Annotated in this window: 50 protein-coding genes (1 of these 50 cut by a window edge); 23 read left to right on the top strand and 27 right to left on the bottom strand. The window is 46.9% G+C overall.

Annotation, left to right across the window (positions count from 1 at the left end):
- Positions 1-2,647, bottom strand: partial view of a hypothetical protein gene (locus tag V7Q13_RS12880; protein WP_333801083.1) — the 5' portion only. 74 nt of this gene lie to the left of the window's left edge; the window shows 2,647 of its 2,721 coding nt (coding positions 1-2,647); the start codon lies at positions 2,645-2,647; the stop codon falls past the left edge of the window.
- Between the two features lie 171 nt (positions 2,648-2,818).
- Here V7Q13_RS12880 and V7Q13_RS12875 point away from each other — a divergent pair, with 171 nt between their 5' ends.
- The 3 genes from V7Q13_RS12875 to V7Q13_RS12865 are packed head-to-tail and all read left to right on the top strand — an operon-like array spanning position 2,819 to position 4,694.
- Positions 2,819-3,469 carry a protein-glutamine glutaminase family protein gene (locus V7Q13_RS12875; protein ID WP_333801082.1) on the top strand — a complete coding sequence of 217 codons (651 nt, stop codon included), beginning with the start codon at positions 2,819-2,821 and terminating at the stop codon, positions 3,467-3,469.
- A 49-nt stretch (positions 3,470-3,518) separates the two neighbouring features.
- Complete coding sequence (locus V7Q13_RS12870) at positions 3,519-4,289, top strand: NIPSNAP family protein (RefSeq protein ID WP_333801081.1); 771 nt, start codon at positions 3,519-3,521, stop codon at positions 4,287-4,289.
- Positions 4,290-4,340: 51 nt separating this feature from the next.
- The gene (locus V7Q13_RS12865; protein WP_333801080.1) at positions 4,341-4,694 is read left to right on the top strand and encodes a bleomycin resistance protein; all 354 of its coding nucleotides are present in this window, start codon (positions 4,341-4,343) and stop codon (positions 4,692-4,694) included.
- A 121-nt stretch (positions 4,695-4,815) separates the two neighbouring features.
- Here V7Q13_RS12865 and V7Q13_RS12860 read toward each other — a convergent pair whose 3' ends face one another.
- Complete coding sequence (locus V7Q13_RS12860; protein WP_333801079.1) at positions 4,816-5,481, bottom strand: oxygenase MpaB family protein; 666 nt, start codon at positions 5,479-5,481, stop codon at positions 4,816-4,818.
- A gap of 896 nt (positions 5,482-6,377) precedes the next feature.
- Here V7Q13_RS12860 and V7Q13_RS12855 point away from each other — a divergent pair.
- On the top strand, positions 6,378-9,527 hold the full coding sequence (locus V7Q13_RS12855) for a WD40/YVTN/BNR-like repeat-containing protein (protein WP_333801078.1): 3,150 nt from the start codon (positions 6,378-6,380) through the stop codon (positions 9,525-9,527).
- Positions 9,528-9,649: 122 nt separating this feature from the next.
- Here the strand turns inward: V7Q13_RS12855 and V7Q13_RS12850 are convergent, their stop codons facing one another.
- The 7 genes from V7Q13_RS12850 to V7Q13_RS12820 all read right to left on the bottom strand — a co-directional run bounded on the left by V7Q13_RS12850 (position 9,650) and on the right by V7Q13_RS12820 (position 17,811).
- Positions 9,650-10,339: a porin family protein gene (locus V7Q13_RS12850; protein WP_333801077.1), complete on the bottom strand. Its 690-nt coding sequence runs from the start codon at positions 10,337-10,339 to the stop codon at positions 9,650-9,652.
- Between the two features lie 121 nt (positions 10,340-10,460).
- Complete coding sequence (locus V7Q13_RS12845) at positions 10,461-10,862, bottom strand: SET domain-containing protein (protein ID WP_333801076.1); 402 nt, start codon at positions 10,860-10,862, stop codon at positions 10,461-10,463.
- A 100-nt stretch (positions 10,863-10,962) separates the two neighbouring features.
- Positions 10,963-11,793: an alpha/beta fold hydrolase gene (locus tag V7Q13_RS12840; RefSeq protein WP_333801075.1), complete on the bottom strand. Its 831-nt coding sequence runs from the start codon at positions 11,791-11,793 to the stop codon at positions 10,963-10,965.
- A 107-nt stretch (positions 11,794-11,900) separates the two neighbouring features.
- A complete protein-coding gene (locus tag V7Q13_RS12835; protein WP_333801074.1) occupies positions 11,901-14,447 on the bottom strand; it encodes a TonB-dependent receptor in 2,547 nt (848 codons plus the stop codon).
- 35 nt (positions 14,448-14,482) lie between these two features.
- Positions 14,483-15,421 carry an alpha/beta fold hydrolase gene (locus V7Q13_RS12830; RefSeq protein WP_333801073.1) on the bottom strand — a complete coding sequence of 313 codons (939 nt, stop codon included), beginning with the start codon at positions 15,419-15,421 and terminating at the stop codon, positions 14,483-14,485.
- A complete protein-coding gene (locus V7Q13_RS12825) occupies positions 15,418-16,923 on the bottom strand; it encodes a sodium:solute symporter family transporter (RefSeq protein ID WP_333801072.1) in 1,506 nt (501 codons plus the stop codon). Before V7Q13_RS12825 ends, V7Q13_RS12830 begins: the two co-directional genes overlap by 4 nt.
- Before the next feature lie 147 nt (positions 16,924-17,070).
- Positions 17,071-17,811 (bottom strand): LytR/AlgR family response regulator transcription factor, encoded by a 741-nt coding sequence (locus V7Q13_RS12820; protein ID WP_333801071.1) that lies wholly within the window; start codon positions 17,809-17,811, stop codon positions 17,071-17,073.
- 62 nt (positions 17,812-17,873) lie between these two features.
- Here V7Q13_RS12820 and V7Q13_RS12815 point away from each other — a divergent pair, with 62 nt between their 5' ends.
- Positions 17,874-19,859: a sensor histidine kinase gene (locus tag V7Q13_RS12815; protein WP_333801070.1), complete on the top strand. Its 1,986-nt coding sequence runs from the start codon at positions 17,874-17,876 to the stop codon at positions 19,857-19,859.
- 234 nt (positions 19,860-20,093) lie between these two features.
- On the top strand, positions 20,094-20,867 hold the full coding sequence (locus V7Q13_RS12810; RefSeq protein WP_333801069.1) for a response regulator transcription factor: 774 nt from the start codon (positions 20,094-20,096) through the stop codon (positions 20,865-20,867).
- A 10-nt stretch (positions 20,868-20,877) separates the two neighbouring features.
- Here the strand turns inward: V7Q13_RS12810 and V7Q13_RS12805 are convergent, their stop codons facing one another.
- The 3 genes from V7Q13_RS12805 to V7Q13_RS12795 form a co-directional block, all read right to left on the bottom strand.
- Entirely contained in the window at positions 20,878-23,130 is a 2,253-nt protein-coding gene (locus tag V7Q13_RS12805) for a DUF5916 domain-containing protein (protein WP_333801068.1), read from the bottom strand.
- Positions 23,131-23,208: 78 nt separating this feature from the next.
- A complete protein-coding gene (gene trmD, locus V7Q13_RS12800; protein WP_333801067.1) occupies positions 23,209-23,892 on the bottom strand; it encodes a tRNA (guanosine(37)-N1)-methyltransferase TrmD in 684 nt (227 codons plus the stop codon).
- Positions 23,893-24,104: 212 nt separating this feature from the next.
- Entirely contained in the window at positions 24,105-24,491 is a 387-nt protein-coding gene (locus V7Q13_RS12795; RefSeq protein ID WP_333801066.1) for an RNA-binding S4 domain-containing protein, read from the bottom strand.
- Between the two features lie 401 nt (positions 24,492-24,892).
- Here V7Q13_RS12795 and V7Q13_RS12790 point away from each other — a divergent pair, with 401 nt between their 5' ends.
- The 10 genes from V7Q13_RS12790 to V7Q13_RS12745 all read left to right on the top strand — a co-directional run bounded on the left by V7Q13_RS12790 (position 24,893) and on the right by V7Q13_RS12745 (position 34,009).
- Positions 24,893-26,155 (top strand): dihydroorotase, encoded by a 1,263-nt coding sequence (locus tag V7Q13_RS12790; protein WP_333801065.1) that lies wholly within the window; start codon positions 24,893-24,895, stop codon positions 26,153-26,155.
- Positions 26,156-26,168: 13 nt separating this feature from the next.
- Entirely contained in the window at positions 26,169-26,678 is a 510-nt protein-coding gene (locus V7Q13_RS12785; protein ID WP_333801064.1) for a DUF4199 domain-containing protein, read from the top strand.
- A gap of 18 nt (positions 26,679-26,696) precedes the next feature.
- Positions 26,697-27,638, top strand: coding sequence for a glycosyltransferase family 2 protein (locus V7Q13_RS12780; protein ID WP_333801063.1), 942 nt, complete (start codon positions 26,697-26,699; stop codon positions 27,636-27,638).
- 115 nt (positions 27,639-27,753) lie between these two features.
- Positions 27,754-28,131 (top strand): GxxExxY protein, encoded by a 378-nt coding sequence (locus V7Q13_RS12775; protein ID WP_333801062.1) that lies wholly within the window; start codon positions 27,754-27,756, stop codon positions 28,129-28,131.
- A gap of 114 nt (positions 28,132-28,245) precedes the next feature.
- Positions 28,246-29,391, top strand: a complete 1,146-nt coding sequence (locus V7Q13_RS12770) for a glycosyltransferase (RefSeq protein WP_333801061.1) — start codon at positions 28,246-28,248, stop codon at positions 29,389-29,391.
- Positions 29,392-29,481: 90 nt separating this feature from the next.
- Positions 29,482-30,504, top strand: coding sequence for a GHMP family kinase ATP-binding protein (locus V7Q13_RS12765; protein WP_333801060.1), 1,023 nt, complete (start codon positions 29,482-29,484; stop codon positions 30,502-30,504).
- 10 nt (positions 30,505-30,514) lie between these two features.
- A complete protein-coding gene (locus V7Q13_RS12760) occupies positions 30,515-31,096 on the top strand; it encodes a D-sedoheptulose-7-phosphate isomerase (RefSeq protein WP_333801059.1) in 582 nt (193 codons plus the stop codon).
- 4 nt (positions 31,097-31,100) lie between these two features.
- A complete protein-coding gene (locus tag V7Q13_RS12755; protein WP_333801058.1) occupies positions 31,101-32,378 on the top strand; it encodes an HAD-IIIA family hydrolase in 1,278 nt (425 codons plus the stop codon).
- A gap of 58 nt (positions 32,379-32,436) precedes the next feature.
- On the top strand, positions 32,437-33,501 hold the full coding sequence (locus V7Q13_RS12750) for a hypothetical protein (protein WP_333801057.1): 1,065 nt from the start codon (positions 32,437-32,439) through the stop codon (positions 33,499-33,501).
- 88 nt (positions 33,502-33,589) lie between these two features.
- Positions 33,590-34,009, top strand: a complete 420-nt coding sequence (locus V7Q13_RS12745) for a clan AA aspartic protease (RefSeq protein ID WP_333801056.1) — start codon at positions 33,590-33,592, stop codon at positions 34,007-34,009.
- Between the two features lie 109 nt (positions 34,010-34,118).
- Here V7Q13_RS12745 and glgB read toward each other — a convergent pair whose 3' ends face one another.
- The 5 genes from glgB to lepA form a co-directional block, all read right to left on the bottom strand.
- Positions 34,119-36,236: a 1,4-alpha-glucan branching protein GlgB gene (gene glgB / locus V7Q13_RS12740; RefSeq protein WP_333801055.1), complete on the bottom strand. Its 2,118-nt coding sequence runs from the start codon at positions 36,234-36,236 to the stop codon at positions 34,119-34,121.
- 55 nt (positions 36,237-36,291) lie between these two features.
- The gene (locus V7Q13_RS12735) at positions 36,292-37,923 is read right to left on the bottom strand and encodes an ArnT family glycosyltransferase (protein WP_333801054.1); all 1,632 of its coding nucleotides are present in this window, start codon (positions 37,921-37,923) and stop codon (positions 36,292-36,294) included.
- A 20-nt stretch (positions 37,924-37,943) separates the two neighbouring features.
- Positions 37,944-38,318: a hypothetical protein gene (locus tag V7Q13_RS12730; RefSeq protein ID WP_333801053.1), complete on the bottom strand. Its 375-nt coding sequence runs from the start codon at positions 38,316-38,318 to the stop codon at positions 37,944-37,946.
- An 86-nt stretch (positions 38,319-38,404) separates the two neighbouring features.
- Positions 38,405-39,784 carry a M23 family metallopeptidase gene (locus tag V7Q13_RS12725; protein WP_333801052.1) on the bottom strand — a complete coding sequence of 460 codons (1,380 nt, stop codon included), beginning with the start codon at positions 39,782-39,784 and terminating at the stop codon, positions 38,405-38,407.
- Between the two features lie 148 nt (positions 39,785-39,932).
- On the bottom strand, positions 39,933-41,885 hold the full coding sequence (gene lepA, locus V7Q13_RS12720) for a translation elongation factor 4 (RefSeq protein WP_442958260.1): 1,953 nt from the start codon (positions 41,883-41,885) through the stop codon (positions 39,933-39,935).
- 118 nt (positions 41,886-42,003) lie between these two features.
- Here lepA and V7Q13_RS12715 point away from each other — a divergent pair, with 118 nt between their 5' ends.
- Together V7Q13_RS12715 and V7Q13_RS12710 are read left to right on the top strand one after the other, a co-directional pair.
- The gene (locus tag V7Q13_RS12715; RefSeq protein WP_333801051.1) at positions 42,004-44,355 is read left to right on the top strand and encodes a PAS domain S-box protein; all 2,352 of its coding nucleotides are present in this window, start codon (positions 42,004-42,006) and stop codon (positions 44,353-44,355) included.
- Positions 44,356-44,408: 53 nt separating this feature from the next.
- The gene (locus V7Q13_RS12710) at positions 44,409-44,666 is read left to right on the top strand and encodes an acyl-CoA-binding protein (protein ID WP_157479489.1); all 258 of its coding nucleotides are present in this window, start codon (positions 44,409-44,411) and stop codon (positions 44,664-44,666) included.
- Positions 44,667-44,675: 9 nt separating this feature from the next.
- On the opposite strand, the gene V7Q13_RS12705 is transcribed toward V7Q13_RS12710, so the two are convergent.
- Positions 44,676-45,374 carry an SIR2 family NAD-dependent protein deacylase gene (locus tag V7Q13_RS12705; protein WP_333801050.1) on the bottom strand — a complete coding sequence of 233 codons (699 nt, stop codon included), beginning with the start codon at positions 45,372-45,374 and terminating at the stop codon, positions 44,676-44,678.
- A gap of 79 nt (positions 45,375-45,453) precedes the next feature.
- On the opposite strand from V7Q13_RS12705, the gene V7Q13_RS12700 reads away from it, so the two are divergent.
- Positions 45,454-46,104 carry a murein L,D-transpeptidase catalytic domain-containing protein gene (locus V7Q13_RS12700; RefSeq protein ID WP_333801049.1) on the top strand — a complete coding sequence of 217 codons (651 nt, stop codon included), beginning with the start codon at positions 45,454-45,456 and terminating at the stop codon, positions 46,102-46,104.
- Between the two features lie 11 nt (positions 46,105-46,115).
- On the opposite strand, the gene V7Q13_RS12695 is transcribed toward V7Q13_RS12700, so the two are convergent.
- Positions 46,116-47,015 carry a DUF4349 domain-containing protein gene (locus V7Q13_RS12695; RefSeq protein WP_333801048.1) on the bottom strand — a complete coding sequence of 300 codons (900 nt, stop codon included), beginning with the start codon at positions 47,013-47,015 and terminating at the stop codon, positions 46,116-46,118.
- A 190-nt stretch (positions 47,016-47,205) separates the two neighbouring features.
- On the bottom strand, positions 47,206-47,616 hold the full coding sequence (locus V7Q13_RS12690) for an EVE domain-containing protein (protein WP_333801047.1): 411 nt from the start codon (positions 47,614-47,616) through the stop codon (positions 47,206-47,208).
- Between the two features lie 226 nt (positions 47,617-47,842).
- Here V7Q13_RS12690 and V7Q13_RS12685 point away from each other — a divergent pair, with 226 nt between their 5' ends.
- Positions 47,843-48,400, top strand: coding sequence for a fasciclin domain-containing protein (locus tag V7Q13_RS12685; RefSeq protein WP_333801046.1), 558 nt, complete (start codon positions 47,843-47,845; stop codon positions 48,398-48,400).
- Positions 48,401-48,560: 160 nt separating this feature from the next.
- Here V7Q13_RS12685 and V7Q13_RS12680 read toward each other — a convergent pair whose 3' ends face one another.
- From V7Q13_RS12680 to pdhA, 4 genes are all read right to left on the bottom strand, one after another.
- Positions 48,561-49,286: a (Fe-S)-binding protein gene (locus tag V7Q13_RS12680; protein WP_333801045.1), complete on the bottom strand. Its 726-nt coding sequence runs from the start codon at positions 49,284-49,286 to the stop codon at positions 48,561-48,563.
- A 44-nt stretch (positions 49,287-49,330) separates the two neighbouring features.
- On the bottom strand, positions 49,331-49,819 hold the full coding sequence (gene ribH / locus V7Q13_RS12675) for a 6,7-dimethyl-8-ribityllumazine synthase (RefSeq protein ID WP_333801044.1): 489 nt from the start codon (positions 49,817-49,819) through the stop codon (positions 49,331-49,333).
- Positions 49,820-49,910: 91 nt separating this feature from the next.
- Positions 49,911-50,600: a tetratricopeptide repeat protein gene (locus tag V7Q13_RS12670; RefSeq protein ID WP_333801043.1), complete on the bottom strand. Its 690-nt coding sequence runs from the start codon at positions 50,598-50,600 to the stop codon at positions 49,911-49,913.
- Between the two features lie 52 nt (positions 50,601-50,652).
- Positions 50,653-51,651 (bottom strand): pyruvate dehydrogenase (acetyl-transferring) E1 component subunit alpha, encoded by a 999-nt coding sequence (gene pdhA / locus V7Q13_RS12665; RefSeq protein WP_333801042.1) that lies wholly within the window; start codon positions 51,649-51,651, stop codon positions 50,653-50,655.
- A 258-nt stretch (positions 51,652-51,909) separates the two neighbouring features.
- On the opposite strand from pdhA, the gene recF reads away from it, so the two are divergent.
- Together recF and V7Q13_RS12655 are read left to right on the top strand one after the other, a co-directional pair.
- Positions 51,910-53,010 carry a DNA replication/repair protein RecF gene (recF, locus tag V7Q13_RS12660; protein WP_333801041.1) on the top strand — a complete coding sequence of 367 codons (1,101 nt, stop codon included), beginning with the start codon at positions 51,910-51,912 and terminating at the stop codon, positions 53,008-53,010.
- 20 nt (positions 53,011-53,030) lie between these two features.
- Positions 53,031-53,339 (top strand): DUF721 domain-containing protein, encoded by a 309-nt coding sequence (locus tag V7Q13_RS12655; RefSeq protein ID WP_333801040.1) that lies wholly within the window; start codon positions 53,031-53,033, stop codon positions 53,337-53,339.
- A 180-nt stretch (positions 53,340-53,519) separates the two neighbouring features.
- Here V7Q13_RS12655 and V7Q13_RS12650 read toward each other — a convergent pair whose 3' ends face one another.
- The 3 genes from V7Q13_RS12650 to tgt form a co-directional block, all read right to left on the bottom strand.
- The gene (locus V7Q13_RS12650; protein ID WP_333801039.1) at positions 53,520-53,969 is read right to left on the bottom strand and encodes a CBS domain-containing protein; all 450 of its coding nucleotides are present in this window, start codon (positions 53,967-53,969) and stop codon (positions 53,520-53,522) included.
- Positions 53,970-54,075: 106 nt separating this feature from the next.
- Entirely contained in the window at positions 54,076-54,522 is a 447-nt protein-coding gene (locus V7Q13_RS12645) for a CBS domain-containing protein (protein ID WP_333801038.1), read from the bottom strand.
- 78 nt (positions 54,523-54,600) lie between these two features.
- Entirely contained in the window at positions 54,601-55,740 is a 1,140-nt protein-coding gene (gene tgt, locus V7Q13_RS12640) for a tRNA guanosine(34) transglycosylase Tgt (RefSeq protein ID WP_333801037.1), read from the bottom strand.
- A gap of 310 nt (positions 55,741-56,050) precedes the next feature.
- Between tgt and V7Q13_RS12635 the strand changes: the two genes are divergently transcribed.
- Positions 56,051-57,601: a hypothetical protein gene (locus V7Q13_RS12635; protein ID WP_333801036.1), complete on the top strand. Its 1,551-nt coding sequence runs from the start codon at positions 56,051-56,053 to the stop codon at positions 57,599-57,601.
- The last annotated feature ends 70 nt before the right edge of the window (positions 57,602-57,671 follow it).

The raw sequence follows: 57,671 nt of genomic DNA, 5'->3' as shown, positions 1-57,671 counted from the left end.
TCGCACCAGACTGAAGGGTTACAGGTACATCTAAAATCATAATACCTCCAGCTATATGGTCTATAACAACCTGGGTGCCAGCAGGCAATGGATTGGGTGGGATTTGCCCGCCAGCCCAATTGCCTGCCACACTCCAATTACCATTTCCACTAAAAGTATAGGTAGCTACTGTAGTGACTAAACCTTTCACCCGTGCAATAAACCCGTCCACATAACCGTTTGATGAAGACTGATACTCGCCAACCAACAAAATATTTCCATCAGGTTGCAACACGGGTTCGAAAATTTCTTCATTCGTATTAATGCCGCTTACATTAACTGTTGCTGTGCCATTGTTACCAAAATTTGTATTGATAGTACCAGAATCATTTATCGCCGTTACTAAATACCCGTTTGAAAAAAATGGTTTGCCGGCTACTATCATTTTACCGGTGCTATTCATAGAAAAATACATCCCGTTGTAAGGAAGCCCAAAGGTTGATTTGCCATCGCCACTAAAACTACTGTCGGGAGTACCATTGCTGTTATATCGGGCTATGCCAAAATTCCTATCAAGACCGGCATTAAAAGCATTAACTCCAAGCAAAATTTTTCCGGCTGAAGTAATGTATAAACCTACAGCCTCGTCGTTCTCAGGAGAAAAATGAGTAATCAGTGGATTGCCGTTGTTGAAAGACGGATCTTGTAATCCTGAAGACAGCAATCTATTAGTCGTTATATTATATCCTTCTTGTGGAAGACCCGAATCATACGCACCACTGATTACCAATTTGCCATCAGCCGGCTGATATACCATTTTGTTATAAGCAATTGGAGTAGGTTGAATACCATCTGTATCGAAGCTGGTATTGAGGCTGCCATTTGCATTCAGTTTGATAAGATAGAATGACTCTTCCAAACTGGTGAAGCTAAAAGACTCTATTGAAATGGCTATTTCACCATTAGCATGCACAGCAAGTGCCAGGCATTGTGCGTAATCATTTGCAGCTACATCTATCAGCACTTTTCCAAAAGTACCAAATGACATATCTGGCTGCCCGCTACTGGTAAATTTTGCAACCAAAATACTGGCTCCCTTCAATAAATCAACACTTGTACCAACTGCAATGACAGAACCGTTATCTGCTGTAGCTACATGAGAAAATCCATCAGCAACACCTGCTGAAACAGAAGCATACCCTTGCTCACCAAAACTTTCATCCAACACACCCGCACTACTGTATTTCGTAACAAATCCTCCTTGACCAAACCCGTTTTCATATGAACCGGTAGCTATTACAGCGTTGTCTGCCAGCAAAGCAATTGATTTTACAGCTGTACTTGCATTGGTTTGCATTCCTTCTCCAATTTGCTGAAGCAATTGGCCGGTTGAATTATACGCATCATCTCTGCTGCCATTGCTATTAAACCTTGCTACCCCCAATACAAACCTGTTTGCCTGTATGCTACCACCCAGCAACACTACTTTGCCATCTGTTTGTATCATGGGAATTGCACCATAGTCAAATCCGTTACCCATGTTTTTACGGGCAACTCCATCTGTATCAAATGTTAGATCTGGTAGCCCGTTATTAGTAAGTCTTATGGCAGCAAACTCGAAGTCAGCGCCATTCCGATATGCCGCCCCCAATACATATTTACCATCCCCTTGTTGAGCAATGAAACCAGGCATCAACAAATCGCCGGCTTCTCCAATCTTTGCCACTCCATCTACACCAAAAGATTCATCTGGTTGACCATTGTTCAAGAAACACCAAACGGCACCCGCTTTTGTAGTTTCGATAAATGCATTTTCAGTATCGTACAGCAAACCGCCCACCAATATTCTTCCGTCTTTGTCAACCATTACTTTATTTGCAGATGGCTCTGTATTGTCTAGTATCAATGCTTCTAACCAACCATCATTATCAAAACTTATGTCTGCATCACCATTAGTTGTAAATCGAGCCACAATTAATTTATCATCACTATTAAAAAAAGGCTGATACGAACCGGCAATCACAATCTTGCCATCGGACTGCAGTGCCATGCTATATGCGTTAATCGTAGAAGATAGCCCTTGTAACGCAACCGCTTTTAAACCAGCAATACCAAAAGAACTGTCGAGGCTTCCATTATTGTTGAACCGAATAAATGTAGGTACGCCACTGATAGATGCCAACACCAATAGCTTACCGTTATTGAGCACCAACATATCATTCGCATAGGTGCTTGCTAACGAAAATCTGGCTCCAACAGCACCGCCGAATGTTCCATCAATGGCACCATTGCTTTGCAATTTCAACACCCTGAAACTATCCGCTTCAGAAACAAGCGCAAAAAGTTGCCCGTTTGCATTTATATCCAAAGCTATCAATTCATCACCATCACTACCTGTAGAAAAATTAAACTTTGCCATACCTCCTTCACCAAAGCTTACATCAGGTGTGCCATTACTGTTATACCTCAAAATAACGGCTTCTGCATTGTTATTGTACAAGGATCCACCACCCACAATAAGTTTGTCGTTTTGCAACAACGCATCGCCCAGCGATAGATAAGGAAAACTATAATGAATGATTGCTTTTCCATCAGCAGAAAAAGTATTGTCAAAAGTACCAGACTGGGCATGTGCAACAACTCCTGCAATAAGTAGGAGTACAACCAAAAGAAAATGTTTCATCGGGGCTATTAAGGATTTGGGTTGATAGCTAAAATATTGACCCGGCCATTTCTATGCAAGCCATTGCTCATATATATTTTAAGCTACTACGTTCATAAGCAAGGGCATTGATAAATCATTTACCCACTTGTGCGTATCCACTGTATCTTGCCATCCATGCAAAAACCACTTTCGCTGAGCCTGTACGACTATTTCCTCAGCGACAGGATTGCTGATATTGTGCCGCTACAACCAGCCTATGCTCAACGCATTTTTAAATGGCTGGCCACCCAACCCATTTTTGGTTGGCACCGGCAGCACAATTTTTGTGAAGCCCGTGCCGAAGCTGCATCGCTGCTGCTAAAACATGCCGGCATACCGCATGCCAAGTGCTGGGTATTTGGTGCGGCCTTTTTGCGCAAAGGATATATTGGCGGTTTGCTCAATAACTGGAACTATCATGTAGCGGTAGCCGTACCAGTGTTGGAGCAAGGCAAACTTTGCTGGTGGATACTTGACCCCGCAGCTTGCGCTGAACCCACTCCGATGTTGCAATGGGCCGAAGCAGCCACTGCATATCCGCATAGTTATCATTGCATCCGGCAGCCGCAGTATTTCATTTTTCCTGAGGGGAAGCCCTACATAAAAGAATGGTACAAACGCAATCAGCGTAACTACCGGTGGACCATTCAGGGACTTGCAGGCATTTACAGCCGCAATAGTATTGGTCGGGCCAAGTTGGCTTTTTGCAAAAAAACCATTCGGGGTTACAAGCAAGCCTTTGAACAGCTCGCCCCACTTTTGACAGCAGAAGTACAAGCAAAATGATACCCAAGACTTGGTGGTGGCAACCATTAACTTAGTATAAATTTTTACCATGAAAGGGAAAGCATTGCTCTGCCTGTTGTTGACCGTGAGTGTAGCAATGGCGCAACCAAAAGCCAGCCGCTATTTTCAGCTGAATGTATACAGCTATTCCAACCAGACACAAGAGCAAGTACTGGAGCAATACTTGCAAAATGCTTTTGTACCTACCGCACATGCACTGGGCTTTGCATCGGTGGGTGTATTTAAAGCCATTGCCAACGATACTGCTGTGGTAAAAAAACTGTACGTGTTGTTGGCTGCAAAAAGTGCAGCAGCATTGCTGCAACTGCCCGCAAAAATGCTGCAACACAAACCATACACAACACAGGCTGCCACCTGGTTGAACCATGAGCAACAACAAACAGCTTACGACAGAATAGAAACCATTTTGCTACAAGCCTTTGCTATGTCGGAAGGCTTGGTAATGCCCAACCTGACTGGACCACGCAGTGAACGGGTATACGAACTACGCAGTTATGAAAGCAGCACCGAAGCTTTGTACCGCAATAAAGTGCATATGTTTAATGAAGGTGATGAAATTGGCTTGTTCAAACGATTACAGTTCAACGCTATTTTTTATGGCGATGTAATTGCAGGCAGCAACATGCCCAACCTGATGTACATGACCAGCTTCAACAATATGGCCGACAGACAGGAACACTGGAAACAATTTGTAGCCGACGCACAATGGAAAACATTATCATCAATGCCCTTTTACAAAGGCAATGTGTCGCACATTGATATCAGTTTCCTGCGGCCAACAGCATACTCTGATTATTGATTGATGATAAGCTTTTGCTATCAATCATTTCATCTTTGAAACATACTCGCTATGCTCACTACCATCCACCCGAAACTACCCATGCGCAGCAAAGCCGCTACGCTGGCTTACTACACGCAACTTGGTTTTACCAGCATGGGCAGCCACGATTATCCCGGTTATCTGATGCTGCAAAAAGAAGGTATTGAAATTCACTTTTTTGAGCACCCGACTTTGGAGCCATCTCACAATTATGGTCAGGTGTATATCCGCTGCAGCGATATTGAAAGCCTTTACCAGCAATGGATAGCAGCCGGTGTTGCCATTCATCCGAATGGCGCTTTAGCTACAAAGCCTTGGGGGCAAAAAGAATTTTCATTGCTCGACCCCGACAATAATTTATTAACGTTTGGCGAGGCTGTGTAGCAGCAATAGAAAGCCGTTATCTTTTCTCTTCTGGCTGATTGAGGGCCTTAATTTGAGCCTTGTATGCAGCGGGCAAGAGCAGGTGTTTGATGAGCCCGTCCAGGTGCAGCAGCCGGCTGAATTAGTACAGCGGCACCACCGGGCCCAACCAAGAATATTTGGGAAAGCCCAGCAACGCTTTTACTTGTGTAGGCACTACCAATTGCTGGCCTGCCTTTAGCACCGTATAGCGGGTACTACCCAAGTGTTTTTTGTACTGTACAAACAAATCGTCGGTGTAATGACTACGTTGCAAATCGGCGTTCAGGTGTGCTTCTCTCGATGGCAACCAGTTTGCATAACCCTGCGGTAGTTGTGTAAGCCCCATGCCGACTCCTACTCTGTAAAACACGTCGTACACTTCTTCTTTTTCATCATCCGTAAGTGGTCGTTCGAGCAGCTCGAAAGCAGCAATGGAATAATGAATGAGCATGTACAGTACATCGCGGTAGGCCCAGTCAGGAATAGTATCGCCGCGGCTTTTTTCAACCGCTGCATGTATGTGGCGCATTTGCTGAATGGCCTGTGTGGCTTTGTCGTGGGGCGAGAAAATAATCCACCGGGCATACTGCACCGTAGAAAACAAACGGCCCAAAGGATCTTTCGGCAGCTTGCCGGTGAAGTACAACCAGTCAACGGCTTTATTCAACGCAAACTCTGCGGCAGCACCGGCAAAGATGAAGAGGATGGTATCGCTGTTGCCCCAAATGCGGCGCATAACAGACTGCGGATGAACAAAGGATTGCATGCAATAAAAACTTGAATTAAAGATACAAAGAAAGCCCCCTAACCCCCAGCGGGGGGAAAGGAGATGGAACGCGGATATGCACGGATGAATACAGGTTGTCGCGGATGATGTTGCTGTCGCAGGCCTCCGTGCCTGTGACGATGCGTTACTACTGCTGAAAGAAAAGACAGCAAAACAATGGCCGCAGATGTCGCTGTCGCAGGCCTCCGGGCCTGTGACGATGTGTTATTAATGCTTCGAGCAAAGGCAGATGGCAAGCATGGCCGCGGATGCACAGATTATTGTGGACGCAGATTGGGAGGATATCACAGCTTTGAGCGGATGTTGATTTATGCAATAGTACACACTTGCTGAAGCCCCGAAGGGGCGTAATACTTACAGCCACGGGTGATAGCCCGTGGTAAAAAAAGAAAGTGATGAGTAGGGAAACCCTGAAGGGGCGAGATAGTGAAATCAAAATGGCAAATAATTTGGCGCAGGGTTTTGCCTGATGACGAGTAACAATCTGTCACAGGCCGGGAGGCCTGCGACAGATAAAGCGTATAATTCATGGCCGCAGATGCACGGATTTTTCTTTGAGCTGACGGTTGATGTACAAGACGAGTAACCGACTGTCACAGGCCGGGAGGCCTGCGACAGAAAGTGGATAGTAGCACATGGCCGACGGGCTGCCCGACGGACGATACTACCCCGCAGTGCCGTGCAAGCGAAGCTGCGCCGGTACGAGGAGTAGTGAGGAAGGTGGGAACAACAGCTACATAGTAGCACCAATGCTGACAGCCCCAAACATGTATTTGACCCATGATGTGTAGCCAATGAACTGGCAATAGTTCAATAATGATTCATCGTCTAAACGGCTGTATATTTCCCCTTCATTTCTAAACTGCAACACTCGTATGAGAAAAGTATTGCTCGCCTGTGTGGCCTTGTTGGCCCTGTACACGCAGGTATTGGCGCAAAAGAAGAAAGCAGCGCCACCTGCTCCTGTAGCCGAAGCACAGGAAATTCCTTTCTTCAAAAACCTGAACTACCGCCTCATTGGCCCCTTTCGTGGTGGCCGCAGTGCAGCGGTGGCCGGTAGCTACAAAAACAAAAACACCTTCTATTTTGGTGCTACCGGTGGCGGTGTTTGGAAAACCACCGACGGCGGCAGCAACTGGACCAACATCAGCGATGGTTTTTTTGGCGGTAGCATTGGCAGCGTAGCTGTAGCCCCCAGCGATGAAAGCATATTGTACGTTGGCGAGGGTGAAAAAACCATGCGGGGAAATGTAAGTGAAGGGCTTGGCGGCATGTGGCGCAGCGACAATGGCGGCAAAACATGGAGAAACATTGGCCTCCGCGATGGTCGTCATATTGTTCGCATTGCCATTCACCCAAAAGACCCGAATACAGTGTGGGCTGCGGTAATAGGCCATTTGTTTGGCCCCAACCGCGAAAGAGGTATTTACAAAACCACCGATGGCGGCAAAAACTGGCGTCAGGTACTTTTTGTAAACGACCAGACCGGCGGTTTTGAAGTAGTGCCCGAACCCGGCAACCCCGATGTGCTGTTTGCTTCTACCTGGCGGGTTATTCGCCAGCCGCACACCCTGGAAAGTGGTGGCGAAGGCAGTGCCCTCTGGAAGAGCACCGACGGTGGCGAAACCTGGAAAAACATTTCGGGTAACAAAGGCTTGCCCAAAGGCATTTGGGGCATTAATGCAGTAGCCGTGGCACCCAGCAATACCAATAAAGTGTATGCCATTATTGAAAATGAAAAAGGTGGCCTGTATGCCAGCGAAGACGGTGGCGAAACCTGGAGCCTGCGCAGCAGCGACAACAATATTCGTCAGCGGGCATGGTACTATACCCGTGTGTTTGTAGATCCGCAAAACGAAAACCTGGTGTACGCACCGAACGTAAACTTTATGCTGAGCCGCGATGGTGGCCGCACTTTCAGCAGCCCCTACCAAACACCGCATGGCGATCACCACGATTTGTGGATTGACCCGGAAAACGGTCGCCGCATGATTGTGGCCGATGATGGCGGTGCACAGGTAAGCTTTGATGGCGGTCAAAACTGGAGCACTTACGAAAACCAACCTACCGTGCAGGTGTACCGGGTGAGCACCGACAATGCTTTTCCTTACCGCATATTGGGTGGCCAGCAAGACAATGGTGCCTTCCGCATTAAAAGCCGTACTTACGGATCTGCCATTACAGCTGCTGACATGGAAGATGCGGCAGGTAGCGAAAGTGGTTACGTGGTAGCCGACCCCACCAACCCCGACATTACTTATGGTGGCAACTACATGGGTATGCTGCAGCGCCTCGACCACAAAACCGGTGAAAGCCGCATGATAAATGTGTGGCCCATCGACAACATGGGTGCCGGTGCCGAAGCAGCGAAATACCGTTTCCAGTGGAACTATCCCATCTTCTTCAGCCCCAACAACCCCAAGCGGTTGTATGCCGCAGGCAACCATTTGTTTGTGACCGAAAATGAAGGCCGCAGCTGGGAAATGATTAGCCCCGACCTGACGACAAATGACAAGAGCAAACAAGGCCCGAGTGGTGGTCCCATTACCAAAGACAACACTACGGTTGAATATTACTGCACCATTTTTACCGCTGCAGAAAGTGCTACAGAACCCAATCTGCTGTGGACCGGTAGCGATGATGGCCTGATACATGTAAGCAAAGACGGTGGCAAAAACTGGGAGAACGTAACGCCCAAAGACATTCCGGCACAAATGATGTGGAACTGTGTAGATGTAGACCCCGTACGCAAAGGCACGGCTTATTTTGCCGGTACCCGCTACAAGCTCGACGATTACACGCCATATCTGTTTAAAACAACTGACTACGGCAAAACATGGCAGCGCATTGATGCAGGCATCAACCGCATGCATTTTACCCGTGCCATTCGTGCCGATAAAAAACGTGCTGGTCTACTGTATGCCGGCACCGAGTTTGGCATGTACATCAGCTACAATGATGGTGCCAGCTGGAGCAAGTTTCAGCTGAACATGCCTGTGGTACCCATTACCGACATGACCATTAAAAACAACGACCTGATTGTGGGCACACAGGGCCGCAGCATTTACATTCTCGACGATCTGACAACGGTGCAGCAATACGAGCCCGTTATAGCCGAGAAAAACTTTGTAGCCTTTACTCCCGCTCCAGCATATCGCATGCAGGTAGCTGGCCGTGGCTGGCGCAATGCTGGTGCTGCGCCACGCAATGCCGGTGCCAACCCCATGCCCGGTGCTGTGATTCCTTTCTACATCAAAGGCGGTGCTGATACATTGAAAGCTACCGTGGTGGTAATGGATAAAAACCGTACCGTAATTAAGACATACGGCACTGCGGAGAAAGACAACAAAATGGAATTGAAGAACGGCCTCAATCATTTTGCATGGGATTTGAATTATCCTGAAGGCGAACGTGTACCAGAAGGCACCATTTTGTGGAACCGTGCTCGCATGGTGGCCATGGCGCCTCCCGGCGAATACATAGCCAAAATGAAAGTGGGCAAAGACAGTGCTGAAGTACCCTTTACTGTACTGGCCGATCCCAACTACAAAGTGAGTCAGGCGGAGTACGAAGCACAGTTTACCTTTTTGCGCAAGGCACAAGCCAAGTTTGATGAAGTGATGAAAGCACAGAAAGACATGACTGAAATTCGCAAGCAAATGACAGACCTCACTAGCCGTTGGGGCAAAGATTGTCCGAAGGAAGTGAAGGACCTGACAGAAGCGATTGGTAAAAAGCTGACGCCGATTGAAGAAGCGCTGCACCAAACAAAAGCCAAGAGCGGACAAGATGTGCTCAACTACCCCATTAAGCTCGACGATAAACTGAGCAGCGTGTACCGTACCGCTTCGGTAGGCAATGGTGCCCCTGCCAAGCAAGTGCTGGAAGCCTACGAAGTAGTAGCTGCACAAATAGATGCAGAGTTAGCCAAACTGAAAGCAGTGATGAGCGAAGAACTGCCGAAGCTGAACACGATGATTCGGGAGAAAAGCCTGCCGGTGGTGGGTGTGAAGAAGAGTGAATAATGTAGATGACGATTCAAAATAACCAAGGGCGCCAGTGTATGCTGGCGCCCTTGGTGTTTGATGGAAGGAAAGATATAAATCCAAGAGAAAACGCATTATCGTAATTATGTAAGCATTATCGCTTACAACTTCACTCCAAGCGTCAAACTCAGCACCCGGTGCTTGTTGCGATCGTTGGCATTGCTGTTGCCTTCGGAGGCAATATTGGCCAAGCCATAGCCATACTGCAGGGTGAGCAAAAAGGCGTCGGCCTCAATACCTGCCACACCATTCAGTCCATAATCAAACCGGCGCATGATGCCAATGCCTGCTCCTTCTTGTGTTGAAGTAGTAGGATCATCATTGGAAAACTTGATGTTTTCTGAACTGTTGAAAGCAACACCAAAAACTTTGCCTTCTACTTTGTTTTTACCGGCAATACCCATGGCTGCATACGGACCGGCACCTACAAAAAAGTTATTGTCTTTGCTGAGGGGCAGCTTGAACACTGCATTCAGTGGCAGCTCAATGTACATGGGATTGGAGCTGGCTTTGTAATACGTGGCATCGCTGGAACTGCCTACACTGGTTTTGGCACCTTTACCAGTAAAAAATAAACCCGGCTGCAATGAAAAGAATTTGGTGATGGGCAAATCGGCCTGTACACCAGCCTGAAAAGAAGTGAGGGTTTTGGCATCATCGATGCTGCCATTGTCGGAGATGGTGACGTTGGCAAGATTGACGCCGGCCTTAATGGCTACACTCGCATCTTGAGCCTGTACAGTTGTTGCAACAAATAAAGCGCAGGAGAATAAAGGGATGATTTGCTTCATAGGAACTTTTTTGAAGCGACTTTTCCAAACACTATGCCAACTTAAAAATCGTCTTGCTTCTTTGCATTTTGTTAGGAAATTTAAATAGAATCTCATCTGCAATCCAAATCGGATTCCGCCATTACAAATACCCCACACAATTACTCGCCCCGCAGCGGCAAGGCAGTTTGCCATCGTGGTGCGTGGGGCCATAATTGCAGGTGAGTTCCTCTCCTTTTTTGATGGGGTGCAGGCTCCAAAACTCCACCCGGTTGTTGATGCAACGCATATAACAATTGGGCTGACAACTGTGATTGAGGTAGCGCAACGCATTCGGATTGATGCTGGCATCCAGCGCATAGCCATTGCCAAATTCAACCATGGCTACCCGCTTGGATTTCGCAGCCCGTTTACGGGCTTCCCGCAATGAAATGACTTCGCCACCAAGGTTGCCAATTTTGCGCCGGGCAGGTATGCGTTGGCCGGCAAATACGCCGGTGCCATCGATATTACTTGCTGCATTGAATACAGAAAACTGAATCATGAGGACCAATATACAGCAGCAAACAACAGATTGGGCAAAACAATGAGAGCAGCGATCATGTCGCTGCTCTCTGCCCTTCATACAACAAAACAAAATACACTTAGATAAAAGACGCTATTGCGGCTACAATCTGTCGGGCTCCTTCGCCATACAACATGGTTTGATGATTGCCGTCTACTTTTACAAATTGCACATCTTGTAACAAAGCTGCTGTTTCACGGGCATTTTCTTCCGGCAGCAGCGGTGCATCCATGGTATAAATACCCGGTGCGTTACACATCAAAACAGGTTGTGTAACGGCTTTCAAAATGTCGGCCCAGGGCTCTGCCAACACTTTGGTGGCTGCTTCGGTCATGTGCTGTGCATTGGGTATGGTAGCCACACTACCGTCGGCGGCAGTATGCACATCAGCCTGGTAATAACTGGTCATGGCATCTTCCCAAAAATGCAAATAGGGAGCGGTTTTTACCTGCTGTACATAGGCTTCAAATGAACCAAACACTTTGCCCAACCTGCCCAATGCCGGCCCCAACATTTGCATGGTATTGGGATGCATTTTCATAGCCGCATCTAATGCAATGACCTTGCTAATGCGCTGCGGATAATATGCCGCCAGGTACCAACTCAAAAATGCACCATAGGAGTGGCCGCCCATCATCACTTCTTCTAACTGTAGTTTATCCATTAAGCCAATAATGTCTTTGGCTGTTTCGGCCATGGTATAGCCCATATCCGGTGCTTCAGATTGGCCGCGGCCACGCAGGTCTACCGCAATTATTCTACAATAGTTGTTCAAACCGGCTGCCAGCAAACCATCAAAGGCATGGGCATTGGCAGTGAGGCCATGCGCCAGCAGCAATACAGGTCCGTTACCTCTCCAATCTATGGCGTGTAGTCGTATTCCATTTGCCTTTACAAACAAATCCTGCATATTTATATGGCTTGTATTGATGTGATAAAAAGAAGGGCTTCTGCTACATGATACCTGGCAGTATGCAGTACAGAAGCCCGTTACCGTTCAACCAAAAAGCAGCATCACTATTTTTTACTTCCGTTAGGAATATGAACTTTTAATTCGGCACTAATGAGGCGGCCAATAGAGGGAGAGCCTACAAACTCCCGCATTTCTACATCAAACAGGTTGCTTACACCTGCACCCAACGACAGCATTGAATTGAAGCGATAGCCGGCACTGATATCAATGGTTGTAAAGCCGCCCAACGCACCCCAGTTAAAATTCTTTGCATAGTACCGTGGTTGGTTGTTGAGCGGATTGATTCCGCCATACACGGAGCCACGCATGCCTTTACCGGCAGCAGTACCCATTTGGCTACCGCTGTAAAAGTCGTGCTCCTGCACCCAACGGGCACTCAGGTTCACAAACATTTTACCCTTGGCCAAATTGCTGAAGCTAAGTGTACCAGCAATGCGGTTCTTCGGTGCATTCAGACTCTTTTCTTCTGCACTTACAAAACCATCGCGGTTGGCATCGTTCTTCATATTGTCTTTGGTAATGTCGCTGCCAAACCATGAGTATTTCACCGCAAGTGAAACCATATTGCTGATGAAATAATTAATGCCAAGATCAACACCGTAGCTGGCAACTTCGCCATAGTTGAAGTATGTACTAAAGGCTGCACCACTTAACACACCTGTTTGTGTATTTACAGTACCGGGCAGCAGCAAACCAGCAGTAGGAATAGGAATATTGCCCACACTCAATGCACGTCCACCAACAGTAATAGCAGGGCTCAGGAAGTTTTTGCTGTTGCCGTAGTAACCGTTTACATCTACATACAGTTTCTTACCAATCTTACCCTTGTAGCCAATTTCCCAGGTACCAATCTCTTCTACTTTCAATTTCTCGGTTACACTTACACTGCTTAGCTGTGCACCGTTGGGTGTGTAGCGAACACCATCGCCGTTACCAAACACCAAACCGAATACGCTGGCACTTTGAAACAGGATAATGGGTGCTGCATTAGCACGACCATAGGTAACACGGAAAGCACCGCCTGGCACAGGTTTTACCAAGCCCACTTTGGGTGCAAACAAATTGCCAAACACACTGTGGTTGTCTACACGAGCTGCAGCATACAGCTTAAAGCCGGCAGGCAATTTTTGTTCGAGTTGCAATGCGCCACCAAATTGAGTTACTTCAATTTTTTGTGTAGCATCTGCCAGGCTGGTACCAAATGTGTTGGGGTTGTCTTTCTGATAATTCAAGCCAGCTACCAACTGCAAACCGATTTTTTCAAATTCATAGTTGTATTGTGCTTCGGCATTCAAACGCTTACTTTCTTCTTTGAAGCGGTTGCCCAGGCGCAATGCGAAAGCTTCTGCTTCATCGGGGTACAAACGGCCCACTGCAGCAAACAACGGATTGGCAGGATCAGTGATGGTGCTGTGCGTACGGTTCCAGAAGTCACGGGTGTAACCGGGGATACCATACGAGTTACCTACGTTTGTCCACGTATTATAGATTTGTGCAAAAAAGCGTGGGCTCACATACCTTGCCTGCAAGTAGCTAAACTTCCAGTCAACGATTTGGTTGCGGCCCACATTGTTCACACTTAAAAAGCGGTTGGTGCTACCACCGTACGAAACAATGATGTCACTCTTTGGAGTAACACTGTAGTACAAATGGCCTTCGCCACGAACGTGACGGAAACGGCGGTCATTCTTTTCAGGAATGGCTACTGCAGGGCCGTATACGCTACCACCTGCATAGATGCTGTCTTGAAAAGCAAAGTCTAAACCAGCGGTGTATTCACCCGTGATTTTATACGCCCACTTGTTGTTGATTTTAGTAGCCTGACGAATGCGGCCACTGAATACTTCTTGTGTACCACCACCCAGCACTACAGTTGTACCCTGGTGTTTGCGGGGGTCTTTCGTAATGGTGTTGGCAATACCGTTGTGGGCATTAGGACCATACAAAGCACTGCTGGGGCCCAGCACTACTTCCATGCGGTCTACGTCTTCTTTGATGATGGTATTCATAATACCCGCAGCCAAACCGCTACCACCAGCCATCATACTGTTACGGCCATCGGTCATCAGCAATACCTTTGCGTTAAAAGCATTGTTGAAACCACGGGCATTGAATCCAACGCCGTTTACACCGGTACGTACAAATTCTACCCCCTGAATTTTAGAAGCGAGTTCGCCAATATTGAAAGAGGCACTCTGATCCAAATCTTTGGAAGTAATGACACTGATAGAAGCTGGCGCTTCAGTAATTTTTTGTGGCCTGCGGGAAGCGGTTACTACCACTTCATCGCCAAGACCGGTGCTTTCGCTCAGTTCAAAGCGAAGATATTCGCCAGCAGCAGTGAGTGCCAGCTCGGCGTAGCCAATATAGCTGGCCACCAGTGTATGGGTGCCGCCTGTTTCGGCTATCAGCGTAAACTCACCGTTGGCATCGGTAGCCACCGCATTGGTGGTTCCCTTCAGGGTAACGGTAGCCCCCGACAACGGCTGACCGTTCTTTTTGTCGGTTACCTTACCCTTGTATGTAGCCTGCGCCAATATGGCGTTTGCGCAGACAACCAACAGGAAGCACATGAAAAGAATTTTTCTCATACGACATCGTTTGTTTTAGTGAAGAATAGTTATGGTTATTGATGGATAAATGTGAGCAATGCGTTGTTGAATGCTGCCGGCTGTTCCCACTGCAGCATGTGCCCGGCTTCTTCGAGCCATACAGCTGATACAGTTGGGATATGTTGCAATGCCACGTTCATGACATCGGCATGTTGCAGTTGTGGATGCAATAATTTGTTAGGAATGGAAGCATCTTGCTTTCCAAACAGCACTAATACCGGTACACGTATTTGTGACAGTTGATCGACTACAGGTGCTCCAAGCATGCCGGCCACACCTGCAGATACGGTTTTACAATAATCATCGAACCCGGCACAGCTTTTCATGCTATTGCGTTCCTGAATCAACGCAGCAGCAGACGCTGGCATGTTGTAAAAACTTGTCTTCACATTGCGGGCAATCGAGGCACTATCCTGCTGTTTGAAAAACGCAGGCGTTGCATATTGCTTGAGGAGCGACGCTTCCTGAGCAGTAAACGTTTCCAACCCTGCAGGAGCTGCCAATGCCAATTTTTCCAGCCACTTAGGTTGTTGCAAGGCAATGAGCATCGCTATTTGTCCGCCCATACTGTGGCCGGTGAGAATTACTTTTTTCAATCGAAGTTTTTCTGCCAAAGCAATTACAACAGATACGTATTTGTGTAATTGTTGTGTGGAGTCTTCAGCCAACAAAGCCTGGCTTCCGCCATAGCCAGGAAGGTTGATGGCTATTATCCGATGGCCGACTTTTACAAGTTCATCTATATTTTGCAACCAATGCGCTGCATGGCCGCCCAAACCATGTAAAAGCACAATAGGTTGCCCTTTTCCAGTGTCGTAATAACTTACCGAAAGTTGATTGGATAGCTGTGCCGTTTGCATACGCCACCCCCTGTTGAAACTGCAGTTTGTTTGTGCTGAAGCAGCACTTGCCATCAGCATCAATACAAAGGCGATACTGGTTAGTTGTTTCATACTGATGCCTCCTTTTGGGTTTGGCGGTAAAGTAGCAAAACAACGGTTCCAACCAATAGCGAAATGAGAATGGCCAAGGCGGCTGCAATGCCCGGATTGCGGGTGCCGGTTTCCATGTACGGCGTTAAGCGGCCGTAGTAAATACCGAAGTGTGCCACCACCGCAGCTACAGATGCACTAAAAGCTGCCTGCACGGGTACATTTTTCAAAAACATGCCAAATAATAATGGCACAAATGCGGCGGAGAAAGATGCATACACGCCGTTTTGTGCCAGTATTCCCACACTCAAATCAGGATTGACTAACTGCTGGTAAGACAGTACAATGGTGACCACAGCCATCACTGCAATCACCAGTCTGTTAACAAACAATTGCTGCTTGCCTATGACCTTGGGTGCAAATGCTGCAATAATATCAGTGGTGATAGTAGTGCTGATCGATTGAATGAGGCTCTCCAGGGTAGCCACTCCAGATGCCAGCAAACCCACTACCAAAAACAAACTCACCACTGGAGAAAAATACGTGGTCACATAAGCACTCATCACCGCATCGAGGGGCAATGGTTTGCCTGCTACCATCAAATCAGGAAACAACATACGGGCATACAAACCGGTAAACACTACCGTAAAAAACAGGATGAGTAAAATGACCGCCACCCACAAAAAACGGTTCATGCCTTTGTCATCTTTCAACAGCAATGAACGGGTAATAATGTGCGGCTGACAAACAATGGCCACCCCCACAATCAACTGACAAATGACTACTTCAAAAAAGTCGCGGTACAACGGACTATCTGTATTGAAGGCGGCCGTCAATTTTGGATCAATCTGTTGCAGTTGTTGAAAGAAGCCAGCATCTGCATTGGTAAACAATTGATACCCACTGAACAGCAACACCACGGCCACCACTACTTTCAGCAGTGCCTGAATCATATTGGTGTACACCAAACTATTGGCACCACCAAACATCATGTAGCCAAAAGTAAAAATCACAATGCCCGATAGAGCCGGCAATGCATCTACATTTAATGCTCTGCTGAGCACCTGCGTTAAACCAACGGCTATCAACACAATGAACGTGAGATGCAGTACAGACAAGAAGGCCATATACAATCTAAACGAAGCACTGTTGTAGCGAATACCCACCCATTGCGCAATGGTTTTAGCATTGACTGCGGAACCTATTTTGCGAAAGCGTTTGGAAAAAATGATGAGTGAAATAATAGCACCAAAGGGTAAAAACACCGCCATGCTTAAGAAAGCACTGATGCCATAATAAGCGATAAATCCCGGATTGATAATGAAAGTAGCGGCACTTGTCATGCCTGCAGCAAGCGACAGCCCAATGGCAGCAGGCGAAAATTGAAACGTGCCGGTGGCATAGTCGGCCATGTTGGTCGTTCGCCGTGCTCCACGCACCACGAAGTACAGAATCACTCCCATGTACACAATGAGTGATATCCACACAGCAGTCAACATTCCCGGAGTAGCCAGGTTATTCATTCGGCAAGCATTTTCAATTTCAACATTATTATTTGTTGATGGAAATGCGCCGTTTAACTTGGTGAAAGGAACTCTTTTGCGGGGTGAATGGAAAACCCTGATTGGCCAAGGCGGTGAAAACACAATCGTCGGAAACCCTTGCCGGCACTACAAAACTTGCAAACGGCTCATTACGGGCTCCCTAAAAGTTTTACCAATTGGGATAGCCCTGCCGGAAATCATCAAATCGTTTTCTTCAATGGCTTCAATCTTGTGGGTATTCACAATAAACGAACGATGCACCCGCATAAAATGTGACGCCGGAAACTTTTCTTCTACCGATTTTAAACTGTTGCTCAACAGGAATTTGCCATGCACGGTAAACATCATGGCATATACATCAACCGCTTCTATGTACAACACATCACTTAGTTGTACTTTCTCCAGCCGCTTTTTATTTTTTACAAAAATGCCTTCTTCATATTGCAGTGGTTTTACCAGCGGCTCGGCTGGCAACACATCGGGCAGTTTGCGTTGCGACGCATTGTGCATGGTGATTTCAATAGAACTGTACAAGCTTTCGGGGCTCACAGGTTTTACCAGATAAGCATACGGTTCTGTGAGCTTGGCTTGTTCCAATGTGCTCTGATCGGCCAGCGCTGTCAGAAAAATATACGGCACTTTGAATTGTTGCTTTAGTTGACGGGCAGTATCAATACCTGTCATGTCGCCACTCAGGCCAATATCTAGCAATACCAAATCGGGCTGCAACACAGGCATTTGCCGAATGGCTTCTTCGCCACTATCAATGGTGCCTACGGGTTCAAAACCCATGTCTTGCAAACTCAGCGTAATCTCTTTGGCAATAATCCAATCGTCTTCTACCAATAAAATTTTGATACCCGCCATAAAAGTCCATTAATATTGAAGGATGTAACGAAACTTGACAAACCTAACAATTATCTCATTGGATGCGTGGGTTGCTGGCCATAATCATTGTTTTTTTTGTACATGTGTTGCAGGCGCAACCGGTGCACAACCCAATGCTGCAATGGAAGGCCGGCGATAGAATGCAACAGCTGTCTGCCAAACAACTGCACTGGACAGACAGTCCGCAATTACATACGCAATTCAGCATTGTAAATACTCAAACTACAGCCAGCACACTACTCATCAAAACGCCCAACGTTTGGCAAGTGCAACTCTCCAGCCAATCGGCAGAGTCTGGCAAATTGCAATCGTCCATTATCACCCGTACCGAACCGGTAAGTACAAGAGATGTGCCCCATTATCATCCTCATTTTTTAGTTGAACTGCAACCCGGCGATACCGCACAAATACATATTGCGTTGTCTGCTGTTTATAGTATCTATCAGAAAAGTCCTTTGCAGATAGAAGTGTTGCGGCAAGACCAGTTTGAAAAAACCGACCGCGACCGCCACTTTTGGCAGGGTATGTTTTTGGGCGTTATACTGGTAATGGCGTTATACAATTTATTCTTGTTTTTTTCGGTAAAAGATACCAGCTATCTGCATTATGTGCTGAGCATTGCAGGCATTGGATTATACTTTGCCTACTATTATGGTTTTGGTATAGAACACATGTGGCCCAACAGTCCTCGGTGGGATACATGGAGCTACACCATCATCGTTCCTTTTACCAGCCTGGCACGCTTGTGGTTTACCCGTACATACCTCAACACCCCGGTCTTATTGCCACGTACCAATGCATTACTCACGGTACTCAACATACTCATGAGTGGCACACTGATCATTGGCCTCGGCACCTATGTGTTGAATATTGATTGGCTGGCACCATTGGTTACCATTATTGGCATTCTGAATACCCTCATACTCGTATTGATGCTGGTGGCGGGTATTGATGCCTACAACCGAAATTATAAACCGGCTTTGTATTTCATTACGGCAAATGCGTTGCTGGTAGCTGGTGCTATCCTCTTCATTTTTCGTGAAATGGGCATGGTGGGCGACAACTGGTTTACCCGCTATTTTGTACAGGTAGGCGTGGTAGTGCAAGTAGTACTGTTTGCATTGGGCCTGGCCAGCCGGTACAACCAAACCCGGCAGGCTTTGGAAGAACAGCGATTGGAAAAAGAACGCATTGCACTGGAAACAGAAAAAGAAAAAAAGCAGTTGATTGAAGAGCAAAAAATTCAACTGCAGTTGCAGATAGAAGCACAAACATTATCGCTGCGCAAACAAAATGAAAAGCTGCAAGAGCTGAATGGTTTGAAGGATAAACTGTTTAGCGTCATCACCCATGACCTGCGCAATCCGCTGGCTACCATGCAAAGCTTTTTAAAACTGCTGACCGAGCACCACGAAAAACTGAGCGAAGCAGAAAAGCAAAAGCTGATGGCTGAAGCGCAGGATTCGTTGGATCATTTAAACCGATTGTTATTTCACTTACTGCAATGGAGCAAAAGCCAGATGAATTTGCTGGCCTTTCAACCAGAACAGCTGGATGCCAGAGAAAGCCTGGAAAAATGTGTCCGCATTTTGCACCTGCAGGCTCATTTGAAAAAAATAACGATTGAAACGGATGTCGACAATCCATGTCCGTTACATGCCGATCAGCAAATGATAGATTTTATTTTGCGCAACCTGCTGAGCAACGCTATCAAGTTTAGCCACATGCAAGGGCACATTTTACTCAAAGCATGGGTAGCCCAACAACACACCTATATTTCCATTCAAGACAGTGGTATTGGCATTAGTGCCGATGTAGTTCATGAAATTTTAACAACTCATGTGGGCGCCACCAGACGAGGTACGGCCAAGGAAAGAGGCACCGGATTGGGCCTGTTGATCAGCCGTGAGTTCATTGAAAAACATGGGGGGCAATTGTTTATTGAAAGCCATCCTGGCAGCGGCACCCTTATGACCATTGCCATACCGCTAAAGCCCAAGCCACAAGGCATTGATACACAGGTATAAAAAACAAAACCGGGTAAAAACCCGGTTTTGTGGTAAGTCCTTTAATGATGGGATTTTGAAAATGGAATTGGGGGTAAGCGAGTGTGAGGGGTAAATGAGCAGGGCGATGGTGTGATTTTCGCCCCACTCATTTTATTGGACTTAATGGTAAATGGTACAGCAAATCTGTAGACAATCCGAGGACGGGCCAATAGTCGAAATGACTATTTTTAGGCTTACCTTTGAAGTTGAACGATGCAAACACCCGCCGAAGCACACCAAAAAGTGGTAGAAATTTGGGGCCAGTACTACCCTACACTACCAGCACCTGCACAACTCGAGGAGTTTCTGCAACAGTCCAAAATATTGGACCATTCAGACCTCAACAATTTGCGGACCGTTATTTTTGCATACCACGATTTCAGCATTCATCATATCAACACCAGTACGGCCCGCTATTTTGGTTCGGTTCCCGAAGAAATTTTAGAGGTCGGCCCCACATATATCATCAGCTGCATTTTACCCCAGCAAGTAGAGGCTGCAGTAAACAATACCCGCACTATTTCCCGCCAACTCAACAGGGCCAAGCCCGAAGAAAAAAAACGCTATCAGTCTACCTACGTTAACTGTAACATTACTTGTAGGTACGGCAATAAACATCGCAGTATGTTTCACGCCATACCCGTGTTGTGGGATGAAAACTACAACCCATTATTGGGCATGTTTCTCATTCATGATCTTGAGCCTTTTTTAACCGATGGCACATGGTGGTATCGCTACCGGGTAGGCGACCGCATTTTCACCTACCACAGTGCCCACCCGGAGCTGCAAGAAGCAGATATTCTTACTGCAAGAGAATTGGAAATTTTGAAAATGATTGCCGAAGGTGCCAGCAGCAAAGACATTGCAACTTCCCTTTTTTTAAGTGTAAATACCGTTGATAACCACCGCCGCAACATGCTCAAAAAAACAGGCGCTGTTGATACCAGCGCCTTGATTCATGTGTGCAAGCTTTGCCACATTATTTAGTCAACTTCTCTTACACGTTTATCCAATAATTCAATTTTAATACCAACGCCCGGTTCTTGTTTTTAAGCAACGGATCGGTAAAATAATTATCGGTATATACCAGGTACAAATCACTCATGGGGCGGAAACGCCACTGAAAACGGCTGTTGATGTTGAAGTTGTTGGCCTGTGTATTGTATTGCAAAAAAGTAGTCCAGAAAACGTTGGTGGTGAAGTTGATATCGATACGTGGCGCAATCAATAGAATTTCTCCGCTACCATAATCGCCGGGAAATACCAGTTTGTTGTATTCGGCACGAACAGCCACACTTACATGGGGCAAATGACGCACCGTAAGCGATGCCTGCAATGATGTGTACTGACCGTTGTAAAAATCACCAGCCACCACACCGGTACTCCAGGCCACCTTCTTCCTAAAATCCGACTGATATTCTGCAAAGCCCCGCCAATACTTGTATTCAGCAGCTGGTAAAGGCCGGCCACCAGTAAAAGAAATGGGATACAACAAGTGCACCTGACTGTAAGATCCACCTACTACAAAGTTGGAAGTGTTCTTAAACTGCATGCTGTAATTGCTTTCATGGTTGCGTTCGTTGAGTGTACCATTGGGGTTCCACACAACGTATGTTTCGGCACGTAACCTGTGCGTATTGATGATGCCCTTTTTGGGAAAAATGCGGTACTGAATTTCATTGAACAAATGCTTAAAGCCGAGCCGTACTACCGTATCTCTGGCAGCATCATAGTTTTCAATACGCTGCACAAAGCCCATATCGGTATAGTAGTTGGTACCTACATTCACCCAATCTATCGTGAACTCAAACTTACGGTCGTTGTAAGAAAATCCTGCATTGGCAAAACCATCTTTGTTGCTAATGGTTGGCTTGAATGATTTGTGATATGCTCCCCATGCATTAAAGGTTCCTTCTACATTGGTGTACACCCATTCTGTACCCACATTTCTGCCGTAAGCCGCCAGCGGATCTTTCGCTTTTTCTTCATTGCTCAAAAAGCCCTGGCGATTCAACCCGTATGCCCGTATAGAAGACCGTTTCAATACCCGTTGGTTCACCGAAACGGCGGTGAAATTTTCCATACTATAGCTGCCTTTGTTGCCCGTTTGCATGTTCATTACACCAATGCGTGTACTAGGTGTAACACTTCCGGTAACCCTTGCACCACCGAGTATGGGAATGGGTTGCCCGTTTTTATCTAAGCCAATGCTGCGGCTGTAAAATGGCCGGATGGGATCCATGCCAAAGCTGGAAAACAAGTCGGCATTTTCGAGAAAAAAGGTACGCCGCTCTGGTAAAAAGATATTGAAGCGGGTAAGGTTGGTTACTTGCCGGTCTACTTCAATTTGTGAAAAATCGGGATTCACCGTCAGGTCTAAATTGAGTGATGAAGTCAAACCAATTTTGGCATCGAAGCCTGCATTGCCTTTGCCCGTATAATTGTTTTCGCCATTGGTTTTGCTGGATTGAACCTGCCCGGTAGTATAAGGCACCAGCACCATATTGCTACCTGCTGGTGGCGGTGGTGTTTCCCAATGCAATGCACCGGTTTGGCCCAGGTCCCAGCTCGAAAAATTCACCGGCACTTTTGTCCAGCAACTGTACTCGTTTGTTTTGGTATCAATGCGTACAAAGTTCAACCCCCACACGGCTTGCTCGGGTTTGTAACGCAATGTTTTAAAAGGAATGGCCATTTCAGCAATCCAATGATCGTTGTGCCGGGTGGTGGCCGAAAACCATTTATTGTCCCAGCTAAAATTGGGGCCACCGGTTGTAGTAAGCTGGTCTTCCGATTGAGAGTTGAACGCATTTACCACAAAGAAAAAACCGTTGGTATGCTGGTTCAGCGGGTCTACCACCACCGCAAAACCATCACTGCCATCGTGGCCAAAATCCCGCTTCAAGGTTTGAATAAACGCCTTGCCCGAATCGTATGCAATAGCGGCTACATACAGGTTTTTATCATCGTAAGTAATGCGAACGGTGGTAGGCCGGATGGGTTTGCCATTGTCGGTCGGAAACTTGCGCCAGAAATCGGCAATGCCCGGCGTTTCCTGCCACACGGCTTCATCCAGTTTGCCATCAATGGTAATAGGTGCCGATGATTTTCGGATACCTGTTTTAAACTCTTGCTGTAATGGGGTGATGCTTCCGGTATTGGCAGTATTCACTGTTGTGACGGGCTGGGCAGCCAATGAATCAAAAAAACTGGTGGCCAGCAAAGCAAGCAGGCAGTGGTGTAGTCGCATAGCCGTCAAAAGTATTGGGCCGTAGACAGCATTGGACGGTCAAAATGAGCAGAACATTCAACAAAATGATAAGCGGCTTTATTCATCGCCCAACATATCGGGGCGGCGCTGCCCGGTACGCAGCAGCGCCTGATCGTGGCGCCAGTCGGCCACTTTGATGGGGTCGCCGCTGAGCAAAATATCGGGCACTTTCCAACCGCGGAAATCGGCCGGGCGGGTGTACACCGGTGGCGCCAGTAGTCCATCCTGAAAAGAATCGAACAGCGCCGAAGTTTCATCGTTGAGCACACCGGGCAGTAGGCGGCCAATGGCATCTACAACCAGCGCAGCGGGTATTTCACCACCACTCAGTACAAAATCGCCGATGGAAATTTCACGGGTTACAAAATGTTCCCGCACCCGTTCATCAATGCCCTTGTAATGGCCGCAAATGATGAGCAATCTTTTTTGGAGGCTCAACTGGTTGGCATCGCGTTGCTCAAAGCGTTTGCCATCGGGCGTCATATAAATGATGTCGTCGAAAGGTCCGCCTTCGGCTTGCAGTTGCTCAATGGCATTCACCAATGGTTCGCACATCATGACCATGCCGGCGCCCCCACCATATTGGTAGTCGTCTATCTGGCCCTGATTGTTGACAGCCCACTGGCGCAGGTTGTGAACCCGCACTGTGAGCAGGCCTTTTTGCTGGGCCCGCTTCATAATACTGTGGTTGAGCGGACTTTCGAGCAACTCAGGCAAAACAGAAAGTATATCGATGTGCATGGGATAATGTGCTGATTAGCGAATGTGCAAAGGTGCCAATGAAAAAGCAATAAGCAATAAGGAATAAAGAATAAGAAATAGGAAACAGGCAGTAGCACGACAAACTGCAGGGTATGCAAACTTGCATTGAATGAACATCGGAACAACCGAAACTGAAAAGCGTGGACGCTGGAACTGGCAAACTCGTCAACTTGTGAACGCTGGCACTTGCCTTACCCCTCCATCAAATCATCCAAATCCCGCCGTTGCTTTTTGGTAGGACGGCCAATTTTGCTGAGGCGTTTGCCGGTATGAAAACTCTCCGCCTGCACTTTGGCTTTTTCCAGCTCTTCGGGCGGGGTAAGGTCGAGGTAATATTTGATGGCCTCGCTGTAGGCCTGACGGGTATGCAACAAGCCGGTCACCTGTACAATCCAGCGGCGGTTTTCGCCACGCACATCGTACACATCGCCCACCCGTACGGTACGGCTGGCTTTTACGGAGTCGTCCTTCAGTTTCACCCGTCCTTTTTCACAAGCTTCTGCTGCAGCGCTGCGGGTTTTAAACACCCGTATGCTCCAGAGATATTTATCGAGCCGTAGTTTTTCTGTGGTTTCCATAGCAACTGCGAAGAAAATGAAAATGCAAATCTGAAAAACTGCTAATGAACAGAAATGCCAGATGACAGATGATCGATGTTAGATAGCCACAGAAAAATCATTCGACTTCGGTTCAACAGATGCTTCGTTCCTCAGCATGACACTTACTCCCACTTTGTACCGACTCCGGACTTCCCGGCCTCAGGCACTCGGGCATCTATACTAGTTTAACCTCTCCCGGCCTCTCCAAAGGAGAGGAGAAGTAGAGTTGAACCCTTGATATTGGCATTTTTCACCGGATTACATACTGCCGTCTTCCCGACTTCCTCCAATCTACCGACTACGGACTACCGACTATCGACTACGGACTTTCCGACTCCCGACTTTCTACTATCCTTATCTTCGCCGCAATCATTATCAAAATGGCATTGCTATTACAACAGGTGACCATTGCCGACCCAAGATCTGCTTACAACGGGCAAACAACTCAGGTGCTTATTATCAACGGCAGCATTGCCGCTATTGGAGCTGACATTCAACCTTCGGCCGATACCCGAGTGGTTGATGCCCAAGGCCAGGTGTTACTGCCCGGCTTTACCGATGTGTTCAGCCATTTTTGCGACCCCGGACTGGAATACAAAGAAACGCTGGAAACCGGCGCCGCCGCTGCTGCTGCAGGTGGCTACTGCCGGGTGCTGGTAGTACCCAATACACAACCCGCGGTGCACAACAAACCGCAGGTAGAATACATAGTACAAAAAAGCAAGCACCTGCCGGTAAGCATTTTGCCCTACGGTGCCATTAGCAAAAACTGCGAAGGCAAAGACCTGGCCGAAATGTACGACATGCGCCAGAGTGGTGCCGTGGCTTTCAGCGATGGCATTAACCCCATTCAAAACAGCCAGGTGCTCACCAAGGCTTTGCTGTATGTAAAAGCGTTTGACGGCGTGGTAACCCAGGTGCCCGATGAAATTGCCCTCAGCAAAAGCGGGCAAATGCATGAAGGCGTGGTGAGCACACAAATGGGCCTGCCCGGTAAACCCGCACTGGCCGAAACGCTGCTGCTGAACCGCGATATAGAACTGCTGCGCTACACAGGCAGCAAACTGCATGTAACCGGTGTGAGCACTGCTGCCAGCCTCGACCTTATTCGCAGGGCAAAAGCAGAAGGCCTGCAACTTACTTGCTCAGTTACGCCTTACCACATCAGCTTTTGCGACGAAGACCTGCAGGAGTACGACAGCAACCTGAAAGTAAATCCGCCACTGCGTACCCGCCAGGATGTGGATGCTGTACGAGAAGCCATTATGGATGGCACGGTTGACTGCATAGCCAGCCACCACCTGCCGCATGAATACGACAGCAAAGTATGCGAATTTGAATATGCCAAGTACGGCATGAGCGGTTTGGAAACCTGCTACGCTGCGGTGCAAACAGCACTGCCTGCTCTCAACGCTGCACAAATTGCAGAGTTGTTTGCATTGGCACCTGCCCGCATTTTCGGTTTGCCTTTGCCGGTGATAGAACCGGGTGCTGAAGCCATGCTCACAGTGGTAGCCCCGCAACAATCATGGACACCCGAAAAAGCCGCTCTTCATTCTCTTGGTAAAAACAATGCCTTTATTGGCCGAACATTGCAAGGCCATATCAAGGGCATCATTCACCATCAATATTCCAGCATCTAAAAAAACACCCACCATGGAAAACAAAGTAACCACCCCCGTAATGAAAGGCCTTATCATCAGCCTCATACTGATTGTATTTGCCGTTGTTGTTACCATTTTCAAACTGGAAACCAACAAAGCTTTAGGTATTGTTCCTATCGTCATTTTACTGGGAGGCATTATTTGGGCCAATATCAATTTTGCGCAGCAAATGGATGGCAACGTAACCTTTGGCAAAGCATTCGGTCATGGGTTTAAAGCTTCTGCGTTGGTAGCCGGCATCATGGGCTTGTGGGTAGCTTTTTCTTTAACCGTTTTGTTTCCTGAATCGCTGGACCGAGCCATGGAAATGCAACGCACTGCTATGCTGGAGCAAGGCATGGGCGAAAGTGAAGTAGACAAAGCCCTGAGCATTGGTAAAAAAATGGCAGCCCCAATGGGTGCTATTGTTTCTGTAATTATGTACCTCATTGTGGGTGCTATCGGTTCTTTGATTGGTGCAGCTGTGGCCAAAAAGAACCCAACCCCAACTCCTTTCCAATAATTTGCGCATTCGTTGCTCATGGATCTATCGCTTGTAATACCGCTGCTGAATGAAGCAGAATCATTGCCCGAACTAACGCACTGGCTACACGATGTGTGCCAGCGGGAAGGCTATGCCTACGAAATCATTTTTGTAGACGATGGTAGCACCGACAACAGTTGGGAAGTGATTGAAACATTGCGGCAGCAATACATGCAGGTGAAAGGCATTCGTTTTCAGCGTAACTATGGCAAGAGTGCTGCCTTGAACGAAGGTTTTAAAGCAGCACAAGGCAGCGTAGTAATTACCATGGATGCCGACTTGCAGGACAGTCCGGATGAAATCCCTGATTTGGTGCGTATGATTCGGGAAGAACAATACGACCTGGTAAGTGGCTGGAAGAAAAAGCGCTACGACAATAAACTCACTAAAAATTTACCTTCCAAACTCTTTAATGCGGCAACCCGCAAGGTGAGTGGCATTTATCTGCACGACTTTAACTGCGGCCTGAAAGCCTACCGCAAAAAAGTAGTAAAGAGCATTGAAGTGTATGGTGAAATGCACCGCTATATTCCTGTCATCGCTAAGTGGCATGGCTTCCGCAAGATTGGTGAAAAAGTAGTGGAACACCGTGCCCGCAAATACGGCAGCACCAAGTTTGGTTGGGAGCGTTTTGTCAATGGTTTTCTCGATCTGGCTTCTATCACTTTTGTAGGCAAGTTTGGCAAGCGACCCATGCACTTTTTTGGTTTGTGGGGCACACTCGTTTTTCTGCTGGGCTTTGGCATCAGTGCATTTCTCATCATCAATAAACTCATTGATCCTACATACTACCTCACCAGCAAGCCTGCATTTTACATTGCGTTGGTACTGGCCATAGTAGGCGTTCAATTGTTCCTCGCCGGCTTTGTATCCGAGCTCGTTTCCCGCAACTCACCAGAGCGAAACGTATATGGTATTGAGGATAAACTCGGCCTTTGATAGAACACGGATTGTGATGAAAATAAGCAAAAGGCACGGAAGCGGATAAAACGGATTTTTCGGATTGACTCCGTTTTATAATGATGATTTCATTGAACAATCAGTATCGAAAACTATGTTGATTCATGAGGAAATAACACAAGAAATCATCCGTTGCTTTTTCCATGTCTACAACTATTTCGGTTACGGCTTTTCGGAAAAAGTATATGAAAATGCTTTGTGTATTGAATTGGTAAAGGCCGGACTTAATGTGAAGGCGCAAGAGAAGATTGATGTCTTTTATGAACAAGAATTAGTAGGCACCTATTACGCCGATCTACTCGTAAACAATAAAGTGATTATTGAATTGAAATCAACCGGTTACCTGAAACTGGAGCATGAAGCTCAATTACTGAATTACCTGAAAGCAACCAACATTGAAGTAGGTCTTTTACTGAACTTTGGAGAGAAGGCAGAATTCAAAAGAAAAGTTTTTGCCAATATCAACAAGTGAACGATGTACAGCAAACTCTTTATTTATACGACTTTATTACGCAACAGTAAATCCGTCTTATCCGTTTCATCCGCGAAATCAGCGTTCCATAAAATTTTAGTGCAATAAAAATCCGTGTACCAAGGCAATCCTAAAAATATCATCATCATAGGACCGGCGCATCCATTGCGGCCGGGTGGCATTACCACCTTTAACGAACGGTTGTGTAAAGCACTGAACGATGCAGGACATACATGCAGTATCTGGTCGTTCAGCCTGCAGTATCCTTCGTTTTTATTTCCCGGTACCTCACAGTTTACCGATGCACCGGCACCCGAAGGGTTGCACATTGTAACCGCCATCAATTCTGTGAATCCACTCAACTGGTGGCAGGTAGGCAACCGCATCAAAAAAGCCAAACCCGATGTAGTGATAGTGCGGTATTGGATTCCGTTTATGGGGCCTTGCCTCGGCACTATTTTGCGCCGCATCAAGGGCAATAAACACACCCGTATTGTGTGCATCGCCGACAACATTCTACCCCACGAAAGCCGCCCAGGAGACAATTGGTTTACCAAATATTTTGTGCAGCCCGTTGATCGCTTTTTGGTGATGAGCCAGCAAGTGCTGCAAGACCTGCGGCTGTTTAGCAACAAGCCCGCCCAACTGGTGCCGCATCCGTTGTACGACAATTTTGGTGAACGTGTATCCAGCAACGAAGCAAGGGCCTGGTTGCGCCAACACAAGCATCTCGACATACAAGATAACGATCACGTATTGCTGTTTTTTGGATTGATACGCCAGTACAAAGGACTCGACCTCTTGCTCGAAGCCATGCAACAGTTGCAGGGCACCAACGTGAAGCTGCTCATTGCCGGCGAGTACTACGACGACCCATCGAAATACGAAGCACTTTTGCAACACCCTGCTGTAAAAGACAAACTGCTCTTACATACCCGCTTTGTAGCCAACGATGAAGTAAAATATTTTGCCTGTGCGGCAGATTGTATTATGCAACCTTACCGTCATGCCACACAAAGTGGCGTTACTCCTGTCGCCTATCATTTTGAAGTACCCATGCTGGTAACCAATGTAGGTGGCCTGCCCGAAATGGTACCCGATGATATTGCCGGGGTGGTATGCGAACCCAATGCCAACAGCATTGCTGCAGGCATTCAAACTTATTTGCACAAAGGCAAAGCGCATTACATGCCTGGCCTGCTGCAAGAAAAACAACAACTCAACTGGGAAAAACTAGTGGAACAGATTTTGGAAGTTTGATGTCAGATGTCATGTCTGATTTGAAACACTGATTCATTGAAACTTGTGAACTCGTAGACTCGTAAACTTATCAACTCGTAAACTCCCAACATGCACTTCCGATCGAAAGCTCCTTTGCGGTTAGGTTTTGCCGGTGGCGGCACGGATGTTGATCCGTATGCCAGCCGCTTTGGTGGCGCCGTGCTCAATGCCAGCATCGATTTATTTGCACATGCCAGTATAGAACCGCTGCAGGAAAATGCTATTGTATTGCACGACCTCGATAGCAAGCAGGAATTTCGTTTTGCATGGCAACCGCAATTGCCGACACAACATGCATTGCCGTTACATGCAGCTGTGTTCAATCGCATACATGCACAGTATGGTGTACCATTAACGGGCTTCTCTCTCATTACTTCTGTAGATGCACCCATTGGCTCCGGCCTTGGTACATCCAGCACATTGGTGGTAGCCATCATTAGTGCTTTTACAGAAATGCTACAGCTGCCCCTGGGTGAGTACGACATTGCCCGATTGGCATACGATATTGAACGCAACGATTTGCAATTTGCCGGCGGTCATCAAGACCAATATGCAGCCAGTTTTGGTGGCATCAATTTCATGGAGTTTGGTCCCGGCGAACAAGTGATTGTAAACCCGCTGCGCATTCGCCACGAAGTACTGCAAGAGCTGGAGCACAACCTGGTGTTGTACTACACCGGCCATGCCCGCCAGAGTGGCCGCATTATTGAAGAACAGCAAGCCAATGTGCGGAATGATGCACAGCCCAGCATACAAGCTATGCATCATTTAAAACAACAAGCTTTGCACATGAAAGAAGCCTTGCTGAAAGGCCGCTTGCAAGACATGGGCGATTTGTTTGATATTGGTTTTGCCTACAAAAAACAAATGGCCAACGGCATCAGCAATCCACATATTGAGGCCTTGTATGCCGCAGCTAAAAATGCGGGTGCTACAGGAGGTAAAATCAGTGGTGCCGGTGGTGGTGGTTTTGTTTTCTTTTACTGCCCCAACAATAGCCGCCACCGGGTGACAGAAACTTTGAATAGCTTTGGCGGCCAGGTATATCCGTTTCATTTTTGCATGCACGGTGTACAATCCTGGACCATTTAAGCAAGAACACATGCAATCAACCATTCAACAAATATTTCAATCGTCGATTGACGCCAAGCAACAGCTGCTGGCCAGCGAACGATTGTTGCAACTCACCGAAACAGTGAGTGTACTCATTACCGAAGCATTTCGCAATAGCCATCGCCTCTACTTCTGTGGCAATGGTGGCAGCGCCGCCGATGCACAACATTTGGCAGCAGAATTTACCGGTGCCTTTTACAACCGCAACCGGCCAGCCCTGCCTGCAGAAGCCTTGCATGTAAACACATCATATATCACTGCTGCTGCAAATGATTATGATTACAACAGCATTTACAGCCGATTGGTGGAAGGCATTATGCAGCCCGGCGATGTACTGGTGGGCCTGAGTACCAGTGGTAACAGTGGCAATGTGGTAAAAGCTTTTGAAGCGGCCCGTGCCAAAGGCATCACCACCGTAGGTATGACCGGCGAAAAAGGTGGTGCATTGCGCCCCCTTAGCGACTATCTGTTTGATGTACCATCGAACGATACGCCACGCATACAAGAGTGCCATATGCTCATTGGCCATACCATTTGTCAGCTGGTAGAAGCACAGATTTTTCCTGCATAAATACATGCCCGATTCTTCACATAGCGTCATCTTTCTGGCAGGCGGTGCCGGCACCCGTTTGCAATCGGTAACGGGGAGCACACCCAAATGTTTAGCGCCGGTAGATGGGCAACCTTTTTTGTACCACCTGCTGCAAAGGCTGTTGGCACAAGGCTTTCAGCACTTTGTACTGGCTTTGGGTGTTGGTGCTAGCGAAGTAGAAGAAGCAGTTGCTGCCTGGCAACAATATCATCCCCACATCCGTATCGACTTTTCAATTGAGACTACTCCACTCGGTACTGGCGGCGCTGTGTTGCAAGCCTTATCGCTCTGCAAAAGCGACGATGTACTGATACTGAACGCTGACACCTATTTGCATTGCTCATTCACAGATGCTTTAGAAAAACATCAGCAATACAAAGCCGTGACAACCGTGCTGCTCAGCCACATGCAGCATGCCGACCGCTACGGATTGGTACAAGTAGATGCGCAACACCGCATCGTTCAGTTTCATGAAAAACAAGCCCATAGCAGCGGGCTTATCAATGCAGGTGCCTATTGGCTAAACAGACAATTGTTTGATGTATCAGCATTTCCCGCTTCCTGCTCTTGGGAAAAAATCATCATGCCACACTTGCTGGCACAAGCACAATTGTATGGCGTGGCAACAACCGGCTACTTCATCGACATTGGCATACCCGAAGACTACGCCAAAGCACAAACCGACTTCGCCCATTCTTTTCCTATGCTACAACCCGATAAAAGCTGGACACTTTTTCTCGACCGCGACGGCGTCATCAACATTGAAAAAGTGAAAGATTATATCCATCATTGGGATGAGTTTCAGTTTTACCCCGATGCTGTGGAAGCCATCGCTGCATTCAGCAACATCTTCAGCCGCATCATTATTGTCACCAATCAAAAAGGTGTGGGCAAAGGCGTCACGCTGCAAGAGAATCTCGATGAGATTCACCAACGCATGACGGCGACCATTGTTGCAGCCGGGGGCCGAATCGATGCCATTTACTATTGCCCCGATACCGACGACAACAGCCCGAACCGCAAGCCCAATCCGGGCATGGCTTCTCAGGCCAAAGCCGATTTTCCGGAGATAGTTTTCAGCCGCTCTATTATGGTGGGCAACAATACCAGCGACTTGTATTTTGCCCGCAATGCCGGCATGCATGCTGTGTTTTTGCGCAGCACTCAACCCGACTTGCAATTACCTCCTGCCCTCGCCGATATGGAATCGCCTAGTCTGTCGCATCTTGCCCAGGTGTGGCAACGCCAGCCAATTGGCTAAGCTGTTAAAATATCCACAGCCCCGCAGCGTTGTTATGCTTGTTAGATACCTTGCAACCATGCGTATTTTCTTTTTGCTGATACTGATGTGGCTGGCCGTTCCTAATGAAGGCGCAGCGCAACGAATTACGTCGTCCAACTTTAAGATGTTGCAACGCATCGATGATTCGCTGCAATCCTATGGCGACCGTATGTTGGATGATACGTTTGCTACCGAACGCCTTCGTGCCGACAGCATGTTTACCCGCTTGCTGGTACGTGCCATGCGGGTTCCCTACTCTTTTTATTTTGGCTTCGACTCCATGCAAATGGCGCCGGTGTTGTATCCGGAAGACAGCAGCTTTCGCATCATCACCTGGCACATACCCATGAACGATGACAACTACCGGCAGCGTGGTGTGATTCAATACAACACACCCGATGGTAGCATTAAGTTTACGCCATTGTTTGATGTATCGGACTACAGCGAACAACCGCAAGACAGCATTCGCAACAATCAAAACTGGATTGGTGCTGTGTACTACAAACTGCTGCAACACGAAGTGAACCAACAAAAAGTATACACGCTGTTGGGCTACGATGAAAACAACGACCGCACCACCCGCAAGTGGATTGACATCCTTCGATTTGATGAAGACGGGCAGCCACAATTTGGTGGTGATTTTTTCTTCTTCAACAACGATTCAATTTTTCCCCGCGGCAGTAAGCGTTATGTATTGGAATACAAAAAAGAAGGCCGTGCCCGCATCAATTATGATGAAGTAGACAGCCTGATTGTGATTGATAATCTGGTGAGTGAATCGAACGAGCCGGAGAAAAAATACACGCTGGTACCAGGTGGCGATTATGAAGCCTTGAAGTGGGACAAAGGCGGCTGGCAGTACATCGACAAACTATTTATGGAAGCCCGAGGCGATGGCAACGAACCCAAGCCCATGCTCATTTTAAAAGACGATGGCAGCTTTGACGATGAAGCCCTCGATAAGCAAACAGAAAAAAACCTGAAGACAGCCGAGGAAAAAGAAAAAGCGAAAGCTGCGCCCCCAACACCCAAAAAAACAACGCCTGCAAAACCCGCTGCACCCACAAAAAAGAAACCGGTAGCGAAAACAGGGAATGGGTAAAGCAGTTGTAGATACATCACCGCAACGTTGCTTACAGGAGACGTTGGCTGGTAAACAAAAAATACTAACTTCATACAAATAGTACGCTATGGGTTTGGTATATGCAGAAATAGAACTGATTAATGGCGACGATCTTGCTTTACAACGTCGGTATATCATTGGCGAGGAGGAAGTGAAACGCATGAAGGTCACTGCTTTGGTAGACACTGGCAGCTACATGCTTTGCATTAATGAAAACATTCAGGAGCAATTGCAGCTGCACGTAGTGGAAAAACGCAAAGCACAATTAGCGAATGGTGAAATTGTGGAATGTGATGTAGTAGCACCTTTAGAAGTGAAATTCAAAAACAGAAGAACTTCAGTAAATGCTATGGTGCTGCCCGGAGACAGCGAAGTGCTTTTGGGCGCCATTCCTTTAGAAGATATGGATGTACTGATACACCCGCTGCGCCAAGAGTTGATTGTAAACCCCGACCACCCCTATTTTGCACAGATGAAGTTGAAGTGATTAACCATTAAATAAAGGAGCCATAAAAAAGCGAACAGCATTTGTATGCTGTTCGCTTTTTTATTTTGCGTCACGCCTCGTGTGACACGAGCCATGGTGACTACAAAAATTATTTCAACACAATAGCACCCAGTGCCGGTAGGTGTAATTTCAGCTCATACCGCTTGCTTTCTTTGTCTACCAATGTGCAGGGTATGTCGGGGTTGAATACATCGCCTGTGCCCCAGTACGCTTTGCTATCGGAGTTGAAGATTTCCTTCCACAGCTTTTTGCCGGTTGCATAAATCGGAAAGTCGTGACGAACAACCGGTGTCATGTTGAACACCACGATCACATCATCTTTTTCTTTTTTAGCCCTGCGGCGGAACGCCATCACACACTCTGCCCTGCGATTGATTTCCACCCACTCAAAGCAATCGGAATCAAATTGTATTTCGTAAAAAGCGGGTTCTCTTTTTACGAGGTGCAGCACATCCCGCACACAATCTTTCAGCAGGCGGTGGCAGTCGTATTGCAGCAGTTCCCAAGGCAGTTCTGTTTTGTGGTTCCACTCTTGGGTGCTGCCAAATTCATTGCCCATAAACAACAGCTTGCCGCCGGGGTGCGTAAACATGTACGTGTACAGCAAACGAAGGTTGGCAAACTTCTGCCATTCATCGCCGGGCATTTTGTAGAGCATGGGGCTTTTGCCATGCACCACTTCATCGTGGCTGAGCGGCAGCATAAAGTTTTCGTCGTGGTAGTACATCATGCTAAACGAAAACTGATCTTGCTGAAACTGCCGGAAAATAGGGTCCTTTTTGAAGTACTTCAACGTATCGTGCATCCAGCCCATCATCCATTTCATACCAAAGCCAAGGCCATCGGCAAAAGTAGGTTTGCTTACACCCGGCCAGTCCGTTGCTTCTTCGGCAATGGTTTGTGTATCCGGAAAATCGCGGTAAATCATCTCGTTCATTTCCTTCAAAAAAGCAATGGCTTCAATGTTACCGTTGCCGCCAAATTCGTTGGGTTCCCACTGGCCTTCATTGCGGCTGTAATCGAGACGCAGCATGCTGCTCACCGCATCTACCCTAAAGCCATCGATATGGTATTTATCGAACCAAAAACGAGCCGAGCTGATGAGGAATGATTTTACTTCAGCCCGCTTGTAATTGAAAATGTAACTGTTCCAATCGGGGTGATAGCCTTTGCGCATATCGGCGTATTCGTAGGTATGCGTACCATCGAACATAAAGAGGCCGTGCATATCGTACGGAAAATGCGAGGGCACCCAATCGAGAATCACGCCAATGCCCGCCTGATGGAAAGCATCAATCAACCCCATGAATTCCTGCGGCGTACCAAAGCGGCTGGTAGGGGCAAAATAACCGGTGCCCTGATAGCCCCAGCTACCATCGTACGGATGCTCCATCACGGGCATCAATTCAACATGCGTGAAGCCCATTTCTTTTACATAGGGCACCAAACGCTCAGCTATTTGTGTATAGGTATTGTAGCTTTCTTCATCGTTTTTTACAGGCCGCATCCAGCTGGCCAAATGCACTTCGTACACATTCCACGGGGCATTCAGCGAGTTGTGTTTTTTGCGTTTTTTCATCCATTCGCTATCCTTCCATTGATAGTCATGAATGCTCCATGCCACCGAAGCTGTTTTAGGTCGCTTCTCCCAAAACAAAGCATACGGATCGCCTTTATCCAAGCGTACACCCTGAAAGCCAACAATGTGAAACTTATAGGCATCGCCTTTTTTTACGCCCGGAATAAAGCCTTCCCAAATACCCGATTGATCGAGGCGTACAAACAACTCGTGGCTGTGGGCTTTCCAGTGGTTGAAATCGCCCATCACACTTACTGAGGATGCATTGGGTGCCCACACGGCAAAGTAGTATCCATCGGTATCGAGCACTTGCATGGCATGTGCTCCAAACAAATCGTACCCGCGGTACAGTGTGCCCTGATGCAGATTTTGTAAATCTTCGGGTGTAAAGCGGCTGTAGTTCCACACAGGTTTTGTGCTGTCTACAAAATGCTGGTCTTCGTATCGCAAGTGTATGGTGGTTTTAGTGTTCTTTTTCTTCGGTGCTGCTTTTGCTTTTACAGCAGGAGCAGCATGTGGTTCATCTTTCAGTGTGGCTTTTGCCGGTGCCTTTTTGGCTTTGGCTATGGGTTGCTGTTGAGCATGTGCAGCCACTTTTTGGGCAGGCTTTTTATGTTCGGCACACATATCAATTGTTTTTCTTTAAATGTAACACATATGGCAATGCCACAGCTGCACTGACTTATTTACCCAACACATTAGAATGGGTCTTTTGCAAATCAGCTTCGGTTACTTCGTACAGCAATACCACGTGCATGTAGTGTGCATGGGGCGGCTTTAAGGTATGCAACCATTGCAAGCCATGCGCATTCAATGGAGCAGCCACGGTTTCGAGGTCGATGGCAAACTTACCTGTAGCCGGTGTGGTGGAAGGCCTTTTGTATTCAGGGTTCAATTGCAAAAAACGTTCGAGATATGGCTTGGCATGCCCGTAGCTGATGGATGAATCGAAGAGCTTACGATAAGCCAAATGTTTGGGCCACAGCAACTCGTTGGTGTAAGAAAGCATATTGGGCCAATACGACACCCAGCTGAGTGTATAGAGCAGTAACAAAAGACGTGTTGTTTTTTGATACCTGGCCCAGCACCAATTGGCTGCATAACCTACCAGCAGGTATAAAAAAGGAAATAACAGCAATGCATGCCGGAGGCCAATTTGAAAAGGATTGACGAAGCTCAGCAGCAGTCCGTACACCAGTAGCGGCATCCACCAAAACACCCGTTGGCGCCAGTACAACCAGCTGCCCATTTTCCGAAAAAGCAACCCTACAGCCAGCAGCAACATAGCCCATGCATACAGCGGCCACTTGTACATAAATACAAACCCGTAGTAATACCAAACCGGACCACGGGCAAAATAGGTTTCATTAAAGTACACACCCAAAAAAGAATAGATGGATCCATTACCACCACCCAGCTGCTCGTTGTACTTAAGCAAATCGAAACCGCTTACAAAACCGTACGGCAACGGCACCGGCCATTGGCTAAAAGCAGATAGAGATGCCGCCAGTTGCTGGAAGGCATCGCTTTTTTGGGGCAATTCAGCAACAGGAAAAAAACTATGCTGAAAGTAATAGGCCACATGCACAAACAACCACACGGTAAATAGCAGCAACAACCAGCGTTTCCAGGCGGCTATCCGGATATGATTAGCTTGCTTTGGGGCTATTACAAACAGCAGCATGCACAATGGAATAGCATACAACATTGATGCTTTTGCCACTACCGCCATCGATAAAAAAATGCTCATCCACAGCCAGTGCCTCAGCTCGTTGCTTTGCCAGTATCGCCATGCGGCAAAGCAGGTTGCAAACAACAACACCATGCTTGGCACATCGCTACCCACCAACATGCCAAAGCTGAATACTTCCGGATCGAAGAGATACAGCACTAAAGGAAAAACCCACTTACGGCCGCCCCACAAGCGGTAGCAGCACAGCAGCATAACAACTGCACCAAACAGCTGGTACACATACATCATCCAACGACCGGCTTGCAGCAATGCATAACCGTGAGCATCGTCGTTTTTTTGCAACCAAGGCTTGAGTACAATGGGCAATAGCGCAGGCGCTACAATAGGAGTTTTAGAATCGTCGGTGGGTTCTATACGCTCCTGATGACCCTGTGCCCAACGAACGGCCCATCCGTAGTATGCATACTCATCGTTGGTAAAATAAGTGCGGCTAATAAACCAGCCCGACAATATGAAATGCAACAATAAAATGGCAGCAAATAACCGCCGGTTGGCCGGGCTTATTTGCTGCCAGGTAGTAGATGTAAAAAAACGAAACAGGTAGTAGTGTTTGGCTGTCATGCCTTACAAAGATGCCTTTATCAGGCATCTACCAAAAATGTACCGAGGTAAATAATTTCACCGGTGCCTTTTTTGTACAACTCAATAGCATCGAGGTACACGTTTTCCATCACCTGGCTTTGAAAATGTACTTCGCCATTTTTATACAGCACAAAGAAAAAGTCGGGCATTTTATCGTCGAGAAAACCATCGTGTAATTTGGCAGGCGAAAAGCGGAAATGCACTACGCCGTGCTCATCGGGGATGGATTCACCCAAGAACTCATCTTCCAGAAAATCTCTTTCAAACAAGCGAACGTTGTAGATATTGCCGGTGAGTGGCTCATCTTGCCCTTTGGCTATAAAGCGGGCATTTACTTCAATCATCATTTCTGTATCGAGGCTATAGTTTTTCATGGGCAAATGTTTTAATGAGCCATGCTGGCATTTGTAAAGTTCACTACAACTTACTCATGTATTCAATGAGCAATATCATGCAGCAGTTACTGCCATTGCAGGTTTTGCTGAAACCGGATATTGCTACCTGTGCCTACAGTAAGTTTCGAGCCTTTTAAAAAAATCACCGGTATATCTACCGTACACACATTGGCCCCGGTTGTTTGTATCAGCACTTCCACGCCATCGGGCACGGGTATAGAAGGCATGCGGCTACCCAACCATTGAGCAGGATCGAAAAAGCTGCCGTTGCCATTAAACGTGTAGCTCATAGACTGACCCACGGCAAAGCGGGTACGGTACAAAACACCGTTGTGGGTAATGTCGTACCGCCATTCGCCGGCTGCAGCATTGGTGGGCAATATGAAATAATAATACCACCAGGAGGCATTGAAAGTGGATTGCAGGTTTTGCGACCAGTTTAAATACCGGGTATTGTTGGGCATATATATTTCGTGGGCTGCGGTTTGGCCCGCCAGTTGATCCCGATAATAGGAGCCCAGAAAAACCGTATCCCCAGCTTTAAAACTTTTCTTTTCATTCACCACTTCGCCCGAAGGGCATTGCGTATTTACCGGTGCTTTACCGTGGGTCATAATGGCATTGATGCCAGTCATGCGGTAAGGTTGCTGGCTGGCCCACCAGCTGGTGGTACCATTCAGCGTATTACAAGCACCCGCCCATGGATCTACCAATTTTGTCAGCGATTCATTTTCCCACACTTCAAAATGCAGGTGCGGACCGGTAGAGTTTCCACTACTGCCCATTACGCCGAGATATTCGCCGGCAGTTACGGTAGCACCAATGGGCTTGGTGGTCAGGCTGCCACTTTTTAAATGTCCGTACCAGGCCACAGAACCATCGGCATGCCGCACATACACCGCATTCCAGTCGCAGGCACTGGTACAAAAAGCACAGTTCTGATCGGGGTTGCCATCCAGTTTGCCAATGATGGTACCTGCTGCTCCGGCAATAATTTCTACTTCATTGTAGCGCATTTTATGCCAGGGAAATGGCCACGAAAAAATATCGGTACCACGGTGGTTGTAGCCACTACTTAAATCGTAAGAGCGGTTGCCGCAATTATAATCCTGCACCAGATTGGGATAGCCCGTGTTTTGATCGATATAATTGGAGATGCCGTAGTAGCCAGCATACGAAGCATTTTGATTGGGTAAAATATTGCTGCGCAATCGGGTGGGCCATTGAAACAGTGTTGCCTGTGGCATGGGCGCATTCCATAGGTTGGCTTTTTGCAGTTGCAGTTTATTGTTGGCCAATAGCAGTCGCATTTGAGCATAGTCGGCCTCAGCAAATTCATCGGCATGCGTAAAGGAAACACCGGCACCGCCTGCCGGCTCCAGTACAGGTTGAGCCACCGCCTTCATGCTGCACAGCAGCCAAAATATGCCAGCAAATATCCGCATAGCATTTGTTGTTTTTTTAATACTGCTCAAGGTAGCGGCATACGGTGAAAAAAGCAACCCAACAAAAAATGATTTTTACCAAGGGCATACAATGCAAAAGCCTGCAAATTGATTGCAGGCTTTTGCCAAACACTATTCTTGAAATAAATCAATCATCCAATTTCAGCACCGCCAGGAAGGCTTCCTGTGGCACTTCTACGTTACCGATCTGGCGCATCCGCTTCTTACCTTCTTTCTGCTTTTCCAGCAGTTTACGCTTCCGGCTAATATCGCCACCATAACATTTGGCGGTTACATCTTTCCGCATGGCGCTGATGTTTTCACGGGCCACAATTTTGGCGCCAATGGCGGCCTGAATGGCAATCTGGAATTGCTGACGGGGCAAGAGTTCTTTCAGTTTTTCGCAAAGCTTACGGCCAAACTCCTGTGCACGGCTGCGGTGAATGAGTGCACTCAATGCATCCACTTTATCGCCGTTCAGCAGGATGTCCATTTTTACAATATCACTTTCGCGGTAGCCAATGGGATGGTAATCGAACGAAGCGTATCCACGGGTCTGACTCTTCAGTTTGTCGTAAAAGTCGAACACGATTTCGGTGAGTGGCATTTCGAAAATGAGCTCAACACGGGTAGGTGTAAGATAGCCCTGATTGATGAGCATGCCCCGCTTGCCAATGCACAGCGTCATGATATTGCCAATGTACTCTGGCTTGGTAATGATTTGTGCTTTGATGAATGGCTCATCTATTTTTTCGATGCGCACCACTTCGGGCATATCGGCCGGGTTGCTGATGGTAATGACTTCGCCCTTGGTAGTGGTAGCAATAAAACTTACGTTGGGTACGGTGGTAATGACCGTTTGGTTAAACTCCCGCTCCAGTCGCTCCTGAATAATTTCCATGTGCAGCATGCCCAGGAAACCGCATCGGAAACCAAAGCCGAGGGCCTGTGAGGTTTCGAGTTCGAAAGTGAGGGAAGCATCGTTGAGTTGCAGTTTTTCCATACAATCCCGCAGTTCTTCAAAGGCATCGGTTTCTACAGGGAAGATGCCCGCAAAAACCATGGGCTTTACTTCTTCAAAACCTTTGATCATTTCCGCAGGGCGGCTGGCCAGCGTAATGGTATCACCCACTTTTACTTCTTTAGCATTTTTAATACCGGTAATGATGTAGCCTACATCGCCGCAATTGACTACCTGGCGAGGTGCCAATCCCATTTTCAAAATGCCTACTTCGTCGGCTTCGTACTCAGTACCCACGGCAGCAAATTTTACTTTGTCGCCTTTTTTGAGTGTACCATTTACAATACGATAATACACGATGATACCACGGAAGCTATTGAACACACTATCGAAGATGAGTGCCTGCAACGGCGCTTCGGGGTCGCCAACCGGTGCGGGTATGCGTTCTACAATGGCTTCCAGTATTTCGGGCACACCCAAACCCGTACGGCCGCTGGCACGAAGAATGTCTTCCCGCTTACAGCCAATCAGATCGATGATTTGGTCTTCAACTTCCTCCACCATGGCACCATCCATGTCTATCTTATTGATAACAGGAATGATTTCGAGGTCGTTTTCCAGCGCCAGATAAAGGTTGCTGATGGTTTGGGCCTGAATGCCTTGGGCAGCATCTACCAACAGCAGGGCGCCTTCGCAGGCAGCCAGTGCCCGGCTTACTTCGTAGCTAAAGTCTACATGGCCGGGGGTATCAATGAGGTTGAGGGTAAATTTTTGGCCGGCCAAATCGGGCTTGCTGCCGGTATAGTTATAGTCGAGCTGAATGGCGTGGCTCTTAATGGTGATGCCTTTTTCCCGCTCCAGGTCCATATCGTCCAGCACCTGATCCATCATTTGGCGTTCGCTGATGGTATTGGTGGTTTGCAACAGTCGGTCGGCCAGGGTGCTCTTACCATGGTCGATGTGGGCAATAATGCAAAAATTCCGTATCTCCTTCATAATGCTTATAAGGCGGCAAAGATAGGCGGGCAAGGGGTTTGAAGCCGTTAATTGTTGAATGGCTTTTCTGCATTGGCCATAGCGGGTAGCGGCCAGCAAAAGCGGGTTGAGTTGGGCTACTTGTCCGCCCGGAAGCCACAGCAATGTAGAAATACTACTACAAATACGTAAATCGTTGGGCCTTTATCTTTAGCAATTCTTACGAGTGGAATGAGCCTGCTGGAGGTTTCGCATTTTACCCTTAAGCCAAATACCCCTAGACATGAACATGAAACCTGGATTTACCCAAAATACAGGCGGAAAACAAACCAGTAGTAGTGTGATGTATCTGCAACAAGCAGTCAATAGTATTGATGATGGCCTTCTTGTATGCCAAGAAGACCTTACAGTTGTATATGCCAATAACAGCCTGTACAGAATTTTTGATTTGCACCCCGTACTGGTAGTACAACAATCCGTTGCCCAATTACTATTCAAAATTTCGAATACCGATTTATCAGCGTCTTTAACCCAGGCCTTCGATGAACAATCCTCCTTTAGCATTGAGTTTGAATACCGCCAGTCGGGCACCTGGTACATTGCCGAAGTATTCCCTTTTGACAGGGGGCTTACCATAAGGCTGAGAGACGTGACGCCTTATAGAGAAGCCCACGAAGAATTATTGAAATCAAGAAGATTGTATGCATTTATCAGTGAAGTAAATGAACTGATACTGCGGGCCAATACCAATGAAGAGATTTATGCTTCGCTGTGCGACATTGCTATCGAAACTGGTGGCTTTATGATGGCGTGGATTGGCTTGCCTGATGAAACTACCGGAAAAGTAGTACCAGCATTTAAAGCTGGCACAGGCACCGATTATCTTACCAGCATCAAAGGCATTGCTCTGGGCGATGTACCCGAAGGCAGAGGTCCATCTGGTACAGCCATGCGCAAGGGCATACCTGTATTTTGCAACGACATTGCTACCGACCCCATGATGGCCATTTGGCGGGATGAAGGCCTCAAACGTGGCTTCCGCTCTTCCATTGCATTGCCCCTTACGGTTGACAACAAACCGATTGCTTTACTCACTTTATACTCTGCATTGCCCGACTTTTTTGCCAATGAAGAAGTAACACTGCTGGTGCAGGTAAGTAAAAATATCAGCTACGCTTTGCAAGCCATTATTTCGGAGAAAAAACGCAAAGCGGCTGAAGTACAGTTGTACAAAATTTCAAGGGCCATTGAGCAAAGCTCGGCCTCTGTTGTTATCACAGATATTCAAGGTAAAATTGAATATGTCAATCCTGCCTTTTGCAAACTCACCGGCTATACCGAAGCTGAAGCCATTGGACAAAACCCCAATATTTTAAAAACGGGCTACACCAAAGAAGATGAATACAAACAACTGTGGAATGATATTTCGCATTTGAAAGACTGGCATGGTGAGTTTAAAAACAAAACCAAATACGGCGAAGTGTATTGGGAGTCGGCAACCATTTCTCCCATTACCAATAAGCAGGGTGAAATAACCCACTATGTAGCAGTAAAAGAAAACATTACCGAAAAGAAAAAACTGGAAGAAGAACAGCAGGCACTGGTAAACCTGATTGAAAACACCACAGCCTATGTAGCCATTGGCGATCTAGAGTTCAATTTGCAATATGCCAACCGGGCTACTAAAGATGTGCTGGGCCTTACCGAAACAGATATCAGCAATCACATCAGCATCGACGAATTCATTCCGGAAAGCATGGATGAAGCGTCGAGAATGGCTGTGATTGAGCAATTGCAAAAAGACGGAAAATGGTCGGGTGAATATCGCTTTAAATCTCGCCGTGGATTTGAAATAGTGGTGTGGATGGTAACCATTATGCACCGGCATAAAGATGGTTCGCCATCGCATTTTTCTGCCACAGCGGTAGACATTACTAAAGCAAAAGAAACAGAGCATCAACTGCGTCAACTTACCCAAGAACTACGGGAGCTTTCCATTCACCTGCAAGACCTGAGCGAAATTGAAAAGAAAGAAATAGCCCGGGATATACATGATGAAATGGGCCAGCAGCTTACCGCTTTGAAGTTTGATGCCAAATGGTTGAAACGCCACATGGAAGACATGCCGCCAGAAGTAGAAGAACGGTTGGATGCATTGATTGAAAATGTAAACGAACTGTCGTCTTCATTTCGGCGCATTCATAGCTCATTGCATCCAAATATTCTGGAAGATTTGGGGTTGCAAGGTTCACTCGAATGGCTGGTGAGTAACTTTACCCATAAAACAAAAATTACTGTACAGTTTGATTGCCACATAGAGCCGCACATTTTTCCTGCTGAAATCAATCTGATTGTGTACCGCGTAGCTCAGGAATGCCTGACCAACATTGTACGCTATGCACAAGCCAATAAAGTGCACATAGTGCTGCTTGTAAACGACAACCAGGTAGAGCTGCGCATTTCTGATGATGGCGTCGGCTTCAATTATCAGCAGGTAGACACCAGGCTGCACCACGGATTGCTGGGTATGCGAGAACGACTCAATGCAGCCAATGGTCATTTGAACATTGCCACGGAGCCAGGCCTGGGCACCACTGTAGAAGCAAAAATTCCATTGACAATTACGACAAATTAGATTGGCCACTAATGCAGCGGCAAATACCTTCGCAGCATATTTAAACTCATTATATGGATTTGAAAGCGCAATTTGAAGCAGCCGTAGCCGATAGTAAGGAACTCAGTAGCCGTCCTTCTAACGACATATTGCTGAAACTGTACAGCCTTTACAAACAAGCGGTTGATGGCGATGCTCCTGCCGAAGGACCTACCGGTATGTTTGATATTGTAGGCAAAGCCAAACACAATGCATGGGCTGCTCTTAAAGGCAAAAGCAGCGAAGAAAGCATGCAAGCTTATATAGACTTGATAAAGGAATTGAAAGGCTAATTACCTTCTTTAGATTAGCGCCTGCAGCTGTTGGGTTAATTGTACAATGCCCACAGTTGCAGGCGCTTCTATTTGTACCAAATTACTGAGGCCACTCACTTCTGGCAGCTTTTTATCTACCACAAAAGTGGGTATGCCTGCCTGCGTATAATGCAGCAACCCCGCTGCAGGATATACTTGCAGTGATGTACCCATCACGACAAAAACATCGGCCATGGAAGTAATATCGGCAGCAAGTTCAATCATGGGTACCGATTCGCCAAACCATACAATGTGTGGCCGCAGCTGCGCACCATCTTCAGCGCTGTCACCGAGTTGTATATCGCCAGTGATAGGGTATATCAATTCACCATCTCTTTCGCTGCGCATTTTTAAAATTTCGCCATGCAGGTGTACTATACGGCTACTACCCGCCCGTTCGTGCAGGTCATCTATGTTTTGGGTAATGATGGTTACATCAAACCATTCTTCCAACGCCACCAGTCCTGAGTGTGCTGCATTGGGTTGCGCTTTTACCACTTCGGCCCGGCGGTAGTTGTAGAAGTCGAGTACCAGCTGTGGATTTTTGCGCCACGCATTGGGTGTGGCTACATCTTCAATATCATAACCGTTCCACAAACCATCTTCGCTGTCGCGAAAGGTTTTGAGACCGCTTTCTGCACTTATACCAGCACCGGTTAATACTACCAGCTTCTTCTTATCGTTCATGCAGCAAAGTTAACCGCAGCCATTCCAAAAAAACTGAGAACCTGCGTATGGAAAATCGTCAATACTGCATCCGCTAAAAATGAAAACACTCCTGCTACCTGCTGCGTTGCTGTTACTGCTGGCCTGCCAATATGAACCGGCCAAATCGGATTCTGCAATAGTTAAAAAAACGACCAACGAGGACAATGAAACGCTGTGGATTCAGCAAATTCAATCACATCGCTTTCAGCAAAAGAGAGACAGCCTTCGGGCCATATTACCACAATGGCTGCGCAGCAAAAATTTCAATACCACACAAGTCATCATTGCCGACCTGAGCATGCACAGCGGCCTGCCCCGTATGGTGCTGATGGATGTTCTTACTGGCAAAGTATTGGACAGCGGCATGGTGGCCCATGGTGCAGGTGGCGATGCATTCGCGGCCAGTGCCCGGTTTAGCAATGCGCCCAACAGCTATTGCAGCAGTTTGGGGCGGTACCGCATAGGCGGTTCGTACCAAGGCAATTTTGGAAAAGCGTACAAACTACATGGGCTCGATGCCAGCAATAGCAACGCCTTTGAACGATTGGTGGTGTTGCATGCCTACGACTGTGTACCCGATACCATTCCGTATCCTGATATGATTTGTAACAGCCTCGGATGCCCCATGATATCCTATGCTTTCCTCAACCGGCTGAGCAAAAAAATAGCAGCATCGGACAAGCCAATGCTGCTATGGATTATCAACTAACGACCATACCACTATGAAGACTGTTTTACAACAGATGTTGCTGCTCTCCTTTTGCGTATCCAAAATATTAAACCGGCAACTACTAACCATAAAGGCCAGAGCGTAAGCAACACAATGCTGAGTTCAACAATGCCGCTGCCACCTTTGCCCAAGGCATCGAGCATTCGGGTAAATACACCGGGTTCATTGTAGCCACTGTGTGTTTCAATGGGCTGATAATACGTGAGAGTGATGGTGCTCACCGCCGCTTGTGCCTGCATGTTTTTGATGTTGTACGTAGCACTTTCTATCTCTTCCGTAATCGAATTGATTTGCTCCTGCACTTGTAAAATGTCTTCCATTTTATTGGCCTGCTTCAACAGCTCCAGATAGCGGGCACGTGTTTGCCGTTTGGCTTCTAATCTCCCCTGCACATCCACAATTGCATTGGTCACATCTTCGCTGTTGATTTTCTTTTCCCGCACATCACCCTTGAGCGAAGTGATGGCTTGCATGAGTGCATCAAACTTTGCCACCGGCACTTTAATGGTCAATACATTTTGCCGGCGGTAGTCCGATTGTGTTTCCTGCTCACTATCCAGCCAGGCAGCATTGCTTTTTACAACGCCATACAACTGTGCACTGAATGATTTGAAGTCGGCACACTCCATTTCTACTAGTGCGTTGCGAATAATTTGTCGATTGAACGGTGCAGGCGGAATGGCGTTGCCACTGTTGAGCACTTGTTCCTCTTCGAGTGCTGGAGGGGCTGGTGCTGCAGCAGAATCTTCAGCTGCGGCAGTATAATCAATCTTGTTTTTTTGTCCTTCTGCCAGTTGAACATCGGCAGTAGTAGCAGTTTCCTGATTGGCACCTGTAGTGCAAGCTACAGCAAGGGTAGCCAGCAGCATGATTACATGCAATGGTTTCATACGGTTGGTTTTTAGCAATGAGATGAATAAGACTACCTGTTTACACAAATAGCCGTTGGTGTTGTTGTTGCATGCATGCTACAACCCATAATTCGCATCTGCCATCGGATGTAACCAATAGCATACGTTAATACAAACAAAAACCGCATTTCTTTCGAAATGCGGTTGCATAAATAGCTGTTCGTGTTGTTTACTGCATGTTGCCCATTTCCATAATAGTATGCCACTCCGCTTCAGTAACGGGGCAAACCGACAAACGTCCCTGGCGAATGAGAGCCAGGTTAGACAAAGCTGGTTCTGCTTTCATCTCTGCTAATGTCACGGGCTTTTTAAAATCCTTCACTGGTTTCAAATCTACCACTACCCAGTTGGGGTCTTCCGTAGTAGGATCCTGATAATGTTCTTTCACCACTTTGGCAATGCCAACAATGGCCAAGCCTTCGTTGGAATGATAAAAAAATACTTCATCCCCTTTTTGCATCGCCTTTAAATTGTTGCGGGCCTGATAGTTGCGTACGCCATCCCAAAAGGTTTGTTTGTCTTTTACAAACTGATTCCAACTGTATTTAAAAGGTTCTGATTTTACCAGCCAATAAGCCATAGTTATAAGTAGTGGTTATGTGTAATTAGAAGTGTCAAAATTAAGAGAATGCAATTGGGTTGTGCTACAAAACAACAGGAGCATCCCGTTTAGCTTGAACAGTTATTTCCATTAACAAATTTTTTCCAATCAGGTTCAATCCAAGCTGGAGCACCGGGCGTAATTGGTTGCGTTGATTACATGTAAACATCAATCCTCCATTAAAAATCATTCTAAAAAAAACGGCATGAAACTGACCAAACAATTTTTCGCAGCGGCCATTGCCTCTTTCCTTTTTGTAAGTGCACAAGCACAAAAAGAAAATACCAAAATGGTAGGCGGTGCTGCCATGTACCCTTCTAAAAACATCGTAGAAAATGCAGTAAACTCAGCAGACCACACCACATTGGTGGCCGCTGTAAAAGCAGCCGGATTAGTGGAAACCTTGCAGGGTGCCGGGCCTTTCACAGTATTTGCACCCAACAACGCCGCCTTTGGTTTGCTGCCGGCCGGCACTGTAGAAACACTGTTGAAGCCTGAAAACAAAGCAACATTGACTGCAGTGCTCACCTACCACGTTGTTGCAGGTAAGTACGATGCCAAAAGCATTTTGGGCCTCATTAAAAAAGGTAACGGTAAGGCAGTGCTGACAACTGTACAAGGTGGTACACTCACCGCTACAACCGACGGCAAAACCGTAATGCTGACCGACGAAAAAGGTGGAATGTCGCATGTAACCATTGCTGATGTATTTCAAAGCAACGGTGTGATTCATGTGGTAGACCATGTGGTGCTGCCGAAGTAAGATGCTGGATGTTAGATGTCTGATCTATGATGTACGATGTCTGACATTTTGATAATCTTACTGCGTACAAGTCTTAAAGGCTTGTGCTTAAGTAACTAAAAAAAACGCAAGGCATATCCTTGCGTTTTTTTTACTGACAACATGATTCATCATTCATCATTCATAACTCCCATCCACTCGCCAGCACATCGGCTAAATGCAGCACTTGCAGGTCTATGCCTTTCTTTTTGGCGACGCCATCAATATGCATGAGGCAGCTCATATCGGTGCTAACCAAATATTGTGCGTTGGTAGCGGCAGCATTTGTTACTTTCTGATCGGCCATGGCACCACTGATGGCATCAAACTTTACGGCAAAACTGCCGCCGAAGCCGCAGCAGGTTTCTACATCGTTCATTTCGGTCAGCGTCAATCCACGTACGTTAGCCAGCAGGGTGCGTGGCTCTTGCTTGATGCCCACTTCCCGCAAACCGGCGCAGCTGTCGTGATAGGTAACCACGCCTTCAAAGCGGGCGCCTACATCGGTAACTTGTAATTGATTCACCAAAAAATCGGAGAACTCAAACACCCGCTTGCTCAATGCATCGGCCTGACCGCTGTACATACTGTTGGCAAACAATTGCGGGTAATAATTTTTGACGAAGCCAATACAGCTGGCACTCGGCGCTACTACAACGGCATCATCAGCAAAATCTTGCAAAAATTTTTTGCATACATCTTTCGCATCTTCCTGAAAACCGGCGTTGAAAGCAGGTTGTCCGCAGCAGGTTTGGTTGGCATTGTAGCTCACTTCACATCCCACTTTGCGCAACACTTTCACCATATTAAATGCTACTCCGGGATACAACTGATCTATAAAACAAGGAACGAACAATTGAACTTTCATGTTGATGATTGACGCTTGTATGACTTGTAAACTGTTGAACTCTATTATCGCTCTATTGCACGTTTCGCTGCAATCATTTGCAAAGCGGTGATAGCAGCTTCTTCGCCTTTGTGGCCGTGTTTGCCACCAATGCGTTCTTGTGCTTGTTCCTCGGTCAGCACCGTAAGCACACCATAAATCACAGGCGATGGCAACGTAATATTGAGTTGTGTAATGCCTTGCGTTATGCTTTGGCATACATAATCAAAATGCGGCGTATCGCCTTTAATTACGCAAGCAAAGGCAATGTAGGCATCAGCATAATCGTTGGCACTATTGGCCAGTTGGTTGACCATGTAGGTCACTTCCACTGCACCGGGTACGGTGTATGTATGCACATCAGTAATACCTGCAGCAGCCAGTACACTCAAGGCTCCTGCTTCCAACTCGTTGGTGATGGCCGCATTCCAGGCGGTTTTTACTATGGCGATGCGCACCGGTGAAGAAAGTTGCGGTACCGATGCCAGCAATGCTGCATTTCCTATACTTGCCATATCTAATATTGCGAGAGTTGAATTGTTTGCTAAGAACAAAAATAGCGACCCATACCGAGCCGCTATTTGTTGAAAATATTTTTCGCCGGCATTAATCTACCGAACCCAAACGAGCCAGGTATTTGTCTACCTGAAAACCACGGTCGGTACGGGGATATTTGCTTTTGATTTCTTTGTAATACTTGATAGCGTCGTCGTTTTTGCCGAGTGTTTCGCTCAGCAAGGCAGCACGAAACAGGTTTTCTGCACTCAGTGCCTGCTGCTCAGGATAATGTGAGCCAGCTTTTGCATACATGCCAACGGCTTCTGCTTTTTTGCCCTGCTCAGCATAGGTGTCGCCCAAACGAGAGTAAGCAATGGCCTGAATTTCTTTGGCATCGGTGCTAAAGTCTTTCAGATAGCTTTCTGCTTTTTTAAAATCACCGAGGCGCAGGTTACAAACGCCAGCATAAAATTTAGCAAGGTTGCCTGCTTTGGTGCCGCTATAGCTGCTGGCTACTTTTTCAAACCCGGGGAATTGTCCGTCGCCATTCAGTGCCAGTTTTAGGCTGTCTTGCTGAAAATATTGCTGAGCATGCCAAATAGCATCGGCTGCTTTTTCTTCCTGTGGTTTGGCAAAAAACTGCTGGTAGCCATAGTAGCCGCCAATCAGCAAAATAATGGCACTGCCCACATAAACGATGGGCTTGCTGAATTTGGCCCAGAAGCCCTGCGCCTTCGCAATTACTTTAGCAGAATCGTCTACTACTTCTTCAAACTGTATGTTCTTTTTATCCGACATGATAAGTTGTTGTGCTTAGAAATGGTTTAAAACAATCGTTGATATCAATGATTTAGTCGTTTACAAACAGGTGAGGTTCGTCCACTGCGTACACGTCTTTCAATACCTCGCTATCATCGGGCCATGGGCTTTCTTCTGCAAACTTCACACTATCTTCTACTACAGCATCTACCCGCTGATGGATGGCATCCAGTTCTTCTTCGGTGGCCAGACCTTCGGTGCGAATAGTCATCAAAATTTGCTCAATGGGGTCACGCTGTTTGTATTCTTCCACCTCTTCCTTGGTACGGTATTTCTGAGGGTCAGAAATAGAGTGTCCTTTGTAGCGATAGGTTTTCATTTCGAGCAATGTGGGGCCGCCACCTTCACGGGCACGTTTTACAGCACGTTCTACTGCCTCGTGTACTGCTTCGGGGTGCATGCCGTCCACCGCATCGCCGGGCATATCGTATGCATCGGCCAGGGTGTAAATATCTCTTACGTTAGAAGTACGCTCAATAGAGGTACCCATAGCGTAGTTGTTGTTTTCGCAAATGAAGATTACAGGGAGTTTCCAGGTCATGGCCATGTTGAACACTTCGTGCAACATACCTTGGCGGGCAGCACCATCACCAAAGAAAGCAAGGGCTACATTGTCGGTGCCTTTGTACTGCTCGGCAAATGCCAAACCTGCACCGGTACCAATTTGGGCACCCACAATACCGTGGCCGCCAAAGAAGTAATTGTCTTTTCCAAAAAAGTGCATGCTACCACCTTTACCCTTGGCACAACCTGTGGCTTTGCCGTACAGTTCGGCCATACAGCTTTGGGGGCTGATGCCTTTGGCAATGGCCAAACCATGGTCGCGGTAGCCAGTTACATAAGGATCTTCCAAACGGGTGGCGGTCATACAACCGGCAGCAATGGCTTCCTGACCAATGTAGGCGTGGAAAAAGCCACGGATTTTGCCGGCCATTTTATACATTTCTTCTGCCTTCAGCTCAAACTGACGGATTAACAACATCAGCTCGTACCAGTACAGGTAGGTTTCTTTCGTGAATTTCTTGGCCATACTCCTTCAAAATGAGCCGCAAATATAGGTGGGAAGACCGAAACAGCGGAGCACCATACTAGAATAGTTGACAGTTGGCAATTTGCAGTTGGCAAAGCAGCCAATCCTATGTGCCTGCGGGTGGAAAAATACAGTCAGAAGGCCGCGGACAAAGGGGTGGGCATATTGCAAACTGCTATCTGCAAATTGCAAATTTTCGGATTTGAGCTTTCCGCCTTGCGCCCTTGGCTTTCGGTACGAACAACTACCTTGCGCCCCATGCTCCGGCTGCAGCACATATCGGCATTCCAGTTTAAAAACCACTTTTCGGCACAACAGGCTTTTACCAAAAAAGTAGTGGGCATTTGTGGCGCCAACGGGGCGGGCAAAACCAACCTGCTTGATGCCATTTACTACCTCTGTTTTACCAAAAGCTATTTTGCCGGCAGCGATGCCGCCCTGGTGCACCATGGGCAGGCAGGCTTTCGGGTGGCAGGTAAGTTTGCCATTGGCAGCAGTGCCGCACAAGTGGTGTGTGTGCTCCGCGAAACGGGCAAAAAAGAAATCAGCTGGAATGAAGAACCCTACTCCAAAGTGAGTGCCCATGTGGGCCGGCTGCCCGCTGTAATTATTGCGCCAGATGATGTGGAACTCATCACCGGTGGTAGCGAAACTCGTCGCCGCTTAATGGATGGATTGCTCTGCCAGATAAATCCGCAATACCTGCAGCAACTGATGGAATACAACAAGCTATTGCAGCAGCGCAACAGCCTGCTGAAACAAATGGCTGAAACGGGCAGCAAACAAAACAGCCTGCTGGATATTTTGAACGAACAACTGGCCACGAGAGCTGTATTTGTGCTGCAAGCAAGACACCAGTTGTTGCAACAGTTTTTGCCGCAGGCAGAGCAACATTATAAACTGATTGCTGGTGGACAAGAGCATGTGGCTTTCAGCTATCAGGCTTGCTTACCTGCCAACAGCAACAGTAGTAACTACCTTGCATTGCTGCAGCAGGCTTTGCCCAAAGATTTGGCGCTGCAACGCACCACAGCCGGCATTCACCGCGACGATCTGCAACTGCTGCTGGAAGGCCACCCTTTTAAACAATTAGCCAGCCAGGGCCAACGCAAAAGCCTGCTTTTTGCACTCAAGCTCACCGAATATGAATGGCTGCAACAACACAAAGGCTTTGCTCCGCTGCTGCTGTTGGATGATGTGTTTGAAAAACTGGACAACCACCGCATGACCAACCTGCTGCGGGAAGTATGTGTAGAAAAACAAGGACAGGTATTTATAACCGATACCCACCGCGACCGGCTGGAGGCTCAGCTATCCGCCATCGGAGCCGATTACGAAATCATTGACATTGCATCCTGAGCAGCCAGATTTTATTTACCTTGAACATTCAACCGACCAACCACATGAACAGCGAAATGAATATGGGCGAAGCCATGCAGGCCTTTCTGAATAAAAGCAAACTGAAAAAAGGCATACAGGCACAGCAACTCACCGAAGTGTGGGAAAACATGATGGGTAAAACGGTGGCCCGCTATACCGATAAATTACAGCTGGTCAATCATACTTTATTCATCAGCACCCATGTGGCGCCGCTGCGCCACGAACTGATGTACCAGCGGGAAACCATTATGCTACGGGTAAATGAAATACTTGGTGCTGATACCGTGAAGGAAGTAGTAATCAGGTAAGCAGTGGGAAGTACGAGGTACGAAGTGGAAGTATGATGTTTGATGTACGATGTCTGATGTAAAAGGACATTAAGTCAAGCCATTATTCACCTCATTCGATGATGGCTATTTTCTCTGCACTACATTATTGCCTATTGCTTACTGCCTGTTTCCTAATCAACTCTTCAACTCCATCCCCCCTTACCCCTGCATGGCTGTATCAAAATCGCCACGGGGTGAAGCAAAGAATTCTTCCAGCGAAAAAGATGGATAGAGCATGGCTTTAATCAAATTATTCATAGAAATAATACCGGCAAACTGATGCCCGTTAAATACCGGCAGGTAGCGGGTATGATGTGCAATCATCAGCTGCATCATTTCGTGGCGGCTGCTGTCGATAGATGCTGCAGGCAATTTGGTATCCATCACATCTGCCACTGTTTTTTCGGCCGCCTGCCAACCCGGCGTAGCCATCTTTTGCACCAATGCATGTTCCGTGAAAATGCCTTTGTACTCCCCCTCTTCCATCACCACCAAAAAACTGCGGTTGAGAGAGCTCAACAATCGGATGGCTTCGAGTGCATTGTATTGTGGATGTACGTAGTTGAAAGCGGTCGCTTTCTGACGGAGAATATCAGCGGCTGTAGTCATGGTGGTTGGGTTTTTCAGAGATGCTGAAATTTCTGCCAAAAACAAGTACTGCCGGATGACATTTATCACCCGAATTGCCACCAAAAAACTGTACTTAAGAAGATGCTTAGTAAATGGCGCCCTCTTCTATCAGTCGGTCGGTAAGGCCGCTGTCGAACAAGGCTTCTTTGCTGCGCAAAGCTTCCCGCAAAATATCGTGAATGGTAATAACGCCAACCAGCCGGTCATTTTCCAACACAGGCAGGTAGCGGCCTGTACTACCCAGTATCATGTGGATGCATTCTTCTACCGTATGCTCCGGTGTTACTTCGGCAAGGCCCGTGGTCATGGCATCCCGCACAGGGCAGGTGGCGCTGCTTTTGCCCTCCAGTGCTACCTGACGGCTGTAATTTCTTTCGCTAAAAATACCCTCCAGTTTATCACCATCCATTACAATTACGTAGCTCAGGTTGAGGGTTTTCATCATGTGTAGTGCATCTACCACCATGGCATTGGGGGCAATAATATTGGCAGGCTTGGTTTTGCTGGCCAATATATCGGCAACAGTTCGCATAGGCTTGATTTGCTCGTTTTATTGTGGGTTGGTAAACTTACGGCATGCAGCCATACGGGCCATCATGCTGCATCCACTTTACAATCTTGTTTTCAGTACGGGTGTCATCTCTCTCCGCCAGCTGTCGAAATCACCGGCAATGATGTGCTCCCTCGCCTGACCAATCAGCCACAGGTAAAAGCTCAGGTTTTGCATGCTGGCCAGCTGTAGGCCCAGTATTTCGCCGGCTTTAAACAGGTGCCGCACATAGGCTTTCGTGTAGTAATTGCTGACGCCGTTGTCCAGCACATCATCCAGCACCGAAAAGTCTTTCTCCCATTTTTTGTTGTCGATATTGATAACGCCTTTGCTGGTAAACAGCATGGCATTGCGGCCATTGCGGGTGGGCATTACACAGTCAAACATATCTACACCATGGCTGATGCACTCCAGCAAATCCCACGGTGTACCCACACCCATCAGGTAGCGGGGTTTTTCCCAGGGCAGGTGCTCACAGCTCCATGCACAATATTCATACATCATTTCGGGCGGCTCGCCTACGCTGAGGCCGCCAATGGCATTGCCCACGGCATTTTTGCTGCTGATGAATTCGGCAGAGGCTTTGCGCAAATCTTTGTACGTGCCGCCCTGCACAATGGGAAACAGGTTTTGATCGTAGCCATATTTGGGCTGCGTTTCGGCGAGGCGGCCAATGCACCTATCGAGCCAGCGATGCGTCAGGTGCATGCTGTCCATAGCATATTTGTACTCGCTGGGGTACGGCGGACATTCATCAAACGCCATGATGATATCGGCGCCAATGCTACGCTGAATATCCATCACCCGCTCCGGGGTAAACAGGTACTTGCTGCCATCGATATGGCTGCGAAACGTAACGCCTTCTTCTTTGATTTTGCGCTGCGCCGCCAGGCTAAACACCTGATAGCCGCCACTATCGGTGAGGATGGGCTTGTGCCAGCCGTTGAACTGATGCAGGCCACCCGCTGCTTCCAGCACATCGAGGCCGGGGCGCAGGTACAGGTGGTAGGTATTGCCCAAAATAATTTGCGCCTGCACCACATCATGCAGTTGCTGCTGGGTAACAGCTTTTACCGTACCCACGGTACCCACGGGCATAAAAATGGGTGTCAGTATTTCGCCGTGGTCAGTGGTGAGTTTACCTGCCCGGGCCTTGCTGGCGGCATCGGTATGTTGGAGTTCAAAAGATAATGCTGGCATAAGTGGGCAAAGGTAAGGGGGCAAGGGAAAGGTTGAGGACGAAGAGAAGATCGAGGACGAGGGGAAGGTTAAGGACAAAATATAGAAAGAAGTTGAGAAAGAGGCTTGAATGAAAAGCCTGTGCAACACTGCATGGAGATGCTATCATCAACAATACAACATGTATAACCAGGTGGATTGTACTAATAAACAATACAAAATGTATAACGCTAGGACATTGAAAATCAATAATGTTTCGTTAGGCCTTTTTTGAGAGGAGTAGCATATATTTACGTGTTACAAGCAATCCTAAAAGACGACACAGCAATAAATGGAAATTTGGCAATACATAGAAATTTTAAGACGACCTAACAAGACTTGGTTTTTCTCAAAGGACAACACCGAAGAGAAAATTAACGCCTTGACTAAAATTGCCAATGACGGTTATCCAAGTCTTATTTACAGCTTGATAGAGTTTCTAAAAGACAACAACAAAGAAATAAGAGAAACCACTTCCAAGACGATTACTCACCTATTCAAAAAGATTGACAGCAAAAAAGGATATTACGACACTCTTAAACACTGTGGAATTTCAAAAAGTGATATTGACTTTTATGAAGCAAATTTTCCGAAGGAACAATATGTAGAGTTATTGGCAATTAGTTCATTAAATGGAAGTGGATACGTTAGAGAAAAAGCAGTTAAAAATCTTTCACAAGTTGACAGTCCAAGAGCCATACAATTTTTAATCTATCGCTTAGCTGATTGGGTTTTGCCAGTTCGACAGGCTGCACTAAACGGCATTGACAACTACAAAACAAACAATTACATTGACAGTTTAATTGAAAATTTGCCAATTTTTGAATGGCTACAAAAAGTTGAACGGACAGACCTAAGCGGAATTTACAAAGACATTGTTGAGTTTATTGCTTCTGAAAATAGGACGTATGTAATTGACAACTTTAAGAAATACCCAGACAAACTAAGAATACTTTTAGCAAGACACATTTCAAGTTCTCTTAGAGACAATTCGCAAGAATTAAAACTGTTCCTAACCGACAAACATTTTTTGATTAGGAACTTAGCAATAAATCATTTTGACAAACTTGGGCAAACAGAAATCGAACAATTACTGAAAGACAAATCAGCGAACGTCCGACTTCAAACACTTTATTGCTTAAAAGACCAAAACGACTTTGAAACAACTGTAAATAAATTTTTAGCGGACAGTTCCGCCACAATAAGACATTTTGCAAGGTTCACGCTGAAACAATCAAACATTGACTTTGCTATATATTACAATGACAACTTGCAAGAAAACAAACAAGTCATTGGGTCATTAAGCGGACTTGCTGAAACGGAAGGTAAACAGTATTCGGAAACAGTTAAGTCATATTTGAAAGACAAAAAAATAAGAGTTAAAAAGACAGCATTTTTAGCTCTTTGCAAACTTGATGAAGAAAGTGCTTATGACTTTGCATTTGCGAACCTTGACAGCCAATATCTTGGACTTAGAAATGTAATCATTGAATTTTTATCACACATTCCGAGACAAGAAGTTTTGACAAAAGCAAAAAGCATTTACGAGACAGGCAATTATGACTTAAAAAAGTCAATGCTAAAACTCTTCAACAAAGTTGGCGGTTGGTCAGCAATTCCCGACTTAATGATTGGAACAATTGACGAAAACGAGAACATAAGACATTTGGCGTTTGGCTATTTACAAATTTGGAGAGCAAGAGCAGTGAGACTATTTTCAACACCAAAACAAGGAGAAATTGAAAGAGCTAAACAGATTTTTAACTTCGTAAACGAGACACACGAAGACAAACAATATTTTAAAACAAACCCGGTAGATGGACTTGACTTTTACTTCAAATAGCAGAAGGCCAGCTTGTAACAGCCGTTTTGCAAAAGCGGGGGTTTCGTGCTTCTATGACAGTGAAGTGCTA

It is taken from the genome of Phnomibacter sp. (assembly GCF_036803085.1).
GTDB lineage: Bacteria > Bacteroidota > Bacteroidia > Chitinophagales > Chitinophagaceae > Phnomibacter.
This window is presented reverse-complemented; position numbering and strand designations above follow the sequence as displayed.

Coding starts and splice junctions, on each gene's coding strand:
- V7Q13_RS12635 (WP_333801036.1), top strand. CDS start 56,051: ATGGAAATTTGGCAATACATAGAAATTTTAAGACGACCTAACAAGACT.
- V7Q13_RS12805 (WP_333801068.1), bottom strand. CDS start 23,130: ATGCGACTACACCACTGCCTGCTTGCTTTGCTGGCCACCAGTTTTTTT.
- V7Q13_RS12790 (WP_333801065.1), top strand. CDS start 24,893: ATGGCATTGCTATTACAACAGGTGACCATTGCCGACCCAAGATCTGCT.
- V7Q13_RS12820 (WP_333801071.1), bottom strand. CDS start 17,811: ATGGCGGGTATCAAAATTTTATTGGTAGAAGACGATTGGATTATTGCC.
- V7Q13_RS12840 (WP_333801075.1), bottom strand. CDS start 11,793: ATGCAGGATTTGTTTGTAAAGGCAAATGGAATACGACTACACGCCATA.
- V7Q13_RS12685 (WP_333801046.1), top strand. CDS start 47,843: ATGAAACTGACCAAACAATTTTTCGCAGCGGCCATTGCCTCTTTCCTT.
- V7Q13_RS12795 (WP_333801066.1), bottom strand. CDS start 24,491: ATGGAAACCACAGAAAAACTACGGCTCGATAAATATCTCTGGAGCATA.
- V7Q13_RS12700 (WP_333801049.1), top strand. CDS start 45,454: ATGAAAACACTCCTGCTACCTGCTGCGTTGCTGTTACTGCTGGCCTGC.
- V7Q13_RS12750 (WP_333801057.1), top strand. CDS start 32,437: ATGCGTATTTTCTTTTTGCTGATACTGATGTGGCTGGCCGTTCCTAAT.
- V7Q13_RS12835 (WP_333801074.1), bottom strand. CDS start 14,447: ATGAGAAAAATTCTTTTCATGTGCTTCCTGTTGGTTGTCTGCGCAAAC.
- V7Q13_RS12730 (WP_333801053.1), bottom strand. CDS start 38,318: ATGAAAAACTATAGCCTCGATACAGAAATGATGATTGAAGTAAATGCC.
- V7Q13_RS12705 (WP_333801050.1), bottom strand. CDS start 45,374: ATGAACGATAAGAAGAAGCTGGTAGTATTAACCGGTGCTGGTATAAGT.
- V7Q13_RS12860 (WP_333801079.1), bottom strand. CDS start 5,481: ATGCAATCCTTTGTTCATCCGCAGTCTGTTATGCGCCGCATTTGGGGC.
- V7Q13_RS12745 (WP_333801056.1), top strand. CDS start 33,590: ATGGGTTTGGTATATGCAGAAATAGAACTGATTAATGGCGACGATCTT.
- V7Q13_RS12875 (WP_333801082.1), top strand. CDS start 2,819: ATGCAAAAACCACTTTCGCTGAGCCTGTACGACTATTTCCTCAGCGAC.
- pdhA (WP_333801042.1), bottom strand. CDS start 51,651: ATGGCCAAGAAATTCACGAAAGAAACCTACCTGTACTGGTACGAGCTG.
- glgB (WP_333801055.1), bottom strand. CDS start 36,236: ATGTGTGCCGAACATAAAAAGCCTGCCCAAAAAGTGGCTGCACATGCT.
- V7Q13_RS12690 (WP_333801047.1), bottom strand. CDS start 47,616: ATGGCTTATTGGCTGGTAAAATCAGAACCTTTTAAATACAGTTGGAAT.
- V7Q13_RS12845 (WP_333801076.1), bottom strand. CDS start 10,862: ATGATTCAGTTTTCTGTATTCAATGCAGCAAGTAATATCGATGGCACC.
- ribH (WP_333801044.1), bottom strand. CDS start 49,819: ATGGCAAGTATAGGAAATGCAGCATTGCTGGCATCGGTACCGCAACTT.
- V7Q13_RS12785 (WP_333801064.1), top strand. CDS start 26,169: ATGGAAAACAAAGTAACCACCCCCGTAATGAAAGGCCTTATCATCAGC.
- V7Q13_RS12755 (WP_333801058.1), top strand. CDS start 31,101: ATGCCCGATTCTTCACATAGCGTCATCTTTCTGGCAGGCGGTGCCGGC.
- V7Q13_RS12830 (WP_333801073.1), bottom strand. CDS start 15,421: ATGAAACAACTAACCAGTATCGCCTTTGTATTGATGCTGATGGCAAGT.
- V7Q13_RS12850 (WP_333801077.1), bottom strand. CDS start 10,339: ATGAAGCAAATCATCCCTTTATTCTCCTGCGCTTTATTTGTTGCAACA.
- V7Q13_RS12870 (WP_333801081.1), top strand. CDS start 3,519: ATGAAAGGGAAAGCATTGCTCTGCCTGTTGTTGACCGTGAGTGTAGCA.
- V7Q13_RS12810 (WP_333801069.1), top strand. CDS start 20,094: ATGCAAACACCCGCCGAAGCACACCAAAAAGTGGTAGAAATTTGGGGC.
- V7Q13_RS12855 (WP_333801078.1), top strand. CDS start 6,378: ATGAGAAAAGTATTGCTCGCCTGTGTGGCCTTGTTGGCCCTGTACACG.
- V7Q13_RS12825 (WP_333801072.1), bottom strand. CDS start 16,923: ATGAATAACCTGGCTACTCCGGGAATGTTGACTGCTGTGTGGATATCA.
- V7Q13_RS12650 (WP_333801039.1), bottom strand. CDS start 53,969: ATGACTACAGCCGCTGATATTCTCCGTCAGAAAGCGACCGCTTTCAAC.
- V7Q13_RS12865 (WP_333801080.1), top strand. CDS start 4,341: ATGCTCACTACCATCCACCCGAAACTACCCATGCGCAGCAAAGCCGCT.
- V7Q13_RS12725 (WP_333801052.1), bottom strand. CDS start 39,784: ATGCGGATATTTGCTGGCATATTTTGGCTGCTGTGCAGCATGAAGGCG.
- V7Q13_RS12775 (WP_333801062.1), top strand. CDS start 27,754: ATGTTGATTCATGAGGAAATAACACAAGAAATCATCCGTTGCTTTTTC.
- V7Q13_RS12710 (WP_157479489.1), top strand. CDS start 44,409: ATGGATTTGAAAGCGCAATTTGAAGCAGCCGTAGCCGATAGTAAGGAA.
- V7Q13_RS12760 (WP_333801059.1), top strand. CDS start 30,515: ATGCAATCAACCATTCAACAAATATTTCAATCGTCGATTGACGCCAAG.
- V7Q13_RS12735 (WP_333801054.1), bottom strand. CDS start 37,923: ATGACAGCCAAACACTACTACCTGTTTCGTTTTTTTACATCTACTACC.
- recF (WP_333801041.1), top strand. CDS start 51,910: ATGCTCCGGCTGCAGCACATATCGGCATTCCAGTTTAAAAACCACTTT.
- tgt (WP_333801037.1), bottom strand. CDS start 55,740: ATGCCAGCATTATCTTTTGAACTCCAACATACCGATGCCGCCAGCAAG.
- V7Q13_RS12695 (WP_333801048.1), bottom strand. CDS start 47,015: ATGAAACCATTGCATGTAATCATGCTGCTGGCTACCCTTGCTGTAGCT.
- V7Q13_RS12715 (WP_333801051.1), top strand. CDS start 42,004: ATGAACATGAAACCTGGATTTACCCAAAATACAGGCGGAAAACAAACC.
- V7Q13_RS12780 (WP_333801063.1), top strand. CDS start 26,697: ATGGATCTATCGCTTGTAATACCGCTGCTGAATGAAGCAGAATCATTG.
- V7Q13_RS12645 (WP_333801038.1), bottom strand. CDS start 54,522: ATGCGAACTGTTGCCGATATATTGGCCAGCAAAACCAAGCCTGCCAAT.
- V7Q13_RS12815 (WP_333801070.1), top strand. CDS start 17,874: ATGCGTGGGTTGCTGGCCATAATCATTGTTTTTTTTGTACATGTGTTG.
- trmD (WP_333801067.1), bottom strand. CDS start 23,892: ATGCACATCGATATACTTTCTGTTTTGCCTGAGTTGCTCGAAAGTCCG.
- V7Q13_RS12680 (WP_333801045.1), bottom strand. CDS start 49,286: ATGAAAGTTCAATTGTTCGTTCCTTGTTTTATAGATCAGTTGTATCCC.
- V7Q13_RS12765 (WP_333801060.1), top strand. CDS start 29,482: ATGCACTTCCGATCGAAAGCTCCTTTGCGGTTAGGTTTTGCCGGTGGC.
- V7Q13_RS12670 (WP_333801043.1), bottom strand. CDS start 50,600: ATGTCGGATAAAAAGAACATACAGTTTGAAGAAGTAGTAGACGATTCT.